This is a genomic window from Streptomyces sp. NPDC007164 (assembly GCF_040634135.1).
Lineage (GTDB): Bacteria > Actinomycetota > Actinomycetes > Streptomycetales > Streptomycetaceae > Streptomyces > Streptomyces sanglieri.
On sequence record NZ_JBEYFB010000009.1, the window covers coordinates 1 to 57,349 of the forward strand.

46 protein-coding genes (1 of these 46 cut by a window edge) are annotated in these 57,349 nt (G+C 71.3%); 18 read left to right on the forward strand and 28 right to left on the reverse strand.

From position 1 onward, the window contains the following. Positions 1 to 117: 117 nt before the first annotated feature. Positions 118 to 2,694 carry an aminopeptidase N gene (gene pepN / locus ABZ622_RS14690; protein WP_360542992.1) on the reverse strand — a complete coding sequence of 859 codons (2,577 nt, stop codon included), beginning with the start codon at positions 2,692 to 2,694 and terminating at the stop codon, positions 118 to 120. A 99-nt stretch (positions 2,695 to 2,793) separates the two neighbouring features. Between pepN (ABZ622_RS14690) and ABZ622_RS14695 the strand changes: the two genes are divergently transcribed. Continuing rightward, positions 2,794 to 3,024: a ribbon-helix-helix protein, CopG family gene (locus tag ABZ622_RS14695; protein WP_360542994.1), complete on the forward strand. Its 231-nt coding sequence runs from the start codon at positions 2,794 to 2,796 to the stop codon at positions 3,022 to 3,024. Then, positions 3,011 to 3,358 (forward strand): type II toxin-antitoxin system PemK/MazF family toxin, encoded by a 348-nt coding sequence (locus tag ABZ622_RS14700; protein ID WP_360542996.1) that lies wholly within the window; start codon positions 3,011 to 3,013, stop codon positions 3,356 to 3,358. Before ABZ622_RS14695 ends, ABZ622_RS14700 begins: the two co-directional genes overlap by 14 nt. Before the next feature lie 74 nt (positions 3,359 to 3,432). Here the strand turns inward: ABZ622_RS14700 and ABZ622_RS14705 are convergent, their stop codons facing one another. The 4 genes from ABZ622_RS14705 to pepN (ABZ622_RS14720) all read right to left on the reverse strand — a co-directional run bounded on the left by ABZ622_RS14705 (position 3,433) and on the right by pepN (ABZ622_RS14720) (position 12,156). After that, a complete protein-coding gene (locus ABZ622_RS14705; protein ID WP_360542998.1) occupies positions 3,433 to 4,461 on the reverse strand; it encodes an aspartate-semialdehyde dehydrogenase in 1,029 nt (342 codons plus the stop codon). A 190-nt stretch (positions 4,462 to 4,651) separates the two neighbouring features. Beyond that, the gene (locus tag ABZ622_RS14710) at positions 4,652 to 7,966 is read right to left on the reverse strand and encodes a S8 family serine peptidase (protein WP_360543000.1); all 3,315 of its coding nucleotides are present in this window, start codon (positions 7,964 to 7,966) and stop codon (positions 4,652 to 4,654) included. Between the two features lie 275 nt (positions 7,967 to 8,241). Further along, positions 8,242 to 9,327: a hypothetical protein gene (locus tag ABZ622_RS14715; protein WP_360543002.1), complete on the reverse strand. Its 1,086-nt coding sequence runs from the start codon at positions 9,325 to 9,327 to the stop codon at positions 8,242 to 8,244. 207 nt (positions 9,328 to 9,534) lie between these two features. After that, entirely contained in the window at positions 9,535 to 12,156 is a 2,622-nt protein-coding gene (gene pepN, locus ABZ622_RS14720) for an aminopeptidase N (RefSeq protein WP_360543004.1), read from the reverse strand. A gap of 132 nt (positions 12,157 to 12,288) precedes the next feature. Between pepN (ABZ622_RS14720) and ABZ622_RS14725 the strand changes: the two genes are divergently transcribed. Next, the gene (locus ABZ622_RS14725) at positions 12,289 to 12,939 is read left to right on the forward strand and encodes a DsbA family protein (protein ID WP_360543006.1); all 651 of its coding nucleotides are present in this window, start codon (positions 12,289 to 12,291) and stop codon (positions 12,937 to 12,939) included. On the opposite strand, the gene ABZ622_RS14730 is transcribed toward ABZ622_RS14725, so the two are convergent. After that, on the reverse strand, positions 12,902 to 14,161 hold the full coding sequence (locus ABZ622_RS14730; RefSeq protein WP_360543008.1) for an MFS transporter: 1,260 nt from the start codon (positions 14,159 to 14,161) through the stop codon (positions 12,902 to 12,904). The two genes, ABZ622_RS14725 and ABZ622_RS14730, sit on opposite strands and share 38 nt — an antisense overlap. Positions 14,162 to 14,222: 61 nt before the next feature. On the opposite strand from ABZ622_RS14730, the gene ABZ622_RS14735 reads away from it, so the two are divergent. Continuing rightward, a complete protein-coding gene (locus ABZ622_RS14735; RefSeq protein WP_360543010.1) occupies positions 14,223 to 15,200 on the forward strand; it encodes a winged helix-turn-helix domain-containing protein in 978 nt (325 codons plus the stop codon). Positions 15,201 to 15,289: 89 nt separating this feature from the next. On the opposite strand, the gene ABZ622_RS14740 is transcribed toward ABZ622_RS14735, so the two are convergent. The 8 genes from ABZ622_RS14740 to ABZ622_RS14775 form a co-directional block, all read right to left on the reverse strand. Beyond that, positions 15,290 to 15,499 carry a hypothetical protein gene (locus ABZ622_RS14740; RefSeq protein ID WP_360543012.1) on the reverse strand — a complete coding sequence of 70 codons (210 nt, stop codon included), beginning with the start codon at positions 15,497 to 15,499 and terminating at the stop codon, positions 15,290 to 15,292. 535 nt (positions 15,500 to 16,034) lie between these two features. Further along, on the reverse strand, positions 16,035 to 19,583 hold the full coding sequence (locus tag ABZ622_RS14745; RefSeq protein WP_360543014.1) for a hypothetical protein: 3,549 nt from the start codon (positions 19,581 to 19,583) through the stop codon (positions 16,035 to 16,037). 120 nt (positions 19,584 to 19,703) lie between these two features. Further along, positions 19,704 to 20,570, reverse strand: a complete 867-nt coding sequence (locus tag ABZ622_RS14750; protein ID WP_360543016.1) for an immunity 49 family protein — start codon at positions 20,568 to 20,570, stop codon at positions 19,704 to 19,706. Continuing rightward, the gene (locus tag ABZ622_RS14755; RefSeq protein ID WP_360543018.1) at positions 20,567 to 23,269 is read right to left on the reverse strand and encodes a hypothetical protein; all 2,703 of its coding nucleotides are present in this window, start codon (positions 23,267 to 23,269) and stop codon (positions 20,567 to 20,569) included. The genes ABZ622_RS14750 and ABZ622_RS14755 overlap by 4 nt, the downstream gene beginning before the upstream one ends. Continuing rightward, positions 23,266 to 23,691: a DUF6507 family protein gene (locus ABZ622_RS14760; RefSeq protein ID WP_360543020.1), complete on the reverse strand. Its 426-nt coding sequence runs from the start codon at positions 23,689 to 23,691 to the stop codon at positions 23,266 to 23,268. The genes ABZ622_RS14755 and ABZ622_RS14760 overlap by 4 nt, the downstream gene beginning before the upstream one ends. A gap of 327 nt (positions 23,692 to 24,018) precedes the next feature. Further along, positions 24,019 to 24,261, reverse strand: coding sequence for a hypothetical protein (locus tag ABZ622_RS14765; protein WP_360543022.1), 243 nt, complete (start codon positions 24,259 to 24,261; stop codon positions 24,019 to 24,021). A 217-nt stretch (positions 24,262 to 24,478) separates the two neighbouring features. Further along, a complete protein-coding gene (locus ABZ622_RS14770; RefSeq protein ID WP_360543024.1) occupies positions 24,479 to 25,318 on the reverse strand; it encodes an MOSC N-terminal beta barrel domain-containing protein in 840 nt (279 codons plus the stop codon). Beyond that, positions 25,315 to 25,962: a CatB-related O-acetyltransferase gene (locus ABZ622_RS14775; protein ID WP_360543274.1), complete on the reverse strand. Its 648-nt coding sequence runs from the start codon at positions 25,960 to 25,962 to the stop codon at positions 25,315 to 25,317. The genes ABZ622_RS14770 and ABZ622_RS14775 overlap by 4 nt, the downstream gene beginning before the upstream one ends. A gap of 84 nt (positions 25,963 to 26,046) precedes the next feature. Between ABZ622_RS14775 and ABZ622_RS14780 the strand changes: the two genes are divergently transcribed. The 5 genes from ABZ622_RS14780 to ABZ622_RS14800 all read left to right on the forward strand — a co-directional run bounded on the left by ABZ622_RS14780 (position 26,047) and on the right by ABZ622_RS14800 (position 30,818). Then, positions 26,047 to 26,715 (forward strand): O-methyltransferase, encoded by a 669-nt coding sequence (locus tag ABZ622_RS14780; protein WP_360543026.1) that lies wholly within the window; start codon positions 26,047 to 26,049, stop codon positions 26,713 to 26,715. Positions 26,716 to 26,957: 242 nt separating this feature from the next. After that, entirely contained in the window at positions 26,958 to 27,662 is a 705-nt protein-coding gene (locus ABZ622_RS14785; RefSeq protein ID WP_360543028.1) for a hypothetical protein, read from the forward strand. Positions 27,663 to 27,888: 226 nt separating this feature from the next. Then, a complete protein-coding gene (gene fabV / locus ABZ622_RS14790; protein WP_360543030.1) occupies positions 27,889 to 29,100 on the forward strand; it encodes an enoyl-[acyl-carrier-protein] reductase FabV in 1,212 nt (403 codons plus the stop codon). A gap of 127 nt (positions 29,101 to 29,227) precedes the next feature. Further along, positions 29,228 to 29,617 (forward strand): hypothetical protein, encoded by a 390-nt coding sequence (locus ABZ622_RS14795; RefSeq protein WP_360543032.1) that lies wholly within the window; start codon positions 29,228 to 29,230, stop codon positions 29,615 to 29,617. A 328-nt stretch (positions 29,618 to 29,945) separates the two neighbouring features. Next, positions 29,946 to 30,818, forward strand: coding sequence for an alpha/beta hydrolase (locus tag ABZ622_RS14800; protein WP_360543034.1), 873 nt, complete (start codon positions 29,946 to 29,948; stop codon positions 30,816 to 30,818). 125 nt (positions 30,819 to 30,943) lie between these two features. Here ABZ622_RS14800 and ABZ622_RS14805 read toward each other — a convergent pair whose 3' ends face one another. Continuing rightward, positions 30,944 to 31,585, reverse strand: coding sequence for a superoxide dismutase (locus ABZ622_RS14805; protein ID WP_360543036.1), 642 nt, complete (start codon positions 31,583 to 31,585; stop codon positions 30,944 to 30,946). Between the two features lie 271 nt (positions 31,586 to 31,856). On the opposite strand from ABZ622_RS14805, the gene ABZ622_RS14810 reads away from it, so the two are divergent. Then, complete coding sequence (locus ABZ622_RS14810) at positions 31,857 to 32,066, forward strand: hypothetical protein (RefSeq protein ID WP_360543038.1); 210 nt, start codon at positions 31,857 to 31,859, stop codon at positions 32,064 to 32,066. Positions 32,067 to 32,129: 63 nt separating this feature from the next. On the opposite strand, the gene ABZ622_RS14815 is transcribed toward ABZ622_RS14810, so the two are convergent. The 8 genes from ABZ622_RS14815 to ABZ622_RS14850 form a co-directional block, all read right to left on the reverse strand. Continuing rightward, positions 32,130 to 33,545 (reverse strand): FGGY-family carbohydrate kinase, encoded by a 1,416-nt coding sequence (locus ABZ622_RS14815; RefSeq protein ID WP_360543040.1) that lies wholly within the window; start codon positions 33,543 to 33,545, stop codon positions 32,130 to 32,132. A 14-nt stretch (positions 33,546 to 33,559) separates the two neighbouring features. Next, entirely contained in the window at positions 33,560 to 34,636 is a 1,077-nt protein-coding gene (locus ABZ622_RS14820) for an NAD(P)-dependent oxidoreductase (RefSeq protein ID WP_360543042.1), read from the reverse strand. Further along, a complete protein-coding gene (locus tag ABZ622_RS14825; protein ID WP_360543044.1) occupies positions 34,633 to 35,709 on the reverse strand; it encodes an ABC transporter ATP-binding protein in 1,077 nt (358 codons plus the stop codon). Before ABZ622_RS14825 ends, ABZ622_RS14820 begins: the two co-directional genes overlap by 4 nt. Before the next feature lie 70 nt (positions 35,710 to 35,779). Further along, positions 35,780 to 36,598, reverse strand: a complete 819-nt coding sequence (locus tag ABZ622_RS14830) for a DeoR/GlpR family DNA-binding transcription regulator (protein ID WP_266915836.1) — start codon at positions 36,596 to 36,598, stop codon at positions 35,780 to 35,782. Continuing rightward, positions 36,595 to 37,713: an ABC transporter ATP-binding protein gene (locus ABZ622_RS14835; RefSeq protein ID WP_360543047.1), complete on the reverse strand. Its 1,119-nt coding sequence runs from the start codon at positions 37,711 to 37,713 to the stop codon at positions 36,595 to 36,597. Before ABZ622_RS14835 ends, ABZ622_RS14830 begins: the two co-directional genes overlap by 4 nt. Further along, positions 37,710 to 38,540, reverse strand: a complete 831-nt coding sequence (locus ABZ622_RS14840; protein WP_360543049.1) for a carbohydrate ABC transporter permease — start codon at positions 38,538 to 38,540, stop codon at positions 37,710 to 37,712. The genes ABZ622_RS14835 and ABZ622_RS14840 overlap by 4 nt, the downstream gene beginning before the upstream one ends. Next, entirely contained in the window at positions 38,537 to 39,508 is a 972-nt protein-coding gene (locus ABZ622_RS14845) for a sugar ABC transporter permease (protein WP_360543051.1), read from the reverse strand. The genes ABZ622_RS14840 and ABZ622_RS14845 overlap by 4 nt, the downstream gene beginning before the upstream one ends. Before the next feature lie 3 nt (positions 39,509 to 39,511). After that, the gene (locus tag ABZ622_RS14850) at positions 39,512 to 40,939 is read right to left on the reverse strand and encodes a sugar ABC transporter substrate-binding protein (RefSeq protein WP_360543053.1); all 1,428 of its coding nucleotides are present in this window, start codon (positions 40,937 to 40,939) and stop codon (positions 39,512 to 39,514) included. Between the two features lie 156 nt (positions 40,940 to 41,095). On the opposite strand from ABZ622_RS14850, the gene ABZ622_RS14855 reads away from it, so the two are divergent. Together ABZ622_RS14855 and ABZ622_RS14860 are read left to right on the forward strand one after the other, a co-directional pair. Beyond that, positions 41,096 to 42,523, forward strand: a complete 1,428-nt coding sequence (locus tag ABZ622_RS14855; RefSeq protein WP_360543276.1) for an FGGY family carbohydrate kinase — start codon at positions 41,096 to 41,098, stop codon at positions 42,521 to 42,523. 111 nt (positions 42,524 to 42,634) lie between these two features. Beyond that, positions 42,635 to 43,276: a histidine phosphatase family protein gene (locus ABZ622_RS14860; protein ID WP_360543055.1), complete on the forward strand. Its 642-nt coding sequence runs from the start codon at positions 42,635 to 42,637 to the stop codon at positions 43,274 to 43,276. Here the strand turns inward: ABZ622_RS14860 and ABZ622_RS14865 are convergent. Continuing rightward, positions 43,266 to 44,684, reverse strand: coding sequence for an amino acid permease (locus ABZ622_RS14865; RefSeq protein ID WP_360543057.1), 1,419 nt, complete (start codon positions 44,682 to 44,684; stop codon positions 43,266 to 43,268). The two genes, ABZ622_RS14860 and ABZ622_RS14865, sit on opposite strands and share 11 nt — an antisense overlap. Positions 44,685 to 45,159: 475 nt before the next feature. On the opposite strand from ABZ622_RS14865, the gene ABZ622_RS14870 reads away from it, so the two are divergent. Beyond that, positions 45,160 to 45,756, forward strand: a complete 597-nt coding sequence (locus tag ABZ622_RS14870) for a biotin transporter BioY (RefSeq protein ID WP_259931165.1) — start codon at positions 45,160 to 45,162, stop codon at positions 45,754 to 45,756. Here ABZ622_RS14870 and ABZ622_RS14875 read toward each other — a convergent pair. Further along, the gene (locus ABZ622_RS14875) at positions 45,737 to 47,053 is read right to left on the reverse strand and encodes an FAD-binding oxidoreductase (RefSeq protein WP_360543059.1); all 1,317 of its coding nucleotides are present in this window, start codon (positions 47,051 to 47,053) and stop codon (positions 45,737 to 45,739) included. The genes ABZ622_RS14870 and ABZ622_RS14875 overlap by 20 nt on opposite strands. Positions 47,054 to 47,123: 70 nt before the next feature. Next, entirely contained in the window at positions 47,124 to 48,578 is a 1,455-nt protein-coding gene (locus ABZ622_RS14880; RefSeq protein WP_360543061.1) for an amino acid permease, read from the reverse strand. A gap of 270 nt (positions 48,579 to 48,848) precedes the next feature. On the opposite strand from ABZ622_RS14880, the gene ABZ622_RS14885 reads away from it, so the two are divergent. Further along, positions 48,849 to 49,337, forward strand: a complete 489-nt coding sequence (locus ABZ622_RS14885) for a ribose-5-phosphate isomerase (protein WP_360543063.1) — start codon at positions 48,849 to 48,851, stop codon at positions 49,335 to 49,337. Between the two features lie 88 nt (positions 49,338 to 49,425). Next, the gene (locus ABZ622_RS14890) at positions 49,426 to 50,247 is read left to right on the forward strand and encodes a DNA-formamidopyrimidine glycosylase family protein (protein WP_360543065.1); all 822 of its coding nucleotides are present in this window, start codon (positions 49,426 to 49,428) and stop codon (positions 50,245 to 50,247) included. Positions 50,248 to 50,279: 32 nt separating this feature from the next. Here the strand turns inward: ABZ622_RS14890 and ABZ622_RS14895 are convergent, their stop codons facing one another. Next, positions 50,280 to 51,512 carry a GNAT family N-acetyltransferase gene (locus ABZ622_RS14895; RefSeq protein WP_360543067.1) on the reverse strand — a complete coding sequence of 411 codons (1,233 nt, stop codon included), beginning with the start codon at positions 51,510 to 51,512 and terminating at the stop codon, positions 50,280 to 50,282. A gap of 105 nt (positions 51,513 to 51,617) precedes the next feature. Here ABZ622_RS14895 and ABZ622_RS14900 point away from each other — a divergent pair, with 105 nt between their 5' ends. Beyond that, positions 51,618 to 52,763 carry a PP2C family protein-serine/threonine phosphatase gene (locus tag ABZ622_RS14900; protein WP_360543069.1) on the forward strand — a complete coding sequence of 382 codons (1,146 nt, stop codon included), beginning with the start codon at positions 51,618 to 51,620 and terminating at the stop codon, positions 52,761 to 52,763. A gap of 85 nt (positions 52,764 to 52,848) precedes the next feature. Here ABZ622_RS14900 and ABZ622_RS14905 read toward each other — a convergent pair whose 3' ends face one another. Beyond that, positions 52,849 to 54,039: a cation:proton antiporter gene (locus ABZ622_RS14905; protein ID WP_360543071.1), complete on the reverse strand. Its 1,191-nt coding sequence runs from the start codon at positions 54,037 to 54,039 to the stop codon at positions 52,849 to 52,851. A 295-nt stretch (positions 54,040 to 54,334) separates the two neighbouring features. Between ABZ622_RS14905 and ABZ622_RS14910 the strand changes: the two genes are divergently transcribed. Together ABZ622_RS14910 and ABZ622_RS14915 are read left to right on the forward strand one after the other, a co-directional pair. Next, positions 54,335 to 55,180, forward strand: coding sequence for an ABC transporter ATP-binding protein (locus ABZ622_RS14910; RefSeq protein WP_360543073.1), 846 nt, complete (start codon positions 54,335 to 54,337; stop codon positions 55,178 to 55,180). After that, positions 55,180 to 57,349, forward strand: the 5' portion of a protein-coding gene (locus ABZ622_RS14915; RefSeq protein ID WP_360543075.1) for an FtsX-like permease family protein. The gene runs 311 nt beyond the window's last position; 2,170 of the gene's 2,481 nt are visible here — the first part of the coding sequence; its start codon is at positions 55,180 to 55,182; its stop codon lies beyond the right edge, outside the window. The genes ABZ622_RS14910 and ABZ622_RS14915 overlap by 1 nt, the downstream gene beginning before the upstream one ends.

Sequence of the window (57,349 nt, forward strand, 5' to 3'; positions counted from 1 at the left end):
AGTCGGTGAAGTCCTCGTCACGCCACAGCCCGTCCAGGCGGTCTCTCACCCACATCGCCGCCGTACCATCCGGGTTGCTCGCCCGCGCCCGGCCCCGGGCGGGCGGGAGGGCGGTCGTTACGCCGTCGCCGCCGCCGCGTCGGCCGTGCGGGCCTTCAGGGCGCGTTCCACGCCCGAGCGGGACTCCGACACCAGGCGGCGCAGGGCCGCGCCCGGCTCCGCCGAGGCGAACCAGGCGTCCGTGGCGTCCAGGGTGGCCTGCGAGACCTGGAGGGCCGGGTAGAGGCCGATCGCGACCTGCTGGGCCATCTCGTGGCTGCGCGAGTCCCAGACGTCCTTGACCGCGGCGAAGAACTTCTCCGCGTACGGGGCCAGCAGTTCGCGCTGGTCGGTCTGGACGAAGCCGGTGATGACCGCCTCCTGGAGGGAGTTCGGCAGCTTGTCGGACTCGACGACCGAGGCCCACGCCTCCGCCTTCGCCTCCTCGGTGGGGCGGGCCGCGCGGGCGGTCGCCGCGTGGCGCTCGCCCGCCGCCGTCCTGTCACGCTCGTACTCGGCGGCGATCTCGTCCTCTTCGAGGAGACCGGTCGCGGCGAGCCGCTCGACGAACGCCCAGCGCAGCTCGGTGTCGACGGCCAGGCCCTCGATCGTCTCCCGGCCGTCGAGCAGCGACTGGAGCAGGTCCGTCTGCTGCGGGGTGCGGGCCGTCGCCGCGAAGGCGCGGGCCCAGGCCAGCTGGTGGTCGCTGCCCGGCTCCGCCGCGCGCAGGTGCGCGAGCGTGGCCTCGGTCCACCGGGTCAGCCCGGCCTCGCGCCACTCCGGCGCCGCGTACAGGTCCACCGCCAGCTTCACCTGGCGGTGCAGCGACTGGACGACGCCGATGTCCGACTCCTTGCCGATGCCGGAGAGCACCAGGGCCAGGTAGTCGCGGGTGGCCAGCTCGCCGTCGCGGGTCATGTCCCAGGCGGAGGCCCAGCACAGGGCGCGGGGGAGGGACTCGGCGAAGTCGCCTAGGTGCTCGGTGACGACCCGCAGCGACTCCTCGTCGAGCCGGACCTTCGCGTACGAGAGGTCGTCGTCGTTGAGCAGGATCACCGCGGGGCGGGCGGTACCGGCCGGGAACGGCACGGTCGTGCGCGCGCCGTCGACGTCCAGCTCGATCCGGTCCGTACGGACCAGCTTGCCGGAGCCGTCGAGTCCGTAGCAGCCGATGGCGATGCGGTGCGGCCGCAGCGTCGGCTCGCCCTTGGCGCCGGCCGGGAGGGCCGGGGCCTCCTGGAGCACGGTGAACGACGTGACGTGGCCGTTCTCGTCCGTGGTGATCTCCGGGCGCAGGATGTTGATGCCCGCCGTCTCCAGCCACGCCTTCGACCAGGTCTTCAGGTCGCGGCCGGAGGTCTCCTCCAGCGCGCCCAGCAGGTCGGACAGCCGGGTGTTGCCGAACGCGTGCGCCTTGAAGTACGCCTGGACGCCCTTGAAGAACTCGTCCATGCCGACGTACGCCACCAGCTGCTTCAGGACCGAGGCGCCCTTGGCATAGGTGATCCCGTCGAAGTTGACCAGCACGTCGTCCAGGTCACGGATGTCCGCCATGATCGGGTGCGTGGAGGGCAGCTGGTCCTGGCGGTACGCCCATGTCTTCATGGAGTTGGCGAACGTGGTCCAGGAATGCGGCCACTTCGACCCCTCGGCGTACGCCTGGCAGGCGATCGAGGTGTACGTGGCGAACGACTCGTTCAGCCAGAGGTCGTTCCACCACTCCATGGTGACCAGGTCGCCGAACCACATGTGGGCCAGCTCGTGGAGGATGGTCTCGGCGCGCGTCTCGTACGCGGCGTCCGTGACCTTCGAACGGAACACGTACTGGTCGCGGATGGTGACCGCGCCCGCGTTCTCCATCGCGCCCGCGTTGAACTCCGGGACGAAGAGCTGGTCGTACTTGGCGAACGGGTAGTCGTAGTCGAACTTCTCCTGGAACCAGTCGAAGCCCTGCCGGGTGACGTCGAAGATCGCGTCGGCGTCGAGGAACTCGGCCAGCGACGGACGGCAGTAGATGCCGAGCGGGACGGACCGGCCGTCCTTCTCGTAGCTGCTGTGCACCGAGTGGTACGGGCCGACGATCAGGGCCGTGATGTACGACGAGATGCGCGGCGTCGGCTCGAAGGACCAGACGTTGTCCTTCGGCTCGGGCGTCGGAGAGTTCGAGATGACCGTCCAGCCCTCCGGAGCCGTCACGGTGAACCGGAACGTCGCCTTCAGGTCCGGCTGCTCGAAGCTCGCGAAGACCCGGCGGGCGTCCGGCACCTCGAACTGGGTGTAGAGGTACGCCTGCTGGTCGACCGGGTCGACGAAGCGGTGCAGGCCCTCGCCCGTGTTGGTGTACGCGCAGTCGGCGACGACCTTCAGCTCGTTGGAGCCCGCGACCAGGTGCGGCAGCGCGATGCGCGAGTCGCGGAACACGGCCGCGACGTCCAGCGACCTGCCGTTCAGCTCGACCTCGTGCACGGCCGGGGCGACCAGGTCGATGAAGGTCTCCGCACCGGCTTCGGCGGAGTCGAAGCGCACGGTGGTCACGGACCGGTAGGTGCCGCCCTCCTGCGCTCCGGAGAGGTCGAGATCGATCTCGTACGCGTCCACGGTCAGCAGGCGCGCCCGCTCCTGTGCCTCTTCGCGGGTCAGATTCGTGCCAGGCACGCGGTCATCTCCTTGGTATGTGACGTTTCCGGTCATCCTTCCACGTCGGGCGCCGAAGCGGAGTGGCCACGGGTGAGCCACTGCGGTAGCATCGATGGTATGAAGATTAGTGTGAGCCTGCCGCAGGAGGATGTCGCCTTCGTCGACGAGTACGCCACGAAGACCGAGGCGGACTCCCGGTCCGCGGTGATACACGCCGCGATCGAGCTGTTGCGTGCCTCGAATCTGGAGGCCGACTACGAGGCGGCGTTCGCGGAATGGGACGCCGGCGAGGACGCCGCGTTCTGGGACAAGTTCTCGGGGGATGGGCTGACCGATGAGGCGCGGTGACATCTACCTGGTCGAGTACGAGCCGGTGCGGGGCAGTGAGGCGAACAAAGCCCGTCCGTCGGTGATTGTCTCGAACGACGGGGCCAACGCTGTCGTCTCCAGGACGGGGCGCGGTGTGATCACCGTGGTGCCGCTGACGTCGAACACATCGCGTGTCTATCCCTTCCAGGTGCTGCTTCCCGCGGCGGAGTGCGGCCTGTCGAAGGACTCCAAGGTGCAGTGCGAGCAGGTGCGTGCGATGGCTCAGGAGCGGTTCCTCCGACATGTCGGCGCCGTCCCCCGCCAGCGCATGGCCGAGATCGACGCCGCCCTGCGACGCCACCTCGTCCTCTGACGGATATCGGACGCATGCGAAAGGGCGGCCACCGGGACTGCCCGGTGACCGCCCTTTCCCGTGTCCGTCCGGCGTCAGCCGTTCAGCTCCGCCGCGACCAGCTCCGCGATCTGCACCGCGTTCAGCGCCGCGCCCTTGCGCAGGTTGTCGCTGGAGACGAAGAGCGCGAGGCCGTTCTCCACGGTCTCGTCGACCCGGATCCGGCCGACGAAGGAGGCGTCCTGGCCGGCCGCCTGGAGCGGGGTGGGGATCTCGGAGATCTCGACGCCCGGCGCGTCCTTCAGCAGCTCGTACGCGCGCTCCACACTGATCGGGCGGGCGAAACGGGCGTTGACCTGGAGCGAGTGACCGGAGAAGACCGGGACCCGGACACAGGTGCCGGACACCTTCAGCTCCGGGATCTCCAGGATCTTGCGGGACTCGTTGCGGAGCTTCTGCTCCTCGTCGGTCTCGAAGGAGCCGTCGTCCACGATCGAACCGGCCAGCGGCAGCACGTTGAAGGCGATCGGGCGCTTGTAGACGTTCGGCTCGGGGAACTCGACGGCCCCGCCGTCGTGGGTGAGCCGGTCGGCCTCGGCGACGACCTTGGACGCCTGGCCGTGCAGCTCGGCGACGCCGGCCAGACCGGAGCCGGAGACCGCCTGGTAGGTGGCGACGGTCAGCGTCTGCAGACCGGCCTCGTCGTGCAGCGGGCGCAGCACGGGCATGGCGGCCATCGTGGTGCAGTTCGGGTTGGCGATGATGCCCTTGGGCCGGTCGGCGATCGCGTGCGGGTTGACCTCGGAGACGACGAGGGGGACCTCGGGGTCCTTGCGCCAGGCGGAGGAGTTGTCGATCACGACGGCACCCTGTGAGGCGACCTTCTCGGCGAGCGCCCTCGACGTGGCGCCACCGGCCGAGAACAGCACGATGTCCAGCCCGGTGTAGTCGGCCGTCGAGGCGTCCTCGACGGTGATCTCCCGGCCTTCCCACTCGATCGTCGAGCCCGCGGAACGCGCCGAGGCGAACAGCCGCAGTTCGTCGGCCGGGAACTTCCGCTCGGCCAGGATGCTGCGCATGACTGTGCCGACCTGACCGGTGGCGCCGACGATTCCGACCTTCACGGGGACTCCTTCGAACGTACGAACTGAGACGGTTGCCGCTCCATGATGCGTATGTCCACGGCTTTCTTGTCCAATCCATTGTCCGGGGTACGGACAGTGCCCGCGCGGCCGGGCACACGGCAGTGGGGCGGGAGCTCTGCCGAGCGCCCGCCCCACCGTCGTGCCTGTTGTACGGATCACACGGTGACCGTTACTTCGTGACCTTCTCGATCACGACGCTGCCGGTGCCGGCCGGGGATCCCTTGCCGTTCACCAGGTGGACCTCGCCGAAGAACTGCCGGCCCTCGGGGGCCGCGGCGGCGACCGAGACCTCGGCACCGATCTGCGCCGAGGCGCCGTTGGCCAGGTTCACGGCCTTCGACTCGTCGACCTTGATCGTGCCGAGCGACGGCGTGTAGTACACGTCGCGGTAGTCGTACGTGGTGGTGCCGGCCGGGACGTCGTAGCCGTCGATCACGACGGTGTACGTGCCGGCGGCCGGCTTCGCCAGACTGACGGCCTCCTCGGAGCCCGCCGTGGTGGACTTGCCGACCTCGGTGTCGCCCCGGTAGACGTACAGGTCCAGGTCCGCGTTGGCGTCCGCCGTGCCGCCGATGTTGACGTCCAGCTTCTCGACGCCCTCACCGATGGTGACCGTGAACTCCTGCTGGTCGCCCGTCTTGATCGACGGCTTGTCGACCTTGGCCGAGCCCAGTGAGCCGCCCTTGAGCGCGCCCGCCAGGGGGCCCGCGTTGTTGGTGACCTTCCAGTTCACCGCGGCCGGGGTGCCGATCTTCGCCTCGGCGATGGTCTGCACCGCCGGGTCGAAGGTGGCGCCGAGCAGCGAGACATCCAGCTTGTACGGGTTGTCCAGCAGCGGCGACGTGCGCCGTGCCTCGACCTCGATCTCCCAGACGCCCGGCTGCGGGTCCTTGTAGGAGCGCACGTCCGGACGGCAGGTGTTGGCCGGGTTCTCGTAGTTCGGGTAGCAGAACGGCGTTCCGCTGTCCTCCATCTGCACCCCGTACGGGTGGAGGGAGATGAAGCGGGTCTGGCTGCCCGAGCGCAGCGCGCTCATCGCGACCTCAAGGGTCTTGGCGCCCTCCGGCACGGTCACGAAGTACGACGTGGTGCTGTTGCGCTGCACCGAGCCGGACGCCTTGAACGCGTAACCGGGCTTCACCAGCTTCGTGGAGACGACCACCGTGGTGAGGATCTGCTGGTCCACCCCGGCGGTCCTGCTGTCGTCCACCTTCAGGATCGCGCTGTGCACGCCCGCGCTGCCCGGCTTCGCCTGGACCTTGACGGTGACCGGCTTGCCCAGCGGCAGCGAGACGGTGCTCGGACCGGTCAGCTTGAAGGTGCCGTCGTTGTTCTTCCACGACAGCTTGTGCTTGACGGCCTTGTCCGGACCCGTGGTGCGGGTGATCGTGACGTCGTACGACTTCTTCTGGCCGGCCTTCAGGCCGCCCTCGCGGTCGTACAGGCCGGTACCGAAGCCGGGGGTCTTCAGCGCGAAGTCGATCGCGGTGTCGACCGGGGCCTTCACCGAGTACTCGTGCGCCGGGGTGCCCTGCTTCTCGATCTGCTTCCAGGCGCCGACGATGTCGATCAGACCGGAGCCCTGGGCGTGCGCGGGCACACCCTTGATGTGGGTGGCGGTGCTGGTCAGCGCGGAGCGCAGGTCGGCCGGGGGCAGCTCGATGTGCTTCTGCTTCGCGGCGGACAGCAGCAGCGCGGTGGCGCCCGCGGCCTGCGGCGAGGCCATCGAGGTGCCCTGCAGCATGGAGTAGCCGGCCGGGAGCGAGTAGCCCGACTCCTTGACCGGGCCGCCGGGCAGCCAGGTCTGGGTGGTGTTGATGGACGCGCCCGGAGCGGTCAGGATCGGCGCGAAGCCGCCGTCCTCACGCGGACCGCGCGAGGAGAAGGGCAGCATGTCGTACTTCTTGGTGACGTTGGAGCCGTAGTTGGCGGCCCAGGTCTCCTTGGAGATCGACGCGCCGACGGAGATCACGTGGTCGGCGAGGCCGGGGTCACCGATGGTGTTGACGCCCGGACCGTCGTTGCCGGCCGAGATGACCAGCTGGACGCCGTAGATGTCGACGAGCCGCTTGTAGAGCTCGGCGCGGGCGTTGTTGCCGTCGTTGAGCGGCGGCAGGCCGCCGATCGACATGTTGACGACATCGACACCGCGGTTCACGACGAGGTCGATCATGCCCTCGGTCAGCGCGATGTTGGTGCAGCCGCCGTCCCAGGTGCAGGCACGCGAGGAGACGATCTTCGCGCCCGGCGCGGCACCGTTCATCTTGCCGCCGAACAGGCCGTTCGCGGCGGTGATGCCCGCGACGTGGGTGCCGTGCTCGCTCTCGATGACACCGATGCTGACGAAGTCGGACGTGTCGCCGGCCGCGTTGTAGACGACGTCCTTGCGGGTCTCGACGACGAACGGGATGCGCTCGACGACATCGGTCCGCGGGTCGTCCTTGCCGAAGTAGGAGACCTGGTGCTTCTCCTTGTACGGCTTGAGCACCGCGTCGTCGGAGAAGTCCGCGTTGCTGTTCAGGTCGACGCGGGTGGTGCCGGTGACCGGGTCGTAGAGCACCGCCCACACGTCGGTGGTGTCGCCGTCGCGGTTCAGGTCGCCCGCCATGTCGCCGCCCTTGGTGGCGGACTCGGCGAACAGCTTGATCCGGTAGTCGCCCTCGGGCGCCTTGTACGTGCTGCCCTTGTACGTGAACGTCGGGCCGGACACGGCGTCCGTCATCCGCAGCCAGGTGCCGTCGTCGTCGCTGACCGGGTCGGTCGCGGTCACCCAGTCGACGATCTTGCGGGCACCGGTGGTGGTCTTCTGCAGCGCCGGGTGGCCGAGGTCGACACCCGAGTCGAGAACACCGATGGTCACCCCGCGGCCGTCGGCCTTCGGGTGCTGCTGGACGAAGTCGACCGCGCCCGTCTCGAAGGACGGGTTGTACGGGTTCTTCGCCGGGGTCTTCTTGCCGGGCGCCGGGTAGGAACCGGTCGACCTGGTGCTGACCTTGGCGCCGGTCGCCCGGTCCGCGGTCGGCGTCGGGTCGTCCAGCTTGATCTCCTGCTTGAGATCGATGCCGTGGACGGACGGCAGCTTCGCGGCCGCCTTGATGGTCGCGTCGGCGGTCGCGGTGGGCACGGTGGCCCGTACGTAGCCGAGCTTGTCGTAGGCGCGTCCCAGCACGGAGCCCTTGACGGCGTCCAGCTGCTTGGCGACCTGCTCGGTCGCACCGGGAGCGGTGGCGACCATCATCGTGACGTTCTTCTGGCCCTTGGCCTTGGCCTTGGCCAGCAGCTGCTCGTCGTTGGTGCCGAGCTTGTTCGCCGTGGCGTCCTCGGCGGCGGCCGACTTGACGGGTGCGGTGTCGGGGGCGTCGGCGGCGAAGACGGGGGCGACGCCGGTGGCGGCCAGTGCGGCCACCAGACCGGCGGCAGCCGCGACTCGGGCCGCGCGTCTCGCCCCGGGTATGGAACTGGGGGACTCGGTGGTCATCAGCATCCCTGGATATGAAAGAGAGAGTCCGGAATTCGGTACCGGATGACCGCTCACCCTTTCGTAAATGACAGGGGTTTGTGGAGAGTTGGAGGGGGCGAGATGAGGACATGGCAGAATCCCGCCACCGGTACTGATGCGCCATCAGGGATGAAGTGGTGGATAAGTGGCGCCTGTGACCCGCTCCGCCGTTCTCCGCGGTCCCGCTTTCGCGGTTCCGTCTTGATGGTTCCGTCCCGGTGGTTCCGTCCGGACGGGGCAGGATCACCACGGGGCGCGGCTCAACGCGGCAGGACCATCACCTGCGCGGCCGGTTCGCGGTCGGCCGCCGCCATCAGCGCCGTACGCACCACGACCGCCTGCTGCTCGCCCGCGTCGCGGAGCTTCCTCGGCGTGAGGTGGACGACGGTGATGCCCAGCCGCTCCAGGTGCTCCCGCCGGGCGGCGCACGCGGACCACCGGGCCTCGTGCTCCTCCCGGTACCGGCCGTTCCCGGGCCCGCCGCGCCGCGGCGCCCTGGTGTCCAGCTCCACGGCGACCGCCTGCTCGGGCCAGTAGGCGTCCACCCCGCCGAGCAGGGGGCCGCCGGGCAGCCGCAGCTCCACGTTCCACAACGGCTCCGGCAGGTCGTACGTCCGCACCAGGTCGTAGAGCCGGCCCTCCGCCAGCGCCCGGCCCTCGGCGAGGAAGGAGTCGACGGCCGCCACCACCTGGGGCCGTCCCAGCAGCTTGGCGCGGCTCAACTCGCGGACCACGACGGCCGGTTCGCAGTGCCCGCCGCGCACCGCCTCGATGAGCAGCCCGCGTACGGCCAGGGGATCCCCGAGTCCGGCGATCGCATCCGCGAGCGCCCGTTCCGCCGGGGCCACGGGCAAGCCGCGCAGCTGCTCGGCGCGGGGCGTTCCGGCGGAGCGCACCAGGCGCACGTACCCGACCGAGCGCAGCCGCCGGGTGCGCGGCACCAGTACGTCGACGGCGTCCGCCGGTGCGGGCGGCGGGGCGGTGGTGAACCCGTGCAGGGCGAGCGCGGCGAGCCCGGTGATCATGGCCTCGCCGTACCCGGACTCCGGGTCCGCCTCCGGGCCCGGTTGCGCCGGTACGCTCCGGCGGCCGGAGGCCGGTGGCCGGCCGGCGTACAGCAGGGCGGCGCGCAGCCGTTCCTCGCCGGTGGGCGGTTCCGGGTGCAGTACGTACACGCCGGGCAACGGCTGCTGCCACGGTCCGTCGCCCCCGCAGCGCGCGGCGGCCTCCGCGACGGACACGCCACGCGTCTTCAACTGCGCTGCGGACAGCACGCGTTGCCGGAGATCGGCGGTGATGCGGGGGTGGCAGGGGGAGGCGGCGGAGGGTGGGGTGTTCTTGGTCATGTTCCGGGGTATCCCGCACGGCGTGGCGGCGCTAACCCCTGTTACACGCTCGTCGACAATTCAGGACAACGCCGTCCTAAAGTACGCGCGTTCGACGACCGAAAAGGCCCGGCCCGCCCCCTTCCGACAGCCGCGCGGGCCAGGGGCGGGGGCAGGGGCCGGGGCAGGACCGGGACACGCCTGCCCCGCCCCACCCGCCCCGCATCCTCAGATCCCGGCCGCCGCCCCGGCCTCCGCCGCACCCGCGTCGCACACCTGCGCCCGCAGCGCCCGAGCCAGGTCGTCCCGGGCCTCAACCACCAGCCTGCGCAGCGCCGGCGCCGCGTCTGCGTGGGCGGACAGCCATCCGTCCGTCGCGGCCAGCGTCGCCGGGTCGTCCTGAAGCGCCGGGAACAGGCCCTTGACCACGATCACCCCGATCTGGATGGACCGCTCGGCCCAGACCCGCTCGATCGCGTCGAAGTACTTGCCTGTGTACGGCGCCAGCAGCTCCCGCTGCGACGACTGCGTGAAGCCCGCGATCGTCGCCTCGACCAGCGCGTTGGACAGCGCGTCCGACTCCACGACGCCCGCCCACGCCTGCGCCTTGACCGCGGCGGAGGGCCGCGAGGCCAGGCACCGCACCTGGTGCCGCTTGCCGGACGCCGTGTCGTCGCGGGCCAGTTCGGCGTCGATGGCCGACTCGTCGGCCACCCCGTGCGCGGCCAGCGGGGACAGGAACGCCCACCGCAGCTCCTGGTCGACGTCGAGCCCGTCGATCCGGGCCGAGCCGTCCAGCAGCCCCGACAGCAGCCGGAAGTCCGCCTCCGAGTCGGCGACCGACGCGAAGAACCGCGCCCACGCCAACTGGTGCTCGCTGCCCGGCGCGGCGACCCGCAGCTCCCGCAGCGCGCCCTCGGCCAGCGCCCGGCCGCCCTCCTCGCGCCACCCGGGCGTCGCGTACTGCGTGAGCGCGGTCCGGGTCCAGGCGTGCAGCATCTGGAGCACACCGATGTCGGACTCCCGTCCGGCGAAGGCCAGCACCAGCGAGACGAAGTCGCGGGCCGGCATCAGCCCGTCCCGGGTCATGTTCCACAGCGCGGACCAGCACAGCGCCCGTGCCAGGGGGTCGGTCATGTCGCCGAGGTGCGCCCGCAGCGTGGCCAGCGACACCTCGTCGAAGCGGACCTTGCAGTACGTGAGGTCGTCGTCGTTGACCAGGATCAGCTCGGGCCGCTCGGCCCCCGCCAGCTCCCCGACCACCGTGCGCGGCCCGGCCACGTCGACCTCGGCGCGGGCGTACCGCACCAGGTCGCCGTCGGCGGCCCGCCGGTACAGGCCGACCGCGACCCGGTGCGGCCGCAGCTCCGGGTGCGACTCGGCCGCCTCCTGGAGGACCGCCAGCTCCGTGATCCGGTCCGCCGCGTCGTACGTCACCACCGGGGTCAGCGAGTTGACGCCCGCGGTCTGCAGCCACGACCGCGACCAGGCGGCCATGTCCCGCCCCGAGGTCTCGGTCAGCACCGACAGCAGATCGCCCAGCTGTGTGTTGCCGTAGGCGTGCTTCTTGAAGTAGCGCCGCGCGCCCTCCAGGAACGCCTCCCGCCCCACGTACGCCACCAGCTGCTTCAGCACCGAGGCGCCCTTGGCGTACGTGATGCCGTCGAAGTTCAGCTTGGCGTCCTCCAGGTCACGGATGTCGGCCGTGATCGGGTGGGTGGACGGCAGCTGGTCGGCGCGGTACGCCCAGGACTTGCGGTTGTTGGCGAAGGTGACCCAGCCGTCCTCGAAACGGGTCGACTCGACCATCGTGAAGGCGCCCATGAAGTCGGCGAACGACTCCTTCAGCCACAGGTCGTCCCACCACTGCATGGTGACGAGGTCCCCGAACCACATGTGGGCCATCTCGTGCAGGATGACGTTGGCCCGGCTCTCGTACGCAGCCTGCGTCACCTTGCCGCGGAAGATGTACTCCTCGCGGAACGTGACACAGCCCGGGTTCTCCATCGCGCCGAGGTTGTACTCGGGCACGAACGCCTGGTCGTACTTCCCGAACGGGTACGGGTAGTCGAAGTTGTCGTGGAAGAAGTCCAGGCCCTGCTTGGTGATCAGGAAGACGTCGTCCGCGTCGAAGTGCCGGGCGAGGCCCTTGCGGCACATCGCGCCGAGCGGGATCTCCAGCGTCGTGCCGTCCTCGAAGGTGCGGCTGTAGGAGTCCGTCACGTAGTGGTACGGACCGGCGACGACCGCCGTGATGTACGTGGAGATCGGCTTCGTCTCGGCGAACCGCCGGACCTCGCCGTCCTGGGACTCCTCGGCCCCGTTGCTCCAGACCGTCCAGCTCTCGGGCGCCGTCACCTGGAAGCGGAAGGGGGCCTTCAGATCGGGCTGCTCGAAGTTCGCGAAGACGCGACGCGAGTCGGCCGGCTCGTACTGCGTGTAGAGGTAGACCTCGCCGTCCTCGGGGTCCACGAACCGGTGCATGCCCTCGCCGGTCCGGCTGTACGCGCACTGCGCGTCGACCACCAGGACGTTCTCGCCCTCCGGCAGCTCGTCCAGCGCCACCCGGGTGCCGTCGAAGACGGTGGCGGGGTCGAGCGGCCGCCCGTTCAGCGTCACCGCGTTCACGGCCGGCGCCACCAGATCCGCGAAGGTCGACGCCCCCGCCCGCGCGTTGCGGAAGCGGATCGTGGTCACCGAGCGGAAGGTCCGCGGACCGGAGGCGGCGTCCCCGTCCCCGTCGGGCCCGCCGACGGCGGAACGCAGATCGAGATCGACCTCGTAGCCGTCGACGCTGAGCAGCTCGGCCCGCTCGCGGGCCTCGTCGCGGGACAGGTTCTCACCGGGCACGGGCACACTCCTTTGTGTCACGTTCGAATACTTTGATCCTCCCATGCCGCCACCCGGCCCGGCATGCGGGAATGGCGGGCGCCTCCGGGAACGTTCTGCGCACAGACGCGATGGCCCTTACGAGGAGAGACGATGCCCGACAACAGCACGGCGACGACCGGGAAGACCCCTGTCGATTTCTGGTTCGACCCGCTCTGCCCCTGGGCCTGGATGACCTCCCGCTGGATGCTGGAGGTGGAGAAGGTCCGTGACGTCGAGGTGCGCTGGCACGTGATGAGCCTGTCCGTCCTCAACGAGGACAGGCTCGACGAGCTGCCGGAGGAGTACCGGGAGCTGCTGGAGAAGGGCTGGGGCCCGGTGCGCGTCGTCGTCGCCGCCCAGCAGAAGCACGGCGACGAGGTCGTCGGCCCGCTCTACACCGCGCTCGGCACCCGCTTCCACAACCAGGGCGAGGGCGCCACCCGCGAGGCGGTCGTGGCCGCGCTCCAGGACGTCGGCCTGCCGGCCGAGCTGGCGGACTTCGCGGACTCGGACGTGTACGACGCCGAGCTGCGCGCCTCCCACAAGGAGGGCATCGACAAGGTCGGCCAGGACGTCGGCACCCCGGTCATCGCCGTCCCGGGCGCGGACGGCGAGCAGATCGCCTTCTTCGGCCCGGTCGTCACCCCCGCCCCGAAGGGCGAGGACGCGGCGAAGCTGTGGGACGGCACGCTGCTGGTGGCGTCGATCCCCGGCTTCTACGAGATCAAGCGGACCCGGACCCAGGGGCCGATCTTCGACTGACCTGTACGGGGCGCTGCGGGGCCGGGCGGCCGTCCGGCCCCGCACCGTGCTCGTCCATTGCTCCCGCGGCCCGGCGCCCGGCCGCGGCCAGGGCCAGGGAGACCGCGATCGAGGCCGCCGCCATCACGGCCATCGCCGTCGCGGGGGAGGTCCACTGGGCGACGGTGCCCGCCAGCGCCGCCGCGACGCCCTGCATGGTGAGCATCCCGGAGGAATGTAGGCCGAGCGCCTGGCCGGTGAACTCGTCCGGGACCAGGGCCATCAGCCGCTCCTGGAACAGCAGACTCGCCGCGAACCCGACCGAGGCGAGTGCCACCAGGGCGAGCGCCGCCGGGAGCGCCGGGCGGGTGGCGAAGAGCAGATACGGGGCGGCCAGGAGCAGTTGCAGGGGAGTGGCCAGCCGTCCCCGCCACCGCCGAGCGAAGAACCGGCCCGCCATGGTGTCCCCGATGAGCATCCCCAGCGCGGCGAAGGCGAAGAGGAGCCCGGCGTGCTCGGGGGCGTACGGGACGAAGAGCGACTCACAGCCGACGATCAGCCCGTTGGGCACCCAGAGCGCGAGATAGACCCTGCGGCGCGGGCCCGAGGACCACAGCAGGGCGTTGACCCGCCAGGTCTCGGCGGCCGACGGCCGCCCGGCGGCGCGTGGCGCCCTGCGCGCCAGCCCGAACCGGGCGACGGCCGCACCCGTCAGATACAGGGCGGCGGCGACCAGCAGCGTGCCGCGCGCGGAGAGCGTCGTCACCAGCAGCCCGCCGAGCGCGAACCCGCCGATCTGCATCAGTCCGGAGCACATGTTCAGCACGGAACGCCCCAGCAGATAACCGTCCTTGGGCAGCACCTCGGTGAGCAGCCCGTACCGCACCCCGCCGCCCACGGCCGCGACCACCCCCTGGGCCAGGATGATCGCGAAGACCACCGGCAGCGGCAGCCCGGGCACGGCGAGAACGGCGGTGGCCACCCCGAAGGCGAGCGCCAGACCGGTCGTCGCCGCCCGGGGCGGCAGCCGGTCCGCCGCCGACATCAGCAGGGTCGCCCCGATCATCTGGGCGAGCGAGGAACCGAACATGGACAGGGCGGCGAGCAGCGGCGAGTCGGTCGCGGCGTAGACGAGGGTGCCGAGAGCCAGCCCGCTCGTCGTCGACGCGGCGGTCTGGACGGCACTGGTCGCGAAGAGCGGTCCGAACTGCGGCGTACGGAAGAGTTCCCGGTAGGTGCGCATCCGGGGAGTCTCGGCGGTGGTCCGGGACGGGCGTTACAGTTTCGCGCGGAGGCGAAACGTCATGGGTATGTGGCAGATCGACACGGACACGCTCGCGGGGAGCCGGTTCGTCGTCTCACCCCTCGCCGAGACCGTCTCCGCCCTGAACTCCCTGGAGCGGGGCCGGCCCGACCACCCCGGCGAACGGGCCTGGCTCGACGCCCACCTGCCCGCCTACCGCGCCCGGCAGGCCGCCGACCCGGTGGCGGCCCGTCTCGTGCCGGCGGGGCTCGGCGGCGGCTGGAGCGCGGACTTCCTCACCCCCACGCCGACGGGCGAGGGCGCCCCGACCTTCGAGGAGGAGCTGGCCCCCGTTTGGGCGACCACCCCCGAGCGCGCGCGGGCGGACCTGACGGTGGCGCTCGGCGGCGGCCCCCTCCCGTCGCTCCTGGACCGCGACGACCTGGCCCGGCGGGCCGCCGACGTCCTGCACTGGGTCTGGCTGCACACCGTCCTGCCGGACTGGCCGCGCCGCCGCCGGATCATCGAGGCGGACATCGTCGCGCGGACCGGCCAGTTGAGCCAGGGCGGCTGGGCGGCCGCCCTGGGCGGTCTGTGCCCGGGGATGCGGTGGCTGGGCGGGAGCCGGCTCCGGATCAACGCGCACGACTATCCCCCGAAGCAACTCTCCGGCGTACGCCTGCTGTTCGTCCCGGTCACCCAGCGCTCGGGCTGGGCCTCCTGGGACGACGCGGCCGAGCGTTACGCGCTCGTCTACCCCTGCTCCGGCACCCTGGCCGACGCGGGCCGGGCCCGGGTCCCGGACAGCCTGTCCCGCCTCCTCGGCCCGGGGCGGGCGTCGGTCCTGGTCCTCCTCGCCGGCCCGAAGAGCACCACCCAACTGACCGCCCTGACCGGCCAGGCCCTCGGCTCGGTCGGCCGCCACCTCAAGATCCTCCTGGATGCGGGCCTGGCGGACCGCCGCCGAGCCGGCCGCTCCGTCCTGTACTTCCGCACGGAGGCGGGGGACGTGCTGGTGGGGGCGCGGCGGGGTGGGTGAGGGGCTTGCAGGGCCGAACCTTTCCGTGGCCTGGCCGGCCCTGCCACCGTTCTCGGCTGCCCGCGGCGTATCGCCACGCAGGCGACGGCCTAAAGCATCTCGGACAGGGCGGTCGCGATCCAGAAAAGCCCGACCAGAGCGGTGCCTCCCCCTACCAGACGAAACGTCCCAGGTGTAGCGCTTCCCATGACGAGGTAGCGGGAATTGTGGGAAAAGAGTCGATCTGCGAGGTTCCACAGGTTCGCCGAGAGGCAGACCCCGTAGCCCGCAATGATCACTCCGACCGTGATGGCAAGCATGGGCCGCTCCTCCTGCGCTCGTGCGTTCAACGGATGGTTGCCCGGCACCGATGATATTCGCTTGCCGATCGCCCGAATCAACTCGGAAAGAATGATGCGTGCTGCTGTACGAAACTCCGTAAATGGAGCGATAGGCCGCACTCGTTCTTCCGGACTGGAAGCCAACGCCCTACGTCGGTGTGGGGCTGCTCAAGTTCGGCATGGCGCACGAGGAAATACGCGACGCGCGAGGAAATACCTGAAACGCTTCAGGGTGAAGGGGGCGAAATCGACGACAGGTTTTCCCGGTCCTACGATCTCGGAGTGGCCGCGTACTACGGGTCTCAAAGAACGCTTGCCTGCGTATCGATTCACTACGAGGAATTCGGTCTGCTGATTCGTGGTGAGCAGGTAGGCGACTACTACCGAAGCACGCCCGTACTTCTCGGCCGCGAATAGGAAGAGGGTTTCGACGACGTCACCACAACCCGGATTCCGGCATCCGAATGGAGGTGCCAGTCCGGCCGCTGAGCAATTGTCGCGTGCGTGGTGGTGCTCATCCGCCGCTGCTCAACTGCCGTCGCGGCGCCACGGGCCGTCCGGGCCCGGCCGTGTCCAGCAGCGCGGTCACCGGTGACATCGGCTCCCACTCGGGAGCGTGCCCGGTCAGGCGCTCGGCGACGCGGGCCCAGGCCGCCCCGTCCGTGCCGAGCCGGGAGCGTACGAGCTCCGCGAGGCCGGCCCGGGCGGCGGCGGCCTCGGGCGGGGCGTCGGTGCGGCGGGCGGTTCCGCTCAGGTAGGCGAGGATCCCGGCGGCCGGGGCCGCCGACCGCAGCAGGTCCGTGCCGCTAAGCAGGCCCGCCGCGAGCAGGCCGTCCAACTGGGTGGCCGGCGCGCAGTGGAACAGGCCGCCGAGCCCGTACCGGGCCCGCACCCGGGTCAGCCGTACGCTCCCGGACAGGCCGTCGGGGCCCGGCTCGGGCAGCAGCGCCGCGTGCCGCAGCCGGACCTCCTCCGGCACGTCGTCGAGGCGGACCACGTCGGACCAGTACGGGAACGGGTCCTCGGCGTGGACGGCTTCGAGAGCCGCCCAGTCCACGGCCTCGCCCGGCGGGAGGGACTCGAAGATCTGACGGGCGTGCGCGGCGTGCCGGGCGCGCCGCAGCTTCGCGACGAGCTTCCCCGGTGCCAGCTCACGGTCGAGCCGGGCACGGAGCACGGCGGCGGGGTCGGTGGCGGCCAGCGCCTTCGCGCACACGGTGGTCGCGGTCCGCCCCAGCAGGTCCGCGCCCGCGACGCGGGCCAGCCGGTCGGCGCCACCGCGCTCGAACAGCCGCAGACAGCCCAGGAGCTGATGGCCGAGGTCGAGCCGCGTCCCTTCTTTGGCGAGCAGTTCCTCGACGAGGTCGGGTTCGGAGGAGCAGAGCCACATCGGGCCCCCGGCCGGGTGGGCGGAACCACGGGCGTGCCATTCGGCCAGCACCCGGCCGCCCAGTGACATCGTCCCCGCGCCGGGCCGTGAACGGGTCACGATCCGGTGGACGGTGCGCCGGGGGCTTCCCTGTCGCAGCAGAGCGAGGTCCACGTCGGGATCGTCGAGGTCGACGAGGCGCTCCACCGATCCGCTCTTCTTCATCCAGCGGGCCTGCTCGGCGAGGACGCGCAACGCGTCGCGGTCGCGTCCGGCGAGCAGCCGGTCGAGGACCCGGTGCGGCGTGCGGTCGTACCGCAGCAGGTACGCGGCCAGGAGCCAGGGCCCGTCGGGGCCGAGCCGGGGCAGCACGGCGTCGACGACCTCGGCGTCCGCCAGGCAGAGCAGGGTGCCCTCCGGCCACGTCCACAGGTGGTTGCCGCGCTCCAGGAGCTTGATCGCCTCGTCGGGTGTGCCCGGTCCGGGCTTCGGCACGAGTGGTCCGCCGCCCCTCGCCGGGACGGCTCCGTCCGACCGCGACTGCGCACGCCGCAGCAGCTCCGCCCAGGTCAGCCCCTCCGAGGCGGCCTCGGACGCCGCCACCGTCGCGGCCAGGCGCAGCCACGCGTCGGGGTCGGTGCCGAGCTCGGCGCGCAGCCGCCGGGAGAGCGCGTACCGCCAGGCCTCCGCGAAGGCCAGCCGCCGCCAGTCGTGGGGCAGCGCGAGCAGCCGGTGCGCCGGCAGCAGGGTGAGCAGTTCGTCCGCGGGCAACACGCCCTGGCGGTAGGCGTGTTCGGTGAGCTGGGCGCCCGATCCGTGCGTCGCCGGGAGCTCGGCGCGTATCTCGGGGAGGCCGGGTGCGGCGTACGCGAAGCCGTCCTCGGACGCGGGGATGCCCTCGGCGGCACAGGCGTCGGCGAACCAGTCCGGAGTGGCGAGGCCGGGTGCGTCGCTCCAGTCGTACACGGTCAGCGCGCGCAGGAGGTCGGGAGAGGCGGGCCGCGGCGCATCGGCGGGGCCGAGGGAGTACAGCAGGTCGAGGGCGGCCAGGGCGTGGACCCGGTCGCGCCGGTTCAAGCGCGGCGGGGGCGGCGGCATCGCGGCCGGTGGCCCGGGTTCGTCGGCCACTGTCGTCGTCGCGGCCTCGCCCGCCTCGGCGATCAACTCCGCGACGGTGCCGTGATGTTCGGGCAGCAGGGTGTCGAGCGCCGCCCAGGTGTGCGGCCGTTCGCCCAGGTGGGCGGCGGCCAGTGCCCGGAGTTCGGTGGCGGTCGTGTCGCCGAGCAGGTTCCGTTCGGCGAGCCGGCCGAGCGCGGCCACGGCGTGGACGGCGGGCCGCGCGGTGCGGACCAGCTCGATGGGGTCGAGGAGGCCGGCACCCACCATGCCCTCCGCCCAGCGGGTCGCGCTGTCGTCGAGAACCTCCCCGGCCAGGCGTCGCGCGGGCGGGGTGCTGTTGCCCGCGCGGCGTCCGCCGGCCCGCCACGGCTCGTTGAGGACGCTCAGCCGGAACGCCAGGCGCTGAGCGTCGTCCGCCGCCTCGTGACGGGCCAGCTCCTCGCAGGCCTTGGGCATGAACGGGGTCGCGGCATGGGCCGCGGCCAGGGCGTCGAGATCGTGCGCGTACGGCTCGGCCAGCAGATCGCGCAGGGTACTGGTGCCGCGCGCGGTGGCCAGCAGCGCGGGCAGCCGGGCGGGGTCCTCGTACGGCTCGCACTGCGCGCGCAGCCGGCGCCGGGCGTCGCCGCCCGTATCGGACAGGGCCTCGGTCACCGTGGTCACGACGGCCCGGCTCAGCCAGGGGGCGGCGGCGGGGTCGTCGAGCAGTGCGCGTACGGCGGCCGGGCCGCTGCGCTCCCAGATCCGCAACAGCGCGTACTGCTGCGCGGCCTGGCGGAATCCGACCCGCAGCGCGAGACCCACGAGCTGCGGGTCGCCGGAGCCGAGCAGCGGCGCCAGCCAGGAGTGCGGCACATCGCCCTGCGGTGCCGTCAGCTCGGCGAGCAGCGCGCCGTCGAGGGGAACGGTGCCGGTCCGCCGCGCGATGGCGCGGCGCAGGGACGCGGTGGTGCGCGGGTTGCGGTAGACGGCGGCCGAGACCCGGGCGTCGCCGATCGCGGCCAGCCGGGCGAGCACCCGGGTGTCGAGCCGGGGATGGCGGGCCAGCGCGGCACGGGAACGGCTGTCGCCGTGGCCGAGTACGGCGGCGACGAGGGCGGGCGCGGGCGGTGCCCCACCGGCGAGCAGGTCCGCCGTCACCCGCTCGGGCAGGGAGGCCAGCGCGGCGGCGGCGTCACACGGCTCGGCGTGCTCCAGGAGCAGGCCCAGCGTGGCGTGGACGCTACGGGGCGCGGGCGCACGGAGCGTGTTGCCGGCCCCCTGGGGCGTCGGCCGCTCGGCGAGCAGCGCGGGCAGGTCGCCCCGGTACTTGGGGAGCGCGTCGTACAGGCCGCGCCACCGGCCCACGTCGGAGCCGAGGTGAAGCCCGGCCAACTTCCGCAGCGCTCCCGCCGCTTGGCCGTCGACCCCACCGGAAGCGGCGACCTTCGCCGCCACCGTACGCGCGGGCCGCCCCCGCTCCACCGCCCGCAGATCGGCGCCCTCTTCCTCCGGGCCCGCCCCGTCCGCACCCCGAGCGGCGTCGAGAATGCCGCGCAACACCCGCCCCGCCGCCCCCACCTGCGTCTCTGACATGACCGCCATGCTAGGTCGTGCCCCGAGCCGCACAGCGGCCTCCCGCCGACCGCAACCCACAACCGCGCGCAGGCGGTCCCCATCGCCGGGGAAGGGCCGGCCGTATCGCGCGGGGACGGCTCAGGTGGGGAATTCGCCGAGCCAGCTGTGCTGGAGGAGATGCTTGGGCAGATACTCGGACTCGACGTCGATGGGGAGTTCCCCGTCGTACGCGAGGCAGGCGATGGCCAGGGGCCCGAGTGCGACGCTGCCCTTGATGTCGATGGTCCGTTCCTCGTTCAGGGTCCAGTACGCCTGGTGCAGTTTCAGGGCTTCGACAAGCGCGGGGCTGAATCCCTGAGTGTCCCTCGTGACGAAGTGGTAGAAGAGGTTGATCGGCGGATACAGCTGCCCCTGGAGCAGGTCGAGCGGAGTGACCCGTGTGACTGAAGGGTCCGACATCTGGAGCGCGGCAGTGAGCTTCTCCACCAGTCCTGGCCGCCGCAGCCAGTAGGTCTGAAGCGCGTCGACCCAGTGGTAGATGTACTCGTCGTACGCCCCTTCCGGAGCGCGCAGCCGTTCCAGCGGAATCTCGCACAACTGCGTCATCCGCTGCTGCTCACGACAGATGACGGCAAGCCAGAACGCCGTCAGCCAGTTGCCCGCGTCCGCGGACGACCGCGGACCTGCGGCTGCCTGGAGGGTCCGCACCTTCCGGTTGATGCGGCATTCGACGGTTCCTTCGTCCACCCCTGTCACGGCGAACAGCGCCGAACTCAGCTGCATGGCATTGACCGTGGCCTCCCACGTCTCCACCGCCGCCGCTCGCGGGTCGACGACGCAATGGGCACGCAGGGACAGGACAGCTGTGCCGAGTACGGAGTCGATCGCTTCCGTCGAATTTTCGAGACGATCGACGCTCTTGAACAGGTACCTGTCCGTCCGCTCCGCGAACCGCTCGGCATCGGGGCCGTCAGGCATGTTGTGTCGGGCAAAGGACACGGTCACGGAAGGGTCTCCTTGCTGATGTCGAACCGTCTGTAGTGATAGCCATTGTATGTTCCGGTATTTTTCGTACCTTTGACGACAACATACTCTAGTTTGCGATGTTCGATTGCCTTTTCCAGGGCTTCTACGGTCTCGTATTCTCCCCGCTCTTTCATTTTCTCGATAATGTCAAGGAAGTACTCGCGGCTTCCCTGGGAGACCTGCTTACCGTTGGGCAGGGTCCTTCTTCCGAGCTCCGTCGTCGTACTGCTCTTCGCCTCGATGACAACGACGTGCCCGTCTTCGTGTGTCCATACTTGGTCGAACTGATCGTTCCCGCTCCTCGGGCCGAGAAGTTCTTCCTTCTGGAACCCCGGGTGCTGCTCGGCCATGTAATGGTGCTCGGCTACCTTCTCCCCGAATTCCTCGGCGGCGTTTCCCATCTGGGTGTGGGATTCTTTGTATGTTCCTTTTGCTTCCCCCCAGAGCCCTGCTGATTCGAACGTGCCCTGAGCTTCGTGGGCCCTGGCCGCTTCTGCCTTCCAATCCGTTACCAGGTTGTCCCACTGGATGGCGAAGTGGCGCTTCTGTGCGGCATCTTCCAGGATTTTTGATCTGGAACTGCTTTTGACCGTGTCTGCTGTCACGGAAATATAGCCTTCGTCCAGGTAGTGAGGGGTAGGAGGAGAAGGGACGTCCTTGGCGCGAATCCATGGGCTGTTTTCCGAAAGGCGGGTGAGCTGAGGCGGAGCGAACCCGCTCGCGTCGTGCCGCTCCACTCTGATGCGTGTTCCGTCTCTCCTGTAGTAGCGATCGAAGTAACCCGGCTCTTCGTTGGCGCGGTGGACCTGGATTTCCTCGATCTGCTCCCGGGTGAGCGATCCACGCGGGCCGTAGGGGTCGGCGCCGTCGCGCATGAAGCCGGGGCGTGGCACGGGCCGGCGCTGCGCCGGGATCGCGCTGTCGCCGATGTGAGTGCCGCGGCCGCCGGTGCCCGGAGGGCCGGGGTGGCCGGAACCGCCGGTGGACAGGTCGTGGCCAGTGGCGGGGCCAGCGCCCGGCGGCCCGGCGTGGTCGGCAGGCCCGTTGCCGCCTGATCTACCGCTGGGGGCGTTGTTGTCCAGATGGTTGCTGGGTGTGTTGTCACCGACGCCGCCGCCAGGGGCGTGGTGGGGGCCGCTGTCCGGCAAGTGGTTGCCCGCGCTTTCGCCCGGGGAGTTGCTTCCGGGCCGGCCGACGTTCTCCAGGTCGTTGCCGAGTCGGGCGACGTGGTCGCCTGCGCCGGTCAGGGCCGGTTCGCGTATCGGTTCCGGGGTTTGTGTGTGGGGGGCTTGGTCGGCGAGCTGGGCGAGGGTGCCGTCCTCGTTGTAGAGGTTGCCCTGGCGGTCGAGGTAGGGGGCGCCTTCGTCGAAGGGGGATCTGACGGTGCCTTCGGGGAGTGCTACGGCTCCGTCGGGGAGTTTGACGGTGCCATTGGGGAGGGTGGTCGCGCCTTCAGGAATGGTGGCGCTTTCGGGGAGGTGGAGGGTGCCGTCGGGGAGTCTGAGGGGTCCTTCGGGGAGCGTGATGACGTGGTCGGGGAGGGGCGGGAATTCGACGCGGCCCATGCCCTTCAGCCCGGCCATCACGTCGCTGATCTTCGACAGTCCGGCGCCGGCGCCCTTGAAGACGTAGGTCATGGGGTCCACGGCGCGGGCGGTCTTGCTGGTGAGTGAGAGGGCCTTGGCGGCCAGGCCGGCTTTGCCCGCGCCTGCTGCGGCGCCGCCGGAGCCGCCGGTGAAGACGGTGGTCAGGACGTTGAAGGTGACCGCTCCGGCGGCGCGGGAGGGGTTGCTGCCCCACTGGTCCCAGGCCACCAGTGCCTTGCCGGTCTCCTTCACCGCGGTCTGGGAGTCGCGTATCCAGGCGGAGTGGTCGCCGGGCAGGGCGTGCAGGACGAGCATCGCGGCGGGGGAGAGCCCGGTGGCGAGTTTGGCCAGACCGGTCCATGCCTCCTTCGCGGCGTCCCCGCCCTCGAATCCGGCCAGGGTGCCCAGGCCCTTGAGGGTGCCCCAGACCCCGTCGACGAGGAAGCCCTTGCCGAAGTCGTAGGCGTGCTCCCACACCTGCCACCAGGGCGTCGACTCCTCGACCGCCTCACCCCAGGGCAGGCTCTTCGCCTGCTTGAGGGCCTCCGCGTCGTACCCGTACACGCCCTTCTTCTTGCCGGAGCCGTCATCGATCTTCAGCGCCTTGCCGCCGACCAGGGCGACGATCTTGGCGTGACAGGCCCGCTCCACCTCCTGGAAGGCGGCCCAGACCTCGGCTATCTCACTGCGGCGGCGGTTGTTCTCCTCGACCAGGTCGCCGTCCTCGCGCCACTTGTCGTCGCCGTCGGCCTTCACCCGGAAGGCGACCGCGTCCCGCTTCAGCTCCTTCAGCTTCTCCACCAGCGGAAACGCATCGTCCGAGTACGTGCCCAGCGCCCCGGCGATGACACGCAGATCCGAACTCAGGACCTGCCCGGTCGCCGCCACCGGGGCGGTCGTCGCGAACAACTGCTCCGCCTCGGGCGCCTTGTAGAAGGCACTCAGCCCGCCGAAGCTGCGGTGCACATCACCGGCAGCCGTCGCGATCGTCGCACCATGGCCCGACAGCGCCGTCACCTTGGTGTCGAGCAGCGCCAGGTCACCGGTGAAGACCGGTATCCCCACCGGGTCCACCGGTTCGCCACCGCTCACCGGTGCCCCTGCATGCCCTTGAGAACGTCCAGATGTACGGCCTTCGCCGCGTCCTGCGCGTGCTTGGCCGTCTCCAGATCACCCTCGCAGTACGCGTTGGTGGCCTCGACCGCCCCCAGCACGGACGCCTCGATCCGCTCGGCCGCCGCCTTGAGGTCCTTCTTGCGCTCACCCAGATACTCACCCAGCGCCGCGGCCACCGGCCCCATCGCCGTACGCGACAACGGCGCCTGCCCCGGAGCCACCGGCCCCTGAAGATGCGTGACCGCCTGCGGGCCCGGCACCGCCGTACCCGCCGCCTGAGCCGCCTCCGACACCGTCGCCATCAACGCCGTCAGAGCCTTCTCCAGATCACCGGCGTGCGTACCGACCACCTTCAACTGCCCCTGCACACCCTGCGGCCTGATATCCCACCCCACCATGACGAGCCCCCTCGTGCCGGTTGCCCTCAGTGCCAGGAACGTCCGAGAGTCTGAACAACCGTTCGTGCGTACTTCTCTATCAACTCGCGCATCGCTGATGCAATCAGCAAATCAACAATCGGCCAACCACGGCCTGTGTGTGATGAGGAGTCCGGGATGGTGCGTTCATATGGGCTTCGTCCGAGGGGTGGGGTCGGATCCGCATTTCTGCATCGACGTGGCGGATTTGCTGGCGGATCCATAGCGCGATGGGTGAACGAGTGCGGGCGTCCGTCCCGGTCGGCGGTGAGTCGAACCCGCCCGGAATCACCGGCATGAGACGAGGCGTCATGTCCGGCACCGCAGAGTCCATCGAAGCGCGACCGGGGTGACCGCGGCCTCGGGCAGGACCCGCACGGGTCGTGTGGACCAGTCGACGACGCGCACGCCCGCGCGAGCGGTGTAGGCGTACGACTCGCCGGCCCTGAGCCGTATGACCGCTTCCCACTGACCGTGGTCGAGCCGGCGGAAGGCGCGATCGCGGTCCTGCGCGTCGAACCCGTAGGGCAGGGTCCGCACGGAAACCCGCATCCAGATCGGTGCCTGCGTGGGGGTGGCGGCGTGCTCGGCCGTACGAGCGGTCCGTCGGCGGTGAACTCGAAGAGGTCTGCCCCCCGACGGCCACCGGAACCGAGGTTCCTGCGGGCCGTCGGGCTCCGGTCAACCGCCGCCGGGCATCGCCACCGGAACCCGGCGAAGCACTACTGGCAGCAGTTCGGCCCTCGGCGGGGCGGTGACGTCGGGGCCTTCACGCGCTGAGCCACTCCGCGACCTCGACCACGTCCCCGACGCTCACCACGCCCTCGCAGACCACCGCGTTCTTCGCGCCGAAGCTGACCTTGTTGTTGAACTCCGGTTCGCGGCGGTACGTCGACAGGGTGCGGATCGGTTCCGGGCCCGCGCGGTGGCCGGTGGCCTGGTCGACCATGGGGACGGCGCAGCGCGTCGCCCTGGTCGAGTGGGCGAGTTCCACCGTGCCGAGGAGCATCCGGCGGACCCGGTCCTCGAAGTGGGGCTCGTCGTCGCCGGTCAGGACGATGTTGGGGCGGAAGCGGTTCATGGGGACGGGCTTCGCGTCGCCCCGGGCAGTGATGCGGGCGTTGAGGCCGTCCAGGGAGGCCGTCGAGGCGACCAGCACCGCGTGCGCGTCCGCGAAGTTGACCTTGCCGGGGGTGTCGCCCCAACCGTCCCGGTCGAAGCCGGGAACCACTCGTACCAGACGGGACTTCACGCCGAGCGCCTCGGAGAACCACTCCGCGACCTCGTCCCCCTGGTCGGCGGCCGGGCCGAGGGGGCGGTCGAACATGCTGACGTCACGGTGCGCGCCGTCCCCGTCGACGTCCAGGCGCAACGGCCCGACGCCCTCGGCGGACAGCGCCAAGGCCGCCCCGCCGTCCAGGACTCCGACCCTGATCGCGGCCATCGCGGGGTGCGTGCGCTGGCTGCGGAAGGAGCCGTCGGCCGCGTCCACCACCATGAACGTACGGTCGTGTGCCAGTCCGGTGCCGAGAACCTGTGCCGAGTCGACCGTGGTCGCGGCGCAGCCCTTGACCGGGTAGTAGGCCAGTTCGCGGACGGTGATCGTCATGGTGTCCCCTCCGGGGCAGCGGCTTCGAGGTCGTCGACGCTGCCGGACATGATGGTGCGGATGTGTCGGGTGAGGTGGTCGGTGGGCCAGTCCCACCAGGCGACGGCGAGGAGCCGGGCGACGGTCTCCTCGTCGTAACGGGTGCGGATCAGCCGGGCCGGGTTGCCGCCGACGATGCCGTAGTCGGGTACGTCGGAGGTGACGACCGATCCGGCGCCGATGATCGCGCCGTGTCCGATGCGCACGCCCGGCATCACCATGGCGTTGTAGCCGAACCAGACGTCGTTGCCGACGACGGTGTCGCCCCGGCCCGGCAGCCCGGTCAGCAGGTCGAAGTGCTCGGCCCAGGAGCCGCCCATGGAGGGGAACGGGAAGGTGGACGGGCCGTCCATCCGGTGGTTGGCGCCGTTCATGATGAACCGCGTCCCGGTCCCCAGCGCGCAGAACTTCCCGATGACGAGCTTCTCCGGGCCGTAGTGGTACAGCACGTTGCGGGTCTCGAACGCGGTCGCGTCGTCCGGGTCGTCGTAGTACGAGAAGTCTCCGACCTCGATCAGCTCGGACTTCACCAGGGGCTTCAGCAGCACGACCCGGGGCTGGCCGGGCATCGGGTGCAGAACAGTGGGGTCGGCGGGGGGCGGGATCGTGTCCATGGCGCTCATCATCGCATCCACCTCCCATGATGTAAGTTTCCTTTGGGAACTTACTGGCAGGGGAGAGGGAAAGTCATGACGGATGCACGGTGGGCCGAGGTCGACAACTACTTCAACGGTCTGCTGGTGGGCCCGGACGAAGTCCTGGACGCGGTCGTGGAGGCCAGTGACGGGGCGGGTCTCCCGGCGATCCAGGTCGCGGCCAACCAGGGCAAGCTGCTGAATCTGCTGGCCCGGCTCCAGGGCGCGCGCACCGTGCTGGAGATCGGCACTCTGGGCGGCTACAGCACCATCTGGCTGGCCCGCGCGCTGCCGGAGGGCGGCAAGGTCGTGACGCTGGAGGCCGATCCGGCGTACGCGGAGGTGGCGCGGGCCAACATCGAGCGGGCGGGGCTCGCGGATGTCGTCGAGATCCGGGTCGGCCGGGCGCTCGACACGCTGCCGGAGCTGGCGGAGAAGGGGTACGGGCCGTTCGACGTCGTGTTCATCGACGCCGACAAGCCGAGCAACCCCGACTACCTTGCCTGGTCCCTGAAGCTGGCCCGGCCCGGGAGTCTGATCGTCGCCGACAACGTCGTCCGCGACGGAGAGGTGGTCGACGGCGGCAGCGACGACCCGAAGGTGCAGGGCGTACGCCGGTTCACCGAACTCGTCGCGGCCGAACCGACGTTGAGCGCGACCGCGCTGCAGACCGTCGGCAGCAAGGGGTACGACGGGCTGATGATGGCGCTGGTCACCGGGTAGGCCCCGGAACCGCGTTGATACGATCACGTGTTCGATGTCGGTGATGCTTCGGTGCCCGGCCATCACCTCGTGGAGAGACTGTGCAGCAGCGTTCCCTCGTCCCGCTCGCCGTCGCCGCGGCACTCTTGTGCGCTGGATGTTCCGGGGGCTCGGAGTCGGGGCCGGGGTCGGAGTCGAGGGCAGGGTCGGGGTCGGCGCGAGAGGCGCGGAAGCCCGGGAATGCCTCCCCGTCCCGCTCGGCGGTGGCGGATCACGGGGCGGTGGTACGGGCCGCGGTGGCCGCGACGCGGAAGAGCAGCGCCCGGATCGACGAGCGGATCGTGATGGGGGACGGCACCACCGAGTACGTCGTCTCGATCAAGGGCGACTTCGACTGGGCGGGCGCCAGGGGGCGCCTCGCGGTTTCCCTCCGGAATGCGGCGACCGACGGGAAGACCTCGCCCCGTATGGAGGAGATCTTCGGCGGCGACACCGTTTACATGGGCGGGCTCGCCGACATGGAAGGCTCCTGGGGATCGATTCACCGGAACAAGGCCGAGGTTCACTATGTGCTGCGGGCGCCGATGAACGACCCCGAGCACGTCCTGCGCCAAGTGGCCCGGATGCGCCGGATCTCGAAGGTCGGCGAGGAGGCCGTGAACGGCACGCCCGCGGTCCACTACCGCGGTGTGCTCGACGACGACGCCGTCACGCTGCGGATGGCGAAGGACATGCGGGTCAAGATCGATGCCGCGCGGGAACAGCTCGGTGCGATCACCGTGTACGCGGATGCCTGGGTCGACCGGAACGGGCGGATCGTGCGTACTCGGCTCGACTGGCCCATGGGGGCGGCGGGCGTCAAGGCGACGATGACCTTGGCGGACCACGGGAAGTCGGTGCGGGCGAAGGCCCCGGACGCCGGCAAGGTCGTCCCCATGCCGAACCTCGGCGGCCCGCTGCCCGGTTGACGGGATTCGCCCTCGCGGTCCGCTGCCCGGCTGACAGGATTCCTCCCTCGGCGACCCGCTGCCCGGTGCCGGCCGGTGTGGTGGAAAGCCTCCAACCGCTGCCGGACATTACTGTGGTCGGCGAGGTGATCACCCGGGTGCGTACGGACGCAGACTTACGGGGCGCGGTGCATGCCCTCGCGGTCGCCGCCTCCTCGTCCGTGACGAACCGTAAGGACCCGAGACCATGAGCGAACGCGTCATCGCCCCCAAGAACCGGGGTTTCCTCTTCCTCGACTCCCACCCGGCGGGCTGCGAGCGCCTGGTGGAGGACATGTGGCAAGCCGTCCCCGCCCCGTCCCGCGTGCCCGACCGGGCACCCGTGGCGCTGATCATCGGCTCCTCCGCCGGATACGGGCTGGCCGCGACGATCGCCGGTCTCGCCCGTGCCGGGATCCGTGGCATCGGGGTCTGCTTCGAGAAGGCCCCCGGACGGCGCACGGGTACGGCCGGCTGGTACCGCACGGCCGCGACCGCCGAACTCGCCCGTCGGCACGGTCACGACATGGTGTTCCTCAACGGGGACGCGTTCTCCGACGAGATGAAGAACCAGGTCGCGCAGGTGCTGGAAGAGCGATTCGGCGGCCGCCTGGACTACCTGGTCTACTCGGTGGCCGCCCCGCGCCGTACCGACCCCGACACCGGGGCCACGTACGCGTCCGTCCTCAAGCCCATCGGCGAGGCGTACAGCACCAAGACCCTGGTCTTCGACGACGCGGGCGCCGGTGAGGTGCGGGAGGTCGGGACGCAGCCGGCCGACGGCGACGACATCGAGCAGACCGTCGCCGTCATGGGCGGTACCGACTGGGAACGGTGGATCGACCACCTCGCCGGGCGCGGACTGCTCGCCGATGGATTCACCACCGCCGCCCTCTCGTACATCGGTTCCGCTCTGACGGCCGAGATCTACCGGCAGGGCACCATCGGCGCCGCCAAGTCCCACCTGGAACAGACCGCCCGCACCCTCGACGAGCGGCTCGGCAAGCTGGTCGACGGGCGCGCGGTCACCTCGGTCAACGCGGCCGCCGTCACCCAGTCCTCGACCGCGATCCCTGGCATCGCCCTGTACGTCGGGCTGCTCCGCGGGGTTCTCGGTCAGGCCATGGTCCCGCCGATCGGGCAGCTCACCGACCTGTGGGACCAGCTCACCGGAGCCCGGCCGCTCGGCCTCGACGAGGAAGGGCGGGTGCGCCTGGACACCTGGGAACTCGCCCCCGCCGTCCAGGCGGCCGTCACCGAGCGGTGGAACACCGCCACCACCGGGAACATCGCCGGACTCGCCGACCTCGACTGGTTCCACGCCGAAGTGCGGCGCCTGTACGGATTCGCCGTGCCCGGCATCGACTACGCCGCGCCGGTCGAGACCGACATCCCCTGGCCGGACGCTGTCACTCCCTGAGTCGCGCCGGTGATCGCACTGGTCACTCGGCTGTGGCCCACTGACATGCTTGTAGCGATCATGGCGAGCAGTCAAAGAGTGGGGGAGTGTCCAGGGTGGGGATCGGGAGAAGAACATCGGCGGCGTTGTGCCGAGGGCGGTCGACCTGCACGCCGATCGGCACGGCAACTGCATCGGTGCGTATCAGGAGTTGGGCACGACCAACGAGGTGGTCGTCATCGGTGACCGCGGCTGGGTGCATTACGGCGACAAGCAGCTGGAGAGCACGCGCACCTTCGCGAAGACCTACGCGCCGCACCGGCTCCCCGCCGTCGAGGAAGCGATCGGGAAGGCCCGTGGAAAGTACGTCGCGTACCCGGCCCGTGAGGTGTTGCAGTACCCGGGTCTGAACCTGTGCGATCTCGGCCGGGCGTTCGCGAAGCTGCCCGGAACGGTGAGCAGCGCAGGGGAAGGGCAATCCGCGCACCAAGGGTGGTGGGCGAACCGTTCAGCTCACGCATGGTTCCGGCGGCGATGAGGTGTCGGTGCGCGTGCCGGAGAAGGGCGGGTCCGTGCCCCGGGGCATCGACTTCACTCTCGGTGACGCCCCGGCACTGCTCGAACTCGGCGACTACGACGAGCCGGTACGGGGGTGAAGCCGCCCGATCCTGCGGACATCGTGAGCGCCGAAGAGGTGAAGGGGATGGACGTGTCCGTCGAGTGAGTGACGGCTGACCACGACGCTCCGGATCTGTCTGGACGGCCTGGACGGCCTGGACGGCCTGGACGGCGCTCGGCTGTCGGCTGTCGGCTGTCGGCGGGAAATTCCTTCGACGCGGGCAGTGGCTCCGGGCATGATCGGGTGAATGGAATTGTGCGTGATCAACCCGGTTCGTATGGGTACGGAGCAGCTCCCCGGAGGGCGGTCGCTGGGCTGGGCCGAGTGGGGGCCGGTGGACGGGGTGCCGGTGCTGTTCTCGCCGGGGGCGGCCACCAGCAGGCATCTCGGGTTCGGCGGTGAGGCGCTGGACGCGCTCGGCGTGCGACTGATCTCCGTCGACCGCCCGGGGCTGGGGGTCTCGTCCCCCGCGCCGGGGCGTACGTTCGGTGACTTCGTCGACGACTTCCGCGCGTTCGTCGGTCTGCGCGGCCTGGGGCGGCCCCTGATGGTCGGCAACTCACAGGGGGCGCCCTTCGCGCTGGCGTGCGCCGCTGCCGGAGCGGTGCGGGCGCTCGCGGTGGTCTCCGGCGCGGACGAGGTAGCCGAGCCGCGCTTCGCCGACGCGCTGCCGGGGGAACTGCGGGGCCTCGTCGACCTGGCCGTGTCCGATCCGGCCGCCGCCGAGCAGGTCTTCGCCGGGTTCGGCTCGCAGGCGATGTGGGACATGGTCATGTCCGGCAGCCCCGAGTGCGATCTCGCCGTCTATCAGCAGCCCGCGTTCGCGGCCGCCTACCGGCGTGCGCTCGACGAGGCCTTCGCGCAGGGAGCGGCCGGCTATGCCCGGGACACCGTCCTGGCCATGGGGCGCTGGGGGATCGGGCTGGCGGACATCGCCGTACCCGTCGACCTCTGGTACGGGGAGAAGGACACCGGGCACTCGCCCGACCAGGGGGCCGGACTGGCCTCGCGCATCCCGGGCGCGGTACGGCATCTGGTGCCGGAGGCCGGCGGGGCGGTGCTCTGGACCCATGCCGAGCAGGTGCTGAGCACGCTGCTGGGGCGCCCCGAAGCCATGTGACTCCGCGTCGGACGTGACAGAAGGGCCCCCGCCTGTCACGTCCAGGCGAGGGCCCTCCCTTCATCCGCCTGCCCGGTGAAGGTTGAGAAGACGATCACGAGGCAGGACGTTCATGCGCTTCCCGGTCAGGGAGCGAGCAGCAGTACGTCGGCGCGCTCCTTGGCGGCCGCGTAACGCTTCGCCACGTCCTGCCAGTTGACGACGGCCCACATCGCCTCGATGAAGTCGACCTTCTGGTTCTTGTACTGGAGGTAGAAGGCGTGCTCCCAGGCGTCGAAGACCAGGACCGGGACGGAGCCCTGGCCCACGTTGCCCTGGTGGTCGTAGACCTGCTCGACGATCAGCTTGTCGCTGACCGGCTCGTACGCCAGGACGCCCCAGCCGGAGCCCTGCGTGGTGGCCGCGGCCTTCGTCAGCTGGGCCTTGAAGCCGGCGAACGAGCCGAACGACTCGGTGATCGCGTCCGCCAGGTCACCGACACCGTCCGCCGCGAGCGGCTCGCCGCCGCCGTCGCCGGTCATGTTGTGCCAGTAGATCGAGTGCAGGATGTGGCCGGAGAGGTGGAACGCGAGGCTCTTCTGGAGCCCGTTGATCGCCCCCCATGCCTCCTTGTCGCGCGCCTCCGCCAGCTGATCCAGGGTGTCGTTCGCACCCTTCACGTAGGCGGCGTGGTGCTTGTCGTGGTGGAGCTCGATGATCTGCGGATTGATGACCGGTTCGAGCGCCGCGTAGTCGTACGGGAGTTCCGGAAGCGTGTACGTGGCCATGTGGTCGAACCCTCCAGCTGCTGTCCTGTTGTTATTGCAACCTCTATGCAAGAGCAGGCTAACAGCAGGAGCGGGCCGAAAGTGATCAGCCCTTCGGCCTAGGTCGTGTCCTCGGTGAGAATGGTGGATGTGCTTGACCGGGACATGGTGGTGGCGCCATTCGGCGGACGGGACGTTCGCCATGTCGGGCATCCCGAGGGGCGCCGTCGAACCGGCCTTTCCCTCTCTCCCTCCCGGGAAGGGCAGCCTTTCCGGGAAGGGGAAGTGGGGCATGGAGGGGCAGCGGCACCCGGGCAGCGGTATCGGACTCAGCTTCTCGAAGGGCGGCTCGTTCACCGATGACACCGGATTCGCCCTGCTCCGGGCCGCCAGGGGCGGGGACGAGCCGGAGGTGTATTTCGAGGCGGACCCGGACACGGACCGCGGCTACCGGGTCCGCCGCGAGGCGTCCGGCCGGGGCGGTCCCGAGCGGAAGCAATAGGGCGGCTCACGCGCGGGCGCGGGGGACCGGCGGAGCCGCTGACGCCGTGGGAGCCGGCGCGGTTCACGCGCGGGCGTGCGTGCGGGCCTCCGCGAGCCGGTTCAGGTGGTCCTCGTACTCCTTCGCGTAGTACGCCGCGTGCGCCGGGTCCGGTTCGACGATCGATGTCGGGGCCGTCCACGCGGCCGTGTCCAGCTCCACGCCGAAGCGCTCCGCCGCCGCGAGCACCGCGCCGCGCGCACCGACCTCGCCCTCCACGATCCGGACCGGCCGGCCCAGCACATCGGCGAACAGCCGTATCCACGCGGGGGAGCGGGTCCCGCCGCCGCACAGGGCGAGGGTGCCGGTGAGGCCCGCGGCCTCCAGGCAGTGCCGGGCGGCGAAGCCGATGCCCTCGCAGACGGCACGGATCAGATCGGCGGGGGTCGTCTCCAGGGACACCCCGGTGAACTCGGCGCGCAGCCTCGGCTCGACGAACGGGGCGCGTTCGCCGGACGGGGCGAAGTAGGGGAGCACCCGGACCCCGTTCGCGCCCGGCGCGGTGGTGGCGAGCAGCGCGTCGACCTCCGTGTGGCGTACGCCGGTGGTGGTCAGCACCCAGTCCAGGGCTGCCGTGCCGACCATCGCGGGCATGGCGCGCAGCCAGTGGCCGGGGCGGTCGGTGGAGATGTGCAGGCCGGCCGGTTCGCCGTCCAGGTCGAGCTGTTCGGCGGCCACCAGCGAGGCCAGACAGGTGCCGACGATCAGCAGTCCGTCGCCGGGACGGGTGACGCCCGCGCCCAGCGCGCAGGCCGGCAGGTCGTACGGGCCGTTGGAGATCCGTAACCCGGAGGCGAGCGCGGCGGTGGCCACCGGGTCGCTGACCGGGGCGAGCAGCGGCGCCCGGTGGGCGAGGCCGAGGGCGGCCACCACGTCCGGGGCGTACGCGCGGGTCACCGGGTCCAGGAACGGCATCGACGCGTCGGAGACGTCCGTGGCCCGGACCCCCGTCAGCCGCTGGAACACCATGTCCTTGCAGTACAGGGCGGTCGCCGCGGCGTCGAGCGAGGTGGGTTCGTGCTGGTCGAGCCAGGCCAGCAGCGGGCCCGGACAACCGGGGAACATCGCGCTGCCGGTGCGCCGGTAGACGGTCTCGAAGACCCCGGACGCCAGCCAGGAGTCGACCAGTTCATGGGCCCGGCCGTCCATCCAGGAGATCGCCTTGCGGACCGGCCGGCCCGCCCCGTCGACCAGCCAGACGCCGTCACCCTGGCCGGTGAGGCCGACGAACCCGACTCCGTCGGAGCCGAGCGCGGCCAGCACCTCGCGGACCGCGCCGTACACCTCGTCCATGTCCTGCTCCACGGACCCGCCGTGGATCGCGAGCCCCACCGGGCGGGACTCGACGGCCAGCGTGCGGCCGCCCGGGTCGAAGGCGGCGGCCTTCACCACGGACGTGCCGACATCGATGCCGATGTATCTCGTCGTGCTTCCGGTCATCGTCACGGCTCCTCTCACAGCGCGTGGGCGAGCGGCTCGTCCCGCACGTAGCGCGCCACCTCGGCCGCCGCGATCCGGGCCGCCTTCTGCGCGACGGCCCGGCTGGCCCCCGCCACATGAGGGGTCATCAGCAGATGCGGGGTACGGAAGAGCCGCGACGTGGCCGGCGGCGGCTCCTGCTCGTACGTGTCGAGCGCCGCGGCCCGCAGCTGCCCCGAGTCCAGGGCGTCGCACAGCGCGTCCGTGTCCAGCAGCCCGCCCCGGGCCGCGTTCACCAGCACCGCGCCGCGCGGCAGCATCGCCAGCTCGTGGGCGCCGATGAGATGCCGGGACTCCGGGGTGAGCCTGGCATGCAGGGTGAGGACCCGGGAACGGGACAGCAGCGCCTCCAGCGACGCGGCGCGCATACCGTGGACGTCGCCGCGCACATACGGGTCGTACACCTCGACCTCGGCACCGAACGCCGACAGCACCCGGGCCACCCGGCTGCCCACCGCGCCGTACCCGATCAGGCCGACCGGGGTGTCCTCCAGCTCCAGGCCGCAGTTCTCGTACGTGTAATGGGTGGCGTCCCAGCGGCCGTCCGCGGCGAGGGAGCGGTGGGCCTCGGGGATGCGGCGCAGCGCGGAGAGGATCAGCCCGACGGTGAACTCGGCGGTCGCCGCCGCGTTGCGCCCCGGCGCGAAGCACACCCGTACGCCCCGGGCGCGTGCGGCGGCCGCGTTCACATTGACCGGGCCGCCCCGGCAGACCACGATCAGCCGGAGGTCGGGGGCGGCGGCCAGCACCCGCTCGGTGAACGGGCCCATCTGGGTCACGCACACCTCGACCCCGTCCAGCGCGGCGATCAGCGCGTCCTCGACGTCGCTCGCCTCGTCGACCTCGGCGACCTTGCCGAAGGGTTCCAGGGGCCAGGGCAGGGTGAGTTCGGCGAGCAGCGGTTCCCTGCCGGTCGGGCCGAGCGCGTGGTGCAGGGCCTCGGCGAGCAGCGAGTTGCGGACGAAGTGGTCACCGGCGAGCAGAATCCTCGTGGCGGGGCGGGCTGCCTCCGGACGGGCTGCCTCCGGGTGGACTGTCTCGGGGCGGGTCATCGCAGAGCGTCTCCTGTCTGGGCGTCGAAGACATGGACGTGCCGGGGATCGGCGGTGATGCGTACGGTGTCGTCCCGGTCGAGCCGTACCTCCGGACCGGTCACGACGACCAGCGGCTCCGCCACCCCGTCGAGCGAGAGCGTGGCGATGCCGGATTCCAGCAGGGGCTCATGGGCGGCGACCCGGGCCCGTGCACCAGTGTCGTCCAGGCGCACATCCTCCGGGCGGATGCCGAGCACCACCGCGCGTCCCGCCGCGATCCGGTGCGGTACGGGAACGCGCACGGAGTCCGAGAGGCGCACCTCGCCCGAGCCGGTGGCGGTGCCCGGCAGCAGATTGACGGCCGGCTCCCCGACGAAGTCGGCGACGAACAGGTTCGCCGGGGCGTCGTAGATCTCCTCGGGGGTGCCGAGCTGCTGGATCTCGCCGTCCCGCATCACCGCGATCCGGTCGGCGAGCGACAGCGCCTCCTCCTGGTCGTGCGTCACCAGGATGGCGGTGTGGCCGCTGTCGCGCTGGATCCGTTTCAACTCCCGCCGGGTGGCGTCCCGTTGACCGGCGTCGAGATGGGAGAGCGGCTCGTCCAGAAGGAGCACGTCGGGCACCCGGATCAGCGCGCGGGCCAGGGCGACCCGCTGCTTCTGGCCACTGGAGAGCCCGGCCGGGCGGGCGTCCAGGAGGCCGGTGATCCCGAGCCGTTCGGCCATTGCGGCGACCCGGCGGCGGATCTCGGCCCGGCCGCACCCGCCCCGGGCGGCCAGCCCGAAACCGAGATTCTCCGCGACCGTCAGCGGCGGGTACAGCGCGTAGTTCTCGAACGCCACCCCGATGTTGCGCTGCCGGGCCGGGAGCGGCACCACCGACGAGCCGCCGATGAGGATGTCGCCGCCGGTGACAGTCTCCAGGCCGGCGATCATCCGCAGGGTGGTGGACTTGCCGCAGCCGGACGGGCCGAGCAGCCCCAGCAGCTCGCCGGAGCGCAGCTCGACGTCGATGGACCGGACGGCCTCGACGGCCACCCGGCCCCGCCCGGTGTAGGTCTTGCGCAGCGCGCGCAGGGCCAGTTCAGTCATCCCTCACCACCGGCGCCACCGTCGCCGCCACCTCGCCGTCATCCGTCATGGCGCCCACCCGTCATCGCACTCACCCGTCATCGCCGTCCCCCGCTCCGGAGTCCCGCCCGGTGGAGCAGACCTCGTAGGGCACCTTGTGCTCGTCGAGCTCGCTCAGCGCCTGCGGGGACGCCCCGTCGTCGACCAGCAGCAGATCGAAGCGGGAGAGCGGAGCCAGCCGGTGCAGGGCGACCCGGCCCAGCTTCGAGTGGTCGAGCAGCAGCACATTGCGGCTCGCCGAGTCGAGCATCGCCCGCTTCACGGCGATGATGTGCTGCTCCTGGTGGTAGGCGAAGCCACCGGACGCGGCGGAGGTGGAGGTGAAGCAGATGTCGACCTGGAGCGACTGCACCGCCTCCACGCACGAGACGCCGAGGAACGAGGAGTGCAGCGGGTCGAAGTCCCCGCCCAGGCCCATCAGATGGATGCCGCGCTCCTGCGACAGCAGGTTGATCGCCTCCAGGAAGTTGGTGACGACGGTCAGCGGGGTGATGGAGCGCAGCCTGCGCGCTATCTCCAGCGTGGACGTCGAGTCGTCGAGCATCACCGCCATGCCCGGCTCTATGAGCTTCAGGGCCCGCTCGGCCACGGCGGCCTTCTCGGCCCGCATCGTCTTCAGCCGGTAGGAGACGTTCGACTCGAAGACGCCGGACGGCTGGGCGGTGACGCCGCCGCGGAACTTGCGGACGATGCCCTGCCGTTCCAGCTCGTCCAGATCGCGGTGGATGGTCATCAGGCTGACGTCGAAGCGCTCCGCCAGTTCTGCGGCGCTCACCTCGCCCTGGGCGAGGACGTACTCGGCTATGGATGCCTGGCGCGGGGCGGGCCCCCGCTGCGGAACGTTGCTCACGTGCTGATCCTTCGTCCTGGACGTGCCGGCCGGTCGGCCTCGAACAGCAGCAGACTCTCAGGCGGTACGGAGAGCCGGACCGGCCGGTCGGGGCTCAGGCCGGCCGCCTCGGCGCGCGGGACGACGAGGGACAGCCGCTGCCCGCCGATCCGTACGGTCACCTCGGTGGCCCGGCCGAGCAGCTCGGTGACATGGACGGCACCGGTCAGCTCCAGGGCCGGTCTCCCGCCGCTCTCCGCCGGGCCCCGCAGGCCGATGTCCCGGGGCCGTACGCCCAGTTGGACGGTGCTCCCCGGCGGTGCGGGCACCGCCAGCGGCAGCTCGTACGCCCCGTCCGGTGACCGGAAGTGCCCCTCGGGCGTCACCGTCCCGGGCAGCAGATTGATCCGCGGCCGGCCGAAGGACCGGGCGACGAAGGTGTCGTAAGGGCGGTGCCACAGCTCCTCGCGGGGCCCGGTCTGCACCATCCGGCCGTCCCGGATCACCCCGATCCGGTCGCCGAGCGCCAGCGCCTCCACCGAGTCGTGGGTGACGTACAGGGTGGTGGTGCGCCGGACCGCGCCGATCGCCCGCAGCTCCGCGCGCATCGCCTGCCGCAGCTTCGCGTCCAGGTGCGAGAGCGGCTCGTCGAGCAGGAACGCCCCGGCCGGCCGCACCAGCACCCGGCCGAGCGCCACCCGCTGCCGCTGGCCGTTGGAGAGCCGGCCCACCTGACGGTCCAGCAGGGCGCCGATGCCCAGGAGCTCGGCGATCTCCCCGATCCGCTCGCGCGCCTCGGACGCGGGGAGGCGGTGGCGCGGCGAGCGGAGCGGGGAGGCGAGGTTGTCGTACGCGGTGCGGTGCGGGTAGAGCGCGTACGACTCGAAGCACATGGCCACGCCCCGGTCGTAGGGCTCCACACCCGCCATGTCCGCCCCGCCCAGCTCGACCGTCCCGGCCTGCGGCTGTTCCAGGCCCGCGATCGTCTTGAGCGTGGTCGTCTTCCCGGCGCCGGACGGGCCGAGCAGACAGAAGAACTCGCCCTCGGCCACCTCCAGGTCCAGGCCGTCGAGCGCGGTGTGCTTGCCGTACCGCTTGCTGACACCGCGCAGCGCGATGGCCGCCGGGCCGGTCATGACTTCACCGCCCCGAACGACAGCCCGCGCACCAGATACCGCTGGATGGTGAGCGCCAGCAGCAGCGGCGGGACCACCGAGACCAGCGCCGCCGCGGCCGTCAGGTTGTACTTGGGCCGGTCGCCGCCGAGGAAGGACAACGCGCCGACCGTCACCGTCTGCGCGTTCGACGAGGTGAGGATCAGCGGGAAGACGAAGTTGTTCCACGCGAAGATGAACGCCAGCAGCGAGACGGCCGCGATCCCGGGCTTCACCAGCGGCAGCGCGACCCTGAAGAACGCCTGCTTGCGGGTGTAGCCGTCCAGCAGCGCCGCCTGCTCCAGCTCGGGGGAGAGATCGGAGAAGTACGACCGCATGATCCAGACGATCAGCGGGAGCGTCACCAGTTGCAGCACCCACACCATGCCGACGTAGGTGTCGAAGAGCCCGAGCTGCTGGTAGAGCACGAACAGCGGGATGATCACGGTCAGTTCGGGCGCGAAGCGGAACGAGAGCAGGGTGAACATCAGGTTCTCCGAGCCGCGGAACCGCCACCGCGCGGCGGCGTACGCGGCGGGCAGCCCGACCACCAGCGACAGCGCGACGGCGCCCAGCGACACGACGAGGCTGTTCACGAAGAACCGGAGGAACGGCACCCCCTGGTCGTCCCCGGCGCCCAGCACCGTGCGGTACGAGTCGAGGGTCGGGGTGAACGAGAAGTACGTGCTGAACAACTCGTTCGTCGGCTTCAGCGACAGCACCACCATCCAGGCGACCGGGAACAGCGCGAAGACGAAGTAGCCGATCAGCGCCAGATCGGCGGCGACGGAGAGCAGCCTGCGCCTCATCGCTCCACCTCCGCGGCCCGGTTCTGGATCCGGCCCAGATAGCGCACCAGCACCATCGTGACCAGGTAGATCACGGCCCAGAGCACGATCATGTGGCTGATCCCGAAGGAGTAGCGCTGGAAGCGGACCGCCTCCAGATAGGCCCGGATCTGGAGCACCATCGTCGAGTCGCCGGGCCCGCCCTCGGTCAGCGCGTAGATGATGTCGAAGACCTTCAGCGAGTCCATGAACCGGAAGATCACGGCGACCAGCACATACGGCCAGAGCATCGGCAGGGTCAGGCGCCGGAAGGTGAACCACCAGCCCGCCCCGTCGACCGCCGCCGCCTCGAACGGCGAGGCGGGCAGCGAGCGCAGACCGGCCAGCGCGAGGATCGCGACGAACGGGGTGTAGACCCACACGTCCACCGTGATCGACGAGAGCAGCGCACCCGTCGGGGTGTCCGTCCACTGCACACCGCCGAGGCCGAACGGCTCCAGGAGATGGTTGATGACCCCGACCGACGGCTGGAGCATCAGCTTCCACATGATCGCGGCGATCACCGGCGCGATCATCAGCGGCAGGATCAGGATCTTCTCCAGCACCCGCCCGACCCGGCTCGACCGGTGCAGCAGCAGCGCCACGGACACCCCGAGCACCGTCTCGACCGCCGCGGCGCCGACCGCGTACGCCACCGTCACCCGCGCCGAGTCCCAGAACGCCGGCTGGGTGAGGATCCGCCGGTAGTTCCCGAAGCCCACCAGGTCCGGCTGCGGCTTGCTCGCCGCGAAGTCGAACACCGTGTAGTAGAGGCCGAGGCCGAACGGGTAGAGGATCCCGCCGGTCAGCAGCAGCGCGGGCACGATCAGCAGATACGGCCGCAGCGAGCGGCGCCGGGCCGGCACCGCCCGCACCGCACGCTTCCCGGCACCCGGGCCGGCGGCCGCCCCGTGGCCGGTCTCCGGCACGGTGGCCGCGCTTCCCGGCACCGGTCAGCCGACCTTCGACGCCAGATCGCCGGCCAGGCCGTTCAGCACCGACGAGGCGCTCTTCCCGCCGTAGATCTCCTGGAGCGCGGCGGCCCAGCTGGTCGTCGCGTCGAAGAACTGCTCCTGCGGGGTGAACTGGATCCTCGTCTCGTCGACGACCGTCTCGAAGGTCTCGATGAACCCGGGGATCGCCCGCATCTTGTCCTTGTACGCGGCGTCCTGGCTCACCGACTTCCGCACCGGGTCGATGTGGTTGTGCTCGATCGCGCCCTTACGCAGATGCTCCTTGCCGGTCGCCCACTGGAGGAACAGCCAGGCGGCGGACTTGTTGCGGCTGCGGGCGTTCATGCCGAGCGACCAGATCCACATGTTCGTGGCGAGCGAGCCGCCGGGGCCCTTGGGGCCGGGGTGGAAGGCGATCTTCCCGGAGGCGGGCGAGGCACCCTTCACCGCCTGGAAGTACGCGGCGGTGTCCGCGTCGAAGAGCATTCCCGCCTTCTTCGCCCCGAGGTCGCCGGAGCACTGGTACCAGGAGTACGAGGTCCAGGACGGCGGCCCGCCCTTCCTGACCATCTCCGCCCAGTCCCGGGTGAACGCGACCGCCTCCGGGGAGTTCATCGCGGGCTTCACCTTCCCGCCCTCGACGGTGAAGTCCTTCAGGCCGTTGCGGGCGTACATCGTCATGAAGCCGGGATGGATCGTCGCCCAGCTGCGCGAGCCGCGCACCGCGACCCCGTACATCCCGTCGAAGCCCGCCGCCGGAGCCCGGCGGGTGATCGCCCCGGCGACCTCGCGCAGCTCGTCGAAGGTCTCGGCGGGCTTCAGGCCGAGCTTCCCGAACACCTCGGTGTTGTACGCGACGACATTGGTCTCCCAGCCCCACGGCAGCGCGTACTGCCCGCCCTGCCCGAGCGGCGCGCCCGCCTTCAGCGACCACTGGTCGGCGGAGAGGAGGTTGGGGAAGAAGTCCTCCCGGTCCCATTCGTCCCCGGTGGCCGAGGAGTTGCGCATCCAGGGGCCGAGGTCCTCCAGCCAGCCCGGCGGCCCGTACTGCCACACCATGTACGCGCCGAGCATGAACACGTCGTAGGAGGCGCGCCCGCTGGAGAGGTCGACGGTGAGCTTGTCGAAGTAGTTGTCCTCCGGGAAGACGTCGTACTCGACCTCGATGCCGGTCTTCTCGGTGAACGCCTTCAGATCGGCGATCAACGCGTCGGTGTACGGATGCTTGTTGAGCAGCGCCTTGACGGTCCTGCCCCTGGCCCGCTTCCAGTCGAAGGAGCCGGTGACGTCGTCGCCCGCGGAGCCGTCGTTCTCGGCCTTGTCACCGCCGAAGCCCGCGCCGCAGGCGGTCAGCAGCGGGGCGGCGGAGGCGGCCGCGGCCGCGCCGATGGCGAGGAACCGTCGCCGGTCGTGCGCGTGCATGTCCATCCGTGACCTCCACGGTCCGGCCGGAGATGGGTGGGGGGCCCGTTCACACGTTGAATCGACTGGTTAACAGAGCTTGGAACAACGAAAGTTGGCCGTCAATCCCTCGCGCAACGGAAATTCTCGGTGCAGAGTGAGAAGTTCACAGAGGAGACCGATATGTGGATGGGCATCGATCTCGGCACGCAGAGCGTCCGGGCGATGGTGGCGGCGGACGACGGCGAGATCCTCGGCAGCGGCTCCGCCCCGCTCACGGGCAGACGTGACGGCGTACGGCATGAGCAGCGGCCTCTCGACTGGTGGACGGCGCTGTGCGCGGCCAGCCGTCAGGCGCTGCGCGACTGCCCCGCCCCGCGTGCGCTGGCCGTCTGCGCCACCTCCGGCACCGTGCTGCTCGGCGACGGGGAAGGCCGGCCGCTGACGCCGGGAGTGATGTACGACGACGGGCGGGCCGTCGTCGAGGCGGCCAGGGCCGAGGCCCCGCCGAGCTGGGCGCTGCCCAAGGTGATGTGGCTGCTGAAGGAGTACGGGGGAGGGGAAGGCGGAGCCGTACGGGTGATGCACCAGGCCGATCTGGTCCTGGCCCGGCTCGCCGGGACGCCGCTGCCCACCGATTCCAGCCATGCCCTGAAGACCGGCTACGACCTGGAGCGGGACGACTGGCCGCGGCGCAGGTTCGGGAAGCTGGGCCTGCCCGACGGGATGTTCCCGGACGTGGTGCGGCCGGGCACGAGGATCGGCGAGGTGGGGCGGGCGGCGGCCGAGGAGACCGGGATCCCGGCGGGCACCGCCGTCGTGGCCGGGATGACGGACGGCTGCGCGGCGCAGCTCGCCTCCGGTTCGCTGACCGTCGGCTCCTGGAATTCGGTGCTCGGCACGACGCTGGTGCTGAAGGGGGTCACCTCGTCGCCGGTCGATGACCCGGCCGGGGTCGTCTACAACCACCGTGCGCCGGACGGGAGCTGGCTGCCGGGCGGGGCCTCCGGCGTCGGCGGCGGGGTGCTGACCGCCGCCTTCCCGGCGGTGGACCCGATCCGCATGGACGCGCTGGCCCGCCCCCTCGAACCGGCGCGGGCGGTGGCGTACCCCCTGGTGGCGACGGGGGAGCGCTTCCCGTTCGTGGCGCCGGAGGCCACCGGGTTCCTGCTCGGCGAGCCCGCCTCCGACGCCGAGCACTGGCTGGCCCTGCTCACCGGCGTGGGCCTGGTCGAACGGCTCTGCTTCGACTACCTCGACCTGCTCGGCGCCCCGGTGCACGACCGGCTCACCTTCACCGGCGGCGCGGCCCGCAGCGGCTACTGGAGCCGGCTGCGCGCCGACATCCTGGGCCGGCCCGTGTGCATCCCGCAGTACAGCGAGCCCGCCCTCGGCATGGCGATCCTCGCCGCGTACGGTGCGGGGGCCGGGACCAGCCTGATCAGTACGGCGGGTGCGATGGTGCGGCTGCGCCACGTGCTGCACCCGAACCCGGTGCGCACGGCGTGGTACACCGAGCCGTACGTCACGCTGGTGGACGAACTGGAGCGGCGCGGCTGGCTCCCCGGCCCGGTCGCCGCCCACGCCCGGACCCGAACGGAACGGCCATGACCGCCCGTGACCGCGCGTACTTGCACGGACGGCCATGACCGCCCGTGGCCACATGTACTTGAACGGACGGCCATGACCACCCGAGATCACACGGACCCGAACGGAGAAGCCATGACCAGGAGCCCGGCCACCCTGCTGCTCGCCCGCCACGGGCAGACCGTCTGGCACGCGGAGAACCGCTATGCCGGGGTCAGCGACATCGCCCTCACCGACGAGGGCCGCCGCCAGGCCCGGCAGCTGGGCGACTGGGCGCCCCGGAACGGGGTCGACGCGATCTGGACGTCCACGGTCGGCCGAGCGATCGAGACCGCGCGGCCCGCGTGCGAGGCGCTCGGCCTCGCCCCCCGGCGCGAACACGAGCTGCGCGAATGCGACTTCGGCGAGGTGGAGGGGCGCACCCTGGCGGAATTCGCGGCCGAGCAGCCGGAATGGGCCCGGGAGTACCGCGCCGACCCGGTGGCCCACCCCTTTCCGGGGGCGGAGGACCCCCGGGCCGCCGCGGCCCGGGGGACGGCGGCGCTGCGCCGGATCGCGGACGGGCACCCGGGGCAGCGGGTGCTCGTCGTCGCGCACAACACCCTGCTGCGGCTGGTGCTGTGCGAACTGCTGTCGATTCCGCTGGGTTCCTACCGCCGGGTCTTCCCGCAGCTGCGGAACGCGGCGGTGAGCGAGGTGCGGATCGGGGAGGCGGGCGGTGCGCTGCTCTCCCTCAACGTGCCCTGCGCGCCGGAGGCACCCGGCGTCAGCCGCTGACGGCCGCCGCCCGGCGCTGCCGTACGACACCGATGGCGCAGAGCACGAGGGTCATGGCACCGGTTGCCAGCAGCTGGTCACGGGTGTCCGGCTGGCGGAGCATCAGGAAGAAGATGCCGGCCATGGCGAGGAGCGCCACCACCGTCAGGAACGGGAAGAACCACATCCGTACCACCAGCAGCTCGGGCGCCACGCGCTCCAGCCGGGCGCGCAGGATCAGATGGGAGACGGCGATGAAGATCCAGACGACCAGGATCACCGCGCCGATCATGTTGAGCAGCCACGGGAACACGTCGTCGGGACGCCAGTAGCTGAGCAGCACGCACAGGAAACCGAACACGGACGAGACCAGCACCGCGGTGCGCGGGACGCCCGAGGAGATCCGGCCGAGCCGCTTCGGGCCCTGGCCGCGGCCGACCAGCGAACAGGCCATCCGCGAGGCGCCGTAGATGTTGGCGTTCATCGCGGAGAGCAGGGCGATCAGGATGACCACGTTCATGATCTCGGCCGCGCCGTTGATGCCGAGGTGGTCCAGCGCCGCGTAGAACGGGCCGACCTCCACGACCTTCGGGTCGTCCCACGGGACGAGCGTGACGACGACCGCCATCGAACCGACGTAGAACAGCGCGATCCGCCACATCGCCGTCCGCACGGCCCTGGCGACACCCTGCACCGGGTTCTCGGACTCGGCCGCGGCGATGGTGACGGTCTCCAGACCGCCGTACGCGAAGACGGAGGCGAGCAGCCCGATCACCAGGCCCTCGGCGCCGTTCGGCATGAAACCGCCCTCACCGCTGAGGTTGGCGGTGCCGGGGGAGTCCGTGCCGGGCAGCACGCCCAGGATCGCCAGCAGGCCGAGGACGAGGAAGAGCGTGATCGCCACGACCTTGAGGGTGGCGAACCAGAACTCGAACTCGCCGAACTTCTTCACCGAGGCCAGGTTGGTGCCCAGGAAGACCACCATGAACAGCGCGACCCAGGCCCACTCCGGGGTGCCGGGCAGCCAGCCGGTGACGATCTTCGCGGCGCCGATGCCCTCCAGGCCGACGGCGACGCAGAGCAGCACCCAGAACGCCCAGCCGGCGGTGAACCCCGCCCAGGGGCCGATCGCCCGCTCCGCGTGGACGGAGAAGGAGCCGGACGCCGGGTTCGCCGCCGACATCTCGCCGAGCATGCGCATCACGAGCATGACCAGCAGCCCGGAGACGGTGTACGCGATGATGATCGACGGGCCCGCGGCGGCGATGCCCGCGCCTGAGCCGACGAAGAGTCCGGCGCCGATGACCCCGCCGAGGGCGATCATCGACAGGTGGCGCTGCTTGAGCCCGTGGGTGAGAGCCGAATCGGCCCCGGCGTCGGAGACGGCGGCCGGGGAGCCGGTGGGGGGAGACGCGGAATTCCGAGACATGGACAAGCTCTGTTCGATCGGTGAGACGTGGGGGACGCACGGTGGTACGTGGGGGGCCGTGCGCGCACAGTCTGAGCACGCGCCCCGCCGAGGGGGAACCACTGTCCGCTATACGGGCACGATGCTCACACAAGGTGCACACCCGGACACGAGGGGCGGCTGGCCGGGTCGTGGCAGGGCCGGTGCCCGCTCGGTCACCGGTCGACCCGGAGTGGAAGCCCGCAGCCGGCCCGGACGGAATTGGCGGGAACCTACAGTCCGCCCCGGCGGCCCCGCCCCGGCCGGATCCCGGTCGCTCCGCCCCCGGCTCAGTGACGAGCATCACGCCGCCGCGCGATTGCCTGCCGCCCTTTGTGCGGACCCCACCAATGCCCAGGTCAACGCTTTGTGGGCCACTGATGGTGATCGGGCGTTAACCCGTGGGCTAACGTCGGGCTCAGTCTGTCCCCACCTGCCCTCACCCCGCGGAGTCCCGATGAGCACTGCTGCCGCCGCCCCTGCCCGCACCGGAGCGGTCCTCGCCGACCTGCTGCCCGCCGCCAGGCACCGTTACGCCGTCGACACGGCCCTGGTCCTCGGTGGCGCCGCGCTCACCGGCATCGCCGCCCAGATCGCCGTGCCGGTCCCCGGCTCCCCGGTCCCGGTCACCGGCCAGACCTTCGCCGCGCTCCTCGTCGGCACCGCGCTCGGCGCCCGTCGCGGCTTCCTCTCCCTCGCGGTGTACGCGCTGGTGGGCATGGCCGGCATGCCGTGGTTCTCCGAGGGCACCTCCGGAATGGGCTTCCCCTCGTTCGGCTACGTCCTCGGCATGCTGCTCGCCGCCTCCGTGGTCGGCGGCCTCGCCCGGCGCGGCGGCGACCGCTCCGTGCTGCGCACCGCGGGCACCATGGTGCTGGGCTCCGCGATCATCTACGCCGTCGGCGTGCCGTACCTGGCGCTGGCCACCGGCATGTCGGCGAGCGCCGCGATCGCGGCCGGCCTGGTGCCGTTCCTGATCGGTGACGCGCTGAAGGCCGCGCTGGCCATGGGCGCGCTGCCCGCGGCCTGGAAGCTCATCGGCCGCCGGGGCTGATCCCGTAGCTCCCCCCGAAGAGGCTCGCCGGGTCGTGACGCGACACCAGACCGGCGAGCCTCTTCTGCGTCCGGGCATCGTGGAAGCCCTCGGTCCGGTCACCGCCGCCGAAGGAGAAGCCGAGCGACCGGCCCAGGGTGCCGGGGGCGAGCAGCCCGGCCACCTCCGCGTACAGGGCCCGCACCGACGCCACGTCCGTACCGTCCAGCGGTGAGAGCAGCCGCAGCAGGAACCCGGCCTCGCGGTAGGGCACCGCGTTGTCCACGGCGGGCCGGGCGGCGAGCGCCCCGCCCAGGTGGTTGAGCTGGACCACGGTCATCATCGGCGCCTTCGGCCCGGTCAGCTCCAGCACGCGCGCGGCGAGGCCCGCGTCCAGGTCGTCGAGCACCACGCTGTCGCCGTAGTAGGCGTGCGGGAACGGCGGGTCGCTGTGAATGGTGTGGCTGTCGGCGTACGTCATCTCCCGCAGCGAATCCGCCGCGGCCGGCCCGATCGCCCGCAGCGGCGCGACCAGCCGCTCGCCCTCGGCCGCGCTGCCGGTGTACGCGACCCGTACCGAGATCACGTACCGCCCGCGCAGCGGCTCCGGCAGCTGCGGGAGGTCGGGGTAGCGGATCGCCGCCAGCGAGGACGTCAGGGTGTCGGGCACGGTGCGGGTCCACTCCAGATAGCGGCCGGCCACCTCGGCGGCGACGCCCCGTTCGTCCCCGTCCCCGTCCCCGTGGAAGGCGATCGAGCCGCCGTACAGCCGCGCGGCCTCCACCAGGCCGATCTCCATGGCGGTCACCACGCCGAGCCGGTGGCCTCCGCCGCGCAGCGCCCAGAAGAGACCGGGCTCGCTGTCCGGGGAGGCATGGCGCAGCACCCCGTCGGCGGTCACCACGTCCAGCGCGTGCACATGGTCGGCCGCGTATCCGAACTCCCTGGCCAGGACGGAGAGCCCGCCGCCGAGGGTGTACGAGACCGCGCCGACCGACGGGGACGATCCGTTCAGCGGGGCGAGACCGTACGGCACGGCGGCCTCGATCACCTGCCCCCAGGTGACGCCCGCGCCGATCCGGGCGGTGCGGCGGACCGGGTCGATCTCGACGGAGTCCATCCGGCGGGTGCTGATCAGGACCCCGCCCTCGATGGCGCCGGGCTGCCCGTGGCCGGTGGCATGGACGCGGACCGGGAGGCCGCGCGCGGCGGCGTCGGCCACGGCGGTGCGTACGTCCTCGGCACGGGCGGCCTCCACGACGAGGTCGGGGCGGATCGCGAAACCGGTCTGGAAGCCGGACGGGGCGGTGGTGGTCATGGAAAGGCTCCGATCGCTCGCTCGGTGGCGTTGCGAGGGAGAGCCTTTCCGGTAAACCTGACAACGGCCGTCAGGTATTGGCGGGTGTCTTCCCGGCCGTGCGGTTCCGGCGGTTCACGGCCTCGCGGACCAGCGAGACGGCCACCACCAGCGCCGCGACGAGCAGCGAGAGCAGCACCTGCTCACGTCCGCTGTCGTCGGTCAGCATGTAGACCAGGACGAACGAGATCATCGCGATGGTCGCCCAGGTCAGGTACGGGAAGAGCCACATCCGTACGACCAGCTTCTCCGGCGACTCGCGCAGGATCATGCCGCGCATCCGCAGCTGGGTGAAGCAGATGACCAGCCAGACGAACAGCGCGACCGCACCGGAGGAGTTCAGCAGGAACTGGAAGACGGTGTCGGGCCACTTGTAGTTGAAGAACACCGCGACGAAGCCGAAGACCACCGAGGACAGGATCGCGGCCTGCGGCACGCCCCGCTTGTTCGTCCGGGCGAACGCCTTCGGCGCGTCCCCGCGGCCGCCGAGCGAGAAGGCCATCCGGGAGGCCGTGTAGAGGCCGGAGTTCAGGCACGACAGCACGGCGGTGAGCACGATGACGTTCATCACCTGTCCGGCGTGCGGGATGCCGATGGAGTTGAGGGCGGCGACATAGCTGCCGTCCTTCACGATCGACGCGTCGTTCCACGGCAGCAGCGTGAGCACGATGAAGATCGAGCCCAGGTAGAAGACGGCGATCCGCCAGATCACGCTGTTGGTGGCCTTCTGGACGGCGCGCTGCGGGTTCTCCGACTCGCCGGCGGCGAGGGTGACGATCTCGCTGCCCATGAAGGAGAAGACGACCATCAGCACACCGGTGAGGATGGCGCCAGGCCCCTCGGGGAAGAAGCCGCCGGTGTCGGTGAGGTGCGCGAGCCCCGCGCCGGGGTTGTCCGACCCCGGCAGCAGCCCGAAGACGGCGAGCAGTCCGACGACCACGAAGGCGCCGATCGCCACGACCTTGATCCCGGCGAACCAGAACTCGAACTCGCCGTACGACCCGACCGAGACCAGGTTCGTCGCGGTCAGCACCACCATCACGATCAGCGCCCACGCCCACTGCGGGACGCCCGGCACCCAGCCCTCCAGGATCTTGGCACCCGCCGTGGCCTCGACGGCGAGCACCACGACCCAGAAGAACCAGTACAGCCAGCCGATCGAGAAACCGGCCCAGCGGCCCAGCGCCTGGTCGGCGTAGGCGGAGAAGGAGCCCGAGCTGGGGCGGGCCGCGGCCATCTCGCCGAGCATCCGCATCACGAAGACGACCATCAGGCCGACCAGCGCGTACGACAGCAGGATGGCGGGTCCGGCGGCGGCGATACCGGCGCCCGAGCCCACGAAGAGGCCCGCGCCGATCACGCCGCCGATGGCGATCATCGAGAGATGGCGGTTCTTGAGTCCCGGCTTGAGGCCGTCGGGGGAGTGGGGGGAGTCCGGCTCGGCAGGCCGGTCGACCGGCCCGGCCGTGGTCGTCTGCGACGTCATGGATCGAATCCTCACGTTCTCGGATCACGCGATGCGCGTCCGGCCGCCGCAGTGGGGTGCGACGGCGAGGGATGCATTGAAGCCCGGCGAACGGTAAAAGTGGAACCCCTTCTTCCGAATCGTTGACCCGATCGTTGCCGATGTGTCCCCGCTCACACGGAATCCGCGCATCGCGGTCACCCGGAGTCCGCCGCAGGTCCCGCGCGGACCGGCCGGAACGTTCCGACCCCGATGGCGGCTACCCCGCGTCGCACGTGCCACACTCGGAGCATGCGCGTGTACCTCGGCTCGGACCATGCCGGCTATGAACTCAAGAACCACCTCGTCGAGTGGCTCACGGCCCAGGGCCACCAGCCCGTCGACTGCGGCCCCCACATCTACGACGCCCAGGACGACTACCCGCCGTTCTGCCTGCGTGCCGCCGAGCGGACGGCCGCGGACCCGGACAGCCTCGGCATCGTGATCGGCGGCTCCGGCAACGGCGAGCAGATCGCCGCCAACAAGGTCAAGGGCGTCCGTGCCGCGCTGGCCTGGAGCGAGCAGACCGCCGCCCTGGGCCGCGAGCACAACAACGCCAACGTGGTCGCCATCGGCGGCCGGATGCACTCGGTGGAGGAGTCCACCAAGTTCGTCGAGATCTTCCTCGCCACCCCGTACTCCGGCGAGGAGCGTCACACCCGTCGCATCGAGATGCTGACGGCGTACGAGACGACCGGCGAGCTCCCCCCGATCCCGGCCCACCACCCGCAGCAGGGCTGACCGGCCCACCCACCCGCTCGCTGTGCCGCCGGTGCCCCCGGCGGCACAGCCATGTCCGCCCCGCATCCCACCGAGGAGGGCCACCGCCGTGCCCGAGGGACACACCATCCACCGCCTCGCCGCGGACCACCGGGACAGGTTCGCCGGGCGCCCGGTGCGGGTGAGCAGCCCGCAGGGCAGGTTCGCCGCGGGCGCCGCGCTGCTCGACGGCCGGCCCCTCACCGACGTGGACGCCCACGGCAAGCACCTCTTCCTCGGCTTCGGGGGCGCCGGCTGGGTCCATGTCCACCTGGGCCTGTTCGGCAAGCTCGGATTCGGTACGGTCCCGGCCCCGCCGCCCACCGACACGGTCCGGCTGCGTCTGCTGAACGAGGAGCACCACGCGGATCTGCGCGGCCCGACGGCCTGCGCGCTGATCACCGAGCCGGAGAAGCGCGCGATACACGACCGCCTCGGCCCGGACCCGCTGCGGACCGACGAGGACGGCGAGCGGGCCTGGCTGCGGATCTCGCGCAGCCGGATCACCGTCGCGGCCCTGCTGATGGACCAGAAGATCATCGCGGGGGTCGGCAACGTCTACCGCGCGGAGGTGCTGTTCCGGCACGGGATCGACCCGTACCGACTGGGCAGGGATCTCACGCGCGCGCAGTGGGACGCGATCTGGGCGGACCTGGTGGTGCTGATGCGCGAGGGCGTGCGGAACAACCGGATCGACACCGTCCGCCCCGAGCACCTGCCGGAGGCGATGGGCCGCCCGCCGCGCGTCGACGACCACGGCGGCGAGGTGTACGTCTACCGCAGGGCCCGGCAGTCCTGCCACATCTGCGGTACGGAAATCCGCACGGCGGACCTGGCGGCCCGGAACCTGTTCTGGTGTCCGGGCTGCCAGCCCATGGTTTCGGCGGGCTGAGGGCTGTCCCACCGGGAATTACGGGTCAGCCCTCAGAACCCGCGCGGCAGCCACGGCGCCACGTCGGACAGGAACGCCGACGACGCCTCCGCCAGCGCGCCCGACCGCAGCTCCCGCACCCGCCCGGCCAGCCCCAGCGAACTCAGCGACTCGCCGCCCAGATAGGCCGAGCCCAACTCCCGTACCGAGAGCTCCAGATCGGCCGGGTCCTCGGTCCGACGGCAGGACGCGACGCCCTTCTCGTCGGCCGTGAGCCGCCAACGCCCCGCGTTCCAGGGGCAGAACGCGTCCTCCACCTCGAACACCACGTCCAGCGGGCCCCGGTAGGACCGGGCCTCCAGCGCCGCACCCAGCTCCACCAGGCGCACGTGGAGCGAATCGCGGACCCGGATGTTGCACCGCCGTACGTCCGACACCAGGTGCAGCACCGCGTCGTCCACCGGCCGGTTGCGGGCCACGACCGTCGTCATCAGGTCGATCTCGAAGACGAACCGCCACAACGCCGCGTACGCCGCCGGGTCCAGGGCGGCCAGGTCGTTGACCACGACGGTGCCCTTGGGACCGGACGGCTCCCACTCCGGCTTGATGTGATACGTCACATGGCCGACGATCTCCCCGTCCCGCTCCGCCAGCACGCACTGCTGCGCCGAGGAGCCCTGCCGGCTGGCGACCGGGTCGACCATCGGCTTGCGCTCCCAGCCGGGCGCGTGGACCGGGACGCCGGGACGGCCGGAGACCAGCCGCTCGTACACGCTCTCGCACGCGGCCATCGCCTCGTCCGGCTTCGCGTGGCGCAGCCGCACCTCGTCCGTGCCCGGCGGCACGTCCAGCCGGATCCGGTCCTTCTCGATCGTCATGGACATCTGCCGCGAGGCGGCGCCGTAGCCGAACCGGCCGTAGATCGCCGGTTCCGAGGCCGTCAGTACGGCGAACGGCTCGCCCAGCGCGCGGATGTCGTCCAGCTGCCGGCGCATCATCGAGGTCAGCAGCCCACGCCTGCGATGCGTGGAGGCGACGCTCACCATCGTGATCGCTGCGGCGGGCACCAGCGCCCCGCCCGGCACGGCGACCCGGAAGCTGAACGCCCCCGCCGTGCCGACCACGTCGTCACCGTCCCAGATGCCGAGCGACCGCTCGTGCTCGGTCAGCTGCTCGAACAGCTCGCGCTCCTCGGGAGTCTCCGGGTCCCCGCCGAACGCCAGCTCCAGACACCCGAACCATTGGTTCCATTCGGACGGACGCAGTACGCGAAGCTCAGTAGTCATGGGCCATGCCTACCAGGGGCAAGGCACCGGGGGCGACCCGATTTCGAACGCATTGTCGCGGGGTCCCCCTGCACCTCGGGCGGCCGGGTGGATAGGGTCCCCGCAATGGCCCGTCGCGCAGGAGCAGACACGTACCCGGCCCGATTGCGGAAATCGGCGCACCGGGCACGCATCGCGCTGCGCAAGTCCGGTGTCGACTACTTCCGCGGCGACGGATCGGACTGGATCGCGCTGGCCGGTCTGCTGCTCACCATTCCGGCCATCACCTGCGCCACTCTCTTCGACCCGGTGTGGTGTTCCCCGGCCGCGCTCGTCCTGCCGATCGTCGCGGGCGGCCTGCTGCTGCGCCCGGCCAGCCTGCTGGGCCTGTACGCGACCGCCGCCACCGCCCTGATCGTGGAGTCGGTCGGGCTCGGCCCGTACGGCGACGGCCCGGCCCGGGTGACCCCCGGCATCGTCCTGGTGGTCGCGGCCTGCGGCTTCTTCGGGCTGATCCTCGCCCAGTTCCGGGCCAGGGTCGGGGTGCCGTGGCGGCGCGGCGGCACCATGCTCTTCGACCTGCGCGAACGCATCCGGGTGCAGAGCGCCCTGCCCCGGCTGCCGCAGGGCTGGCACCGGGAGATGGCGCTGCGCCCGGCGGGCGGGCAGTCCTTCTCCGGGGACTTCGTCGTCGCCGCCCGCACCAACGGCGGGCGCACCCTGGAAGCCGTACTCACCGATGTCTCCGGCAAGGGCATGGACGCGGGCTCCCGCGCCCTCCTGCTGTCCGGCGCCTTCGGCGGGCTGCTCGGCTCGCTGCCCCCGCACGGCTTCCTGCCGGCGGCCAACGGCTATCTGCTGCGCCAGGACTGGGACGAGGGGTTCGCCACCTCGATCCATCTGGTCCTGGACCTCGAATCGGGCGACTACGAACTCCTGTCGGCCGGCCACCCGCCCGCCCTCCAGCTCCACTCGGGCAGCGGCCTGTGGGAGGAGAAGGCGGCCGAGGGGCCGCTGCTGGGGGTGTACGACGGGGCGCAGTTCGACGCCGTGAAGGGCTCGCTGGCCCCCGGCGACGTGCTGATGCTCTTCACGGACGGCCTGGTCGAGGCGTCCGACCGGGACATCGCGGAGGGCATCGACCGGCTGACCGGCGAGGCCGACCGCTATGTCGCCACCGGTTTCGAGGGCGCGGCCTGGCATCTGATCGAGGCGTGCGCCAAGGACGTCAACGACGACCGGGCGCTGCTGCTCCTCTCGCGCAGATCCTGAGCCGCGGGACACCGGCGTCTCCGGGCACGGGACCGACCCGGGCCGAAGCCCGTCTCCCCGTACCCGGAACGCCACGGGTGCCGGCTCAGGCCGGGACCGAGAGCTTCCCGGATTCGCTGTCACTGCCCTCACCCCGGCCCCGCCCGCCCGGCAGGATGCGGGCCAGCCAGTGCGAGCGCCCGGCCGCCAGCGGGGAGACGACCGCGAGGACGAGCACGTACCCGGCGATGAACGGCGGGAGCCGCTCGTCCAGCCCCGCGCCGGCCGCCATCGTGGCGAGGATCAGCGCGAATTCGCCGCGTGCCGTCAGGGTGGTGGAGATGTTCGCCGCGGCCTGCGGGCCGAAGCCGTAGACCCGTGCGGAAACCATGCCGGAGAGGATGTTCATCGCCGCGGTCAGCGTGACGGCGGCGAGCACGGGCCACATCACTCCCGGCAGATCGCCGGGGTTGATGGAGAGCCCGAAGGCGAAGAAGAAGATCGCCCCGAAGGCGTCGCGCAGCGGATGGACCAGCTTGAGGATGCGCCCGCCCGACGTCGTGCTGCCGAGCATCAGGCCCACCATGAAGGCGCCGATCGCGTCCGCGACCCCGAACCACTCGGAGACCCCCGCCACGAACACGGCGGCCCCGAGGAAGGAGATGACGAGCAGTTCGTCGTCCGAGGTGTGGATCAGCTTGCTGATGAGCTTCGTGCCGAACCGGGCGGTGAGCGCCAGCAGCAGCAGGAAGCCGAACGCCTTGCTTCCGTCGAGCACCGCGGCGGCAAGGCTGTCCGAGCGCGACAGGATCGGTTGCAGGGCGGCGAGGTAGAGGGCGAGGAAGACGTCGTCGACGACGATGATGCCGAGGATCGTCTTGGTCTCCGGGCTGGCCAGGCGTTTAGTGTCGACCAGGATCTTGGTCACGATGGCCGATGACGAGATGCCGATGACCCCGGCCAGGACGAGGGCCTCCGAGGTGCCCCAGCCCAGCACGAAACCGAAGGCGAGCCCGGCGCCGACGTTCAGCGCCAGGTAGACGGAGCCCGCGACGAGCATCTTGCGGCCGCCGGTCTTGAGGTCGTCGAGGTGGAATTCGAGACCGAGGTAGAAGAGCAGCAGTACCAGACCGAGCGCGGAGAGCATCTCCAGCTCGTGCGGGTCGGCGACGAGCACGATCCCGGGGGTGTGCGGGCCGAGCAGGATTCCGGCCAGGATGAACAGGGGGATGGTCGGCAGTCCGATGCGGCTGCCGACGCGGGCGAGAACGGCGGCGGCCAGGAAGGCGCCGCCCATGGCGATGAGCGTGTCTGCGTGTCCGATGAGCCCGGTCCTTCGTTAGGTCAAGAGAGCGTCAAGAAAGCGTCAGTAATTAGTTTACCGAACGATTGACCTTGCAACTATGTGCCCCCTCAAGGCGCCGCCCCCCGAACCCCCGCCCCGACCTGCCCGGATCCGCCTCCCCCCGGGCGGACCTGGGGTTTTCCCCACCCCCGATCCGCCAGCAGCCGCCATGTCCCCGGCCCGCCCCGATCCGTAGGTTCGAATCACGGCCGAAGAAGCGGCCGTCGAGCAACGGAAGGCGGACACCATGGGGCTGCGACGCAGCAGGCAGCGCGCGCAGGACGGGCAGTACACGACGGACTTCCACCACGGGCCCGTGCCCGTGGACCTCGCCGTCGAACTGCGTGGTGTCCGCAGGCAGTACGGCCGCGGCGGCTCCGCCGTCCACGCGCTGCGGGGCATCGACCTCGCCCTCCCGCGCGCCACCTTCACCGCCGTGATGGGCCCCTCCGGCTCCGGCAAGTCGACCTTCCTCCAGTGCGCGGCCGGACTCGACCGCCCCACCGAGGGCTCCGTACGGCTCGGCGGCACCGAGATCACCGGCATGAGCGAGAACCGGCTCACCGAACTGCGCCGCACCCGCCTCGGCTTCGTCTTCCAGTCCTTCAACCTGCTGCCGTCCCTCACGGTCGAGCAGAACGTCGTCCTGCCCATGCGCCTGGCCGGACAGCGCACCGGCTCGGCCCGCAGCCGCCGCGAAGCCACCGAGATGCTCGACCGGGTCGGCCTCGGCGACAAGGGCGGCCGCCGACCCGCCCAGCTCTCCGGCGGCCAGCAGCAACGCGTCGCCGTCGCCCGCGCCCTGGTCACCCGCCCCGACGTGATCTTCGCCGACGAGCCGACCGGCGCCCTCGACACCACCACCGCCGCCGAGATCCTCGCCCTGCTCCGCAACGCGGTGGACGGCCTCGGCGCCACCGTCGTCATGGTCACCCACGACCCGGCCGCCGCCGCCTACGCCGACCAGGTGCTCTTCCTCGCCGACGGCGCGATCGTGGACCGCCTGCCGCGCGCCGGTGCATCCCAGATCGCCGCCCGGATGGCCGCACTGACCGCCCGGACCGCCCCCGCCCACGCAGGAGCAGCAGCCTGATGTTCAGCCCGCACGCCCCGAACGGCCTCGCCCGCGCGGCCGTCCGCTTCAAACCCTCGTCGTTCATCGGGACCTTCGTCGCGCTCCTGCTGGCCGCGGCCGTCGTCTCGGCCTGCGGCATCCTGCTGGAGACCGGCCTGCGCGCCTCCGTCCCCGCGGACCGCTACGCGAAGGCCCCCGTGGTGGTCGCCGCCGACCAGAAGGTCCACATGACGGTCGGCAGCGGCGAGGGCGCGTACGACGCCGCCCGCCCCGTACCGGACACCGCGCGGCTCCCCGAATCCCTGGTGCGCAAGGTCGCCTCGGCCTCCGGCGCGGCGGCCGCGATCGGGGACGTGAGCTACCCCGTACGACAGGGCGGCGCCCCCCTCACTGCTCATGGCTGGGGTTCCGCCGCCCTCACCGGCACACGGCTGCTCACCGGCGAGGCGCCCGGGACCGGCGAAGTCGTCGTCCCCACCGGCACCGGGGCCCGGGCCGGCGAGCGGATCACCCTCGACACCCCCGCGGGCGCACGGGAGTTCCGCGTCGCGGGCACCACCGCCACCGATGCCACCGCCTGGTTCGCCGACCGGCAGGCCGTCGAGCTCTCCGGCCACCCCGGCCGGGTCGACGCCATCGCCGTGCTCGCCGACCGGGGCACCACCACCGACACCCTCGCCGGTCAGGTGCGCGAGGCCGTCGGCCACACCGCCGGTGCCGAGGTCCACACCGGTGACGGCCGGGGCGCCGTCGAGGACGCGGAACTCGCGGGCGCCACGGAACTCCTCGTGGGCCTCGGCGGATCCTTCGGCGGCGTCGCCACCATGGTCGCCGTCTTCACCGCCGCCGGCACGGTCGCCCTCTCCGTCGGCCAGCGCAGCCGCGAGTTCGCCCTGCTGCGCGCCATCGGTGCCACCCCGCGCCAGCTGCGCCGCTCCATCGCCACCGAATCCCTGCTCATCGCCCCGCTGGCCGGAGCGCTCGGCTGCCTGCCCGGAATCGCCCTGGCCCATTGGTGGTTCGGGCAGCTCCAGGACCGGGGAGCCATCCCGGGGCCCGTCGATCTGCACCTCTCCTGGCTGCCGCCGGCCATCGCCACGGCCGCCACGATGCTCACAGCGCTGTGCGCCGGATACTTCGCCGCCCGCAAGCCGTCGAAGAGCAAGCCGGGGCAGGCCCTCGCGCAGTCCGCAGTGGAACGCCCCCCGTTCGGCTGGGTCCGCACCCCGCTCGGCATCGCCGCCCTCGTCGGCGGCGGACTCTTCGCAGGCGTCGCCGCGTCCACGAGCGGCGAGGACGCGGCGAACTCCGCACTCGGCGTCGTCATGTTCTTCATGCTCGCGGTGGGCCTGCTCGGCCCGCTGATCGCCCGGATCTGCGCCGCCGTCATCGGCCTCCCGCTGCGCGCGGCAGGCGCGTCGGGCTCGCTGGCCGCCGCCAACTCTCTGACGAACTCGCGCCGCCTGGCCTCCGCGATCACCCCGATCGTGCTCGCCATGGCCTTCTCCTCCACGCTCGTCTTCATGCAGACCAGCGAGGAGCGGGTGATCGCCCAGCAGCAGCGCGACGCCATCACCACCGACCACATCGTCTCCGCCCCGGGCCCGCTCGCCTCCGACGCGACCGAACGGGCCGCCGCCACACCCGGTGTCACGACCGCCGTCGGGCTGCTCCGCAGCTCCGTCCTGGTGCCCACCGGATCGGGCGGGGACCGCAGGCTCCAGAGCACCTCCGCCCAGGGGATCACCGGCTCCGGCGACGACCTCACCGAGGTCCAGGACCTCGACGTCAGGACCGGATCGCTCACCGGCCTGCGGCCCGGCACCGTCGCCGTCGACACCACCCTCGCCGACTCCTCGAAGGTCGGCACCGGCGACCGGCTGCCCCTGCGCCTCCCGGACGGCACCAAGGCGAACCCGAAGATCGTCGCGGTCTACGGACGTGGCCTCGGCACCAGCCTCGTCACGTTCCCCGCGGCCGACCTGAAGGCCCATCTGACCTCGCCGTACGTCTCCGACGTGCTGGTACGGGCCACCCCCGCCGCAGCGCAGAAGCTCACCGCGCTCGGCACCGTCACCGACCGCTCCGGCTACGCCGCCGCACAGGACAAGGACCGCGAGCTCAATGCCTGGGCCAACACCGTCATGGCCTCGGTGCTCGGCGGATTCGCCGCCGTCGCCGCCATCA

Bases quoted from the DNA above. Each gene is read 5' to 3' on its own strand.
- ABZ622_RS14735 (WP_360543010.1), top strand. From the start codon at position 14,223: ATGGGTATGTGGCAGATCGACACGGACACGCTCGCGGGGAGCCGGTTC.
- ABZ622_RS14860 (WP_360543055.1), top strand. From the start codon at position 42,635: ATGACCAGGAGCCCGGCCACCCTGCTGCTCGCCCGCCACGGGCAGACC.
- ABZ622_RS14905 (WP_360543071.1), bottom strand. From the start codon at position 54,039: ATGGGCGGCGCCTTCCTGGCCGCCGCCGTTCTCGCCCGCGTCGGCAGC.
- ABZ622_RS14870 (WP_259931165.1), top strand. From the start codon at position 45,160: ATGAGCACTGCTGCCGCCGCCCCTGCCCGCACCGGAGCGGTCCTCGCC.
- ABZ622_RS14875 (WP_360543059.1), bottom strand. From the start codon at position 47,053: ATGACCACCACCGCCCCGTCCGGCTTCCAGACCGGTTTCGCGATCCGC.
- ABZ622_RS14805 (WP_360543036.1), bottom strand. From the start codon at position 31,585: ATGGCCACGTACACGCTTCCGGAACTCCCGTACGACTACGCGGCGCTC.
- ABZ622_RS14910 (WP_360543073.1), top strand. From the start codon at position 54,335: ATGGGGCTGCGACGCAGCAGGCAGCGCGCGCAGGACGGGCAGTACACG.
- ABZ622_RS14700 (WP_360542996.1), top strand. From the start codon at position 3,011: ATGAGGCGCGGTGACATCTACCTGGTCGAGTACGAGCCGGTGCGGGGC.
- ABZ622_RS14725 (WP_360543006.1), top strand. From the start codon at position 12,289: ATGCCCGACAACAGCACGGCGACGACCGGGAAGACCCCTGTCGATTTC.
- ABZ622_RS14730 (WP_360543008.1), bottom strand. From the start codon at position 14,161: ATGCGCACCTACCGGGAACTCTTCCGTACGCCGCAGTTCGGACCGCTC.
- ABZ622_RS14710 (WP_360543000.1), bottom strand. From the start codon at position 7,966: ATGCTGATGACCACCGAGTCCCCCAGTTCCATACCCGGGGCGAGACGC.
- ABZ622_RS14770 (WP_360543024.1), bottom strand. From the start codon at position 25,318: ATGACGATCACCGTCCGCGAACTGGCCTACTACCCGGTCAAGGGCTGC.
- ABZ622_RS14810 (WP_360543038.1), top strand. From the start codon at position 31,857: ATGGAGGGGCAGCGGCACCCGGGCAGCGGTATCGGACTCAGCTTCTCG.
- ABZ622_RS14820 (WP_360543042.1), bottom strand. From the start codon at position 34,636: ATGACCCGCCCCGAGACAGTCCACCCGGAGGCAGCCCGTCCGGAGGCA.
- ABZ622_RS14880 (WP_360543061.1), bottom strand. From the start codon at position 48,578: ATGACGTCGCAGACGACCACGGCCGGGCCGGTCGACCGGCCTGCCGAG.
- ABZ622_RS14745 (WP_360543014.1), bottom strand. From the start codon at position 19,583: ATGTCAGAGACGCAGGTGGGGGCGGCGGGGCGGGTGTTGCGCGGCATT.
- ABZ622_RS14855 (WP_360543276.1), top strand. From the start codon at position 41,096: ATGTGGATGGGCATCGATCTCGGCACGCAGAGCGTCCGGGCGATGGTG.
- ABZ622_RS14740 (WP_360543012.1), bottom strand. From the start codon at position 15,499: ATGCTTGCCATCACGGTCGGAGTGATCATTGCGGGCTACGGGGTCTGC.
- ABZ622_RS14850 (WP_360543053.1), bottom strand. From the start codon at position 40,939: ATGGACATGCACGCGCACGACCGGCGACGGTTCCTCGCCATCGGCGCG.
- ABZ622_RS14780 (WP_360543026.1), top strand. From the start codon at position 26,047: ATGACGGATGCACGGTGGGCCGAGGTCGACAACTACTTCAACGGTCTG.
- ABZ622_RS14865 (WP_360543057.1), bottom strand. From the start codon at position 44,684: ATGTCTCGGAATTCCGCGTCTCCCCCCACCGGCTCCCCGGCCGCCGTC.
- ABZ622_RS14835 (WP_360543047.1), bottom strand. From the start codon at position 37,713: ATGACCGGCCCGGCGGCCATCGCGCTGCGCGGTGTCAGCAAGCGGTAC.
- ABZ622_RS14715 (WP_360543002.1), bottom strand. From the start codon at position 9,327: ATGACCAAGAACACCCCACCCTCCGCCGCCTCCCCCTGCCACCCCCGC.
- ABZ622_RS14800 (WP_360543034.1), top strand. From the start codon at position 29,946: ATGGAATTGTGCGTGATCAACCCGGTTCGTATGGGTACGGAGCAGCTC.
- ABZ622_RS14695 (WP_360542994.1), top strand. From the start codon at position 2,794: ATGAAGATTAGTGTGAGCCTGCCGCAGGAGGATGTCGCCTTCGTCGAC.
- ABZ622_RS14885 (WP_360543063.1), top strand. From the start codon at position 48,849: ATGCGCGTGTACCTCGGCTCGGACCATGCCGGCTATGAACTCAAGAAC.
- ABZ622_RS14760 (WP_360543020.1), bottom strand. From the start codon at position 23,691: ATGGTGGGGTGGGATATCAGGCCGCAGGGTGTGCAGGGGCAGTTGAAG.
- ABZ622_RS14825 (WP_360543044.1), bottom strand. From the start codon at position 35,709: ATGACTGAACTGGCCCTGCGCGCGCTGCGCAAGACCTACACCGGGCGG.
- ABZ622_RS14840 (WP_360543049.1), bottom strand. From the start codon at position 38,540: ATGAGGCGCAGGCTGCTCTCCGTCGCCGCCGATCTGGCGCTGATCGGC.
- ABZ622_RS14815 (WP_360543040.1), bottom strand. From the start codon at position 33,545: ATGACCGGAAGCACGACGAGATACATCGGCATCGATGTCGGCACGTCC.
- fabV (WP_360543030.1), top strand. From the start codon at position 27,889: ATGAGCGAACGCGTCATCGCCCCCAAGAACCGGGGTTTCCTCTTCCTC.
- ABZ622_RS14895 (WP_360543067.1), bottom strand. From the start codon at position 51,512: ATGACTACTGAGCTTCGCGTACTGCGTCCGTCCGAATGGAACCAATGG.
- ABZ622_RS14765 (WP_360543022.1), bottom strand. From the start codon at position 24,261: ATGCGGGTTTCCGTGCGGACCCTGCCCTACGGGTTCGACGCGCAGGAC.
- ABZ622_RS14900 (WP_360543069.1), top strand. From the start codon at position 51,618: ATGGCCCGTCGCGCAGGAGCAGACACGTACCCGGCCCGATTGCGGAAA.